This is a genomic window from Pueribacillus theae, from assembly GCF_003097615.1.
GTDB lineage: Bacteria > Bacillota > Bacilli > Bacillales > UBA6769 > Pueribacillus > Pueribacillus theae.
This window is the reverse complement of the sequence record NZ_QCZG01000002.1, coordinates 57,672-114,933: the sequence shown is the minus strand read 5'-3', so window position 1 is coordinate 114,933 and position 57,262 is coordinate 57,672. Positions and strand designations below refer to the sequence as shown.

The window sequence follows — 57,262 nt, the reverse complement described above, 5'->3', positions numbered from 1 at the left end:
GGAAATTACAAATAGCAAGAATGAGAAAAGCAGCGGATTTTCAAAAAGATGAACCGCTGCTTTTTTATCTTATATTTTGCTCAATTCTCTCAACGTCTCCATAACTGAGTCAAGAAAGTCGGGTAATTCCCCCATATTCTTTTCACCAAGTTTCGGCTTGAATTTCACTTCGAGGGTGTTCAAGTATCGCGAAGGGTCACCTCTATAATTAAAGCTTAGCGTTTGTGTTAATTCGATATCATTCTCCCAAATGGCGTATAATGCCTGTTCAATTCTTTCACACTGTTCGGTTACATGGTGAACATGTTTGCTAAATCGTAATAATAGGGAACAACCCGGCTGTTTTCCAGGCACAGCTAAAATCTCTCTTGCTAACTCTTCCAAGGAAGCTGCTAATATAATTTCCGCCGTCACTTCAGGTTGATCAACGAGCGAGAATTGAATGGATAAACTTCTGGAAAGAATGGCAAAATCCATTTGATCTTTTCTGTTTAGAATCGTAATTTTACGATCGATATTATCAAGATCATAGATTTGATTTTCAAAAGCAACTTTTAAATTTTCAAAAATGGTTGGGTCGTACATGGTAAAGCCTCCTGTAACGAATTCAGAAGAAACAATAAAAAGAACTTATTTTAGGTTATCAGATTAGTATTGTCGAGTTGTTAGGGCCTATTTGATTTCCAAAAGCCGTGGAAGAATGTTAATTTATGTAATAGTTGATAAAAGTATAGGACGGGATGTAACTGTATATGGAAAAGATTAATGCATTAATAAACAAAAACCTTAAATATTTTGATTTCCCCAAATTAGGTTTTGAGGAATTAACTATTGATCATGATATGAATAAATTTCAATCTCAAAAAGCCAAAATAGAAAATAATGTTCCATGTGAATTAGGAATGTATATTTATACAAACGCTTCAGATAATAAGGTCTTGTACGTTGGTGAAGGGAATTTGCAAAAAAGATTAATAAGGCACTTGCAAAAAATTAGAATTAACCATTCACAAGAAAGTTCAAGATATTATTTCTTTTTTGCTTTGCAAATAAAAATGAGAGTCCTATTTATCAAAGCGTCGAAAATTGGATTCGACAAAAAAAGGTTACAAAACTTAGAATGTGCATATAAGCTACTTCTAAACCCTATTTATGATCAAATGGTGATGAAAAATGAATTATATCAAGGCATCAAATTAGATTTAGATAAATGGGATAATTGAATACCGATAAATGATGTGCAGTATAGTTATTTTCTGTATGATTGAATTAACAGACAGATTACCTAAGCGTTGTTTAATAAAAAGAAGAAATTTATTTTTAAGGAGAGGTTTTTTGAAACAGAAAGCTAAGGTATTTATTTTCTTGGGTATGCTTTTTTTGGTTGTAGGCTGCTCATCAAATAAAACATGTTCCTGATTTTGTTCAAGTAAGTGATCTTGAAAATATGAACTGGGAAAAAAAGCGGTAGAATTTGGCGATAGAGGAATTATCGGAAATGAAAATAAATCAGGTGTTATTGGTGCTGATCTGCCAAGTTTAAACAATCAGAAGCGGATGTGGCATCTATGGGGTATCGAAAACCCTTTAGAAACCGAACTATCAGTTGTTGGTTTTCACAGAGGAACACGAACTGTACACCAGATCTGTGCCTATAAAAATGGATCTAACTTCTTTTTGTATGACTTTCTATTATTGAAACAATTTCTTCAAATGCGTATTTATTATTAACGACATCAACCGTAAAGTCTTGTTCCTCTTCAATTCCCATCACCCAACTATAATGGTTTATTTTCAAAAATACAATTAATGAAGCGAGAGCAGTTCGTTTATTCGCATTATGGAAGGCATGGTTCTTTGCTAATGATTCAAAAAGTGCAGCTGCTTTCTCATATATACTGGGATAAGCGTCTTCTCCAAGTACTGACTGTTTTGGTCGGTTAAGGGCTGAATCAAGTAAGTTTGGATCTTTTACCCCCATTGGTTCATCTGGAGAATATAGACGAATTTGTATAGCATTAATAGCAATAACTTGGTTTGTTGTTAAATAGATAATTTCATCCATTATCTATTCACTAATCCTTTGAAAGCTTTATTATGTTCTTTAATGACATCATTTAAGATATTCATAAATTCAGGGTCAACACCCTCAGGCAGCGTAATCTGCTCTTTTTTTTGCAAAACAATCTTACCATCTTTAACTTCAATTTGGACATCATCGCCTTGCGCTAAACCAACTTGTCTAAGTAACTCATAAGGCAGAGTAACCCCAAAACTATTTCCAATCTTAGTAACCTTTCGTTCAAATTGTTTCATATGGTATCACATCCCTGTTTATAATTGTTATGACAATTATAACATAAATTCCTTAGAAATTGAAAACAGCTTTGAAAGGATTACAAATACCCAATTTTTAATTTATAACAACATGCTAATTTCGAGCTTTTTCTTCGGTGGGTATCATTAGTAATTTATGAAGTCCAGAGTTGGACTGGCTAATTTGCAATTATTGAGAATCGCTGTCCAAATTGTGGCATGGAATTAATAGAAGATGTTTGAAGGAGTAGCCAGGTGTTGGACGTCTCTCACTCACTTTTTTCCTTCCATTCATATTTTTTGTAATAGTAAGTAGGAGGAACGAAGAATACCGATAATTTTGAGCACCTTAGAAATTAAGTAATCATCGTTTTATATAATCCGCTTTTAGAAATTGGACAACAAAACAACTTACATTATAGTTATTTTAAAAATACAAAAACCGCTTATCCCTTACAGGACAAGCGGTTCTCAATATGACCCGTGCAGGGCTTGAACCTGCGACCTCTACCCTGTCAAGGTAGCGCTCTCCCAACTGAGCTAACGGATCGTAAAGCTGACAAGTATTACTATAGTAAATTCTTGCCGGCTTGTCAATTATATTTTTCTTTTATAATAAAAATCTCTCACATTTTTTTCTTACTATATGCTTTTTCAGTTTTTTTATATTTGTTATTGAAAGTGACGCAACGTCATTTTGTATAATAATTATAGTTTAAAAGAATAAAAAAGTAGCGGGTTAAGAGGAGGCGGGGAGTTGATGGATTTTATCCTTTCACTGCAATGGGAGTTATTCATAGCTGCGGAAGTGTTATCAATGGGGGCTCTTGTACTTTTTGGCATCGTACGATATTTAATGAATAGGAAAAAATTAAGCTTGCTCTTTATTGTTGCTTTCCTAGTGTTTTTAGTATTAGAAGCATTACTGGCGGTAGTAGTTTATCGGGAAACTGGGGAAATTTCAACATTCCAGATTGTCATTACGATTTTTGTCATTTATGCATGCACGTTTGGAATTTTTGATTTTATGAAGCTGGATCGCTGGATGCGGAAGAAAATTGGGGGTTGGCGAGGAGAGGAACTTCTAACAGAGAAAGATTATCGAATCATGGAAAGAAATAAAGATCCCAAATATTTGGCAAGGAAGTATCGTTGGACATCGCTTGCACATCTGGTTGTGTTTGTTGTTGTGCAATCTGTGTTTTGGATGTACGGAACGGATAGTTGGGAGGAGTTGTTAGGATACATCCGGGATCTTTCTTGGATCGAAGCGGGGACTTACGAGGAATCACCTTATCCCAACGAAACCGTCTATTCAATCGGGATGATTTGGGGATTAATCTTTATTATTGATTTCATTTGGTCTTGGTCCTATACTATTTTTCCGTCAAAGCCTAAAGTGTAGAATTCAGAAGAAGTTCTTAGGCGCAGGCACTTGTTTCCAACGTTGATTCAACTAGCGGATATCATCATGGTTAGAATATGACGTTTTTGCGATTGAGCAGGTTGCTTGCAGGAAAGACTCTTTTAAACTAAGAAACAGCCTTAATCTTTATTATTTTTGGCTACTTCGTCGGCACAGTTGCCGATAATAATGAATAGAAAGGAAAAACCTCTCGATCTACTTTCATGTGAAAGGCGAGAGGTTTTTTCTGTTACTTTGCATTGGTTAGCGTATTTGAAAAGACATCTGTCAAAATTTCCATGCCTTTTTTCAGTTTGTCAGGTGCGGAATGAGTATAGTTCAACCGCAATGTGTTCAATTCCGGTTTGTCAACATAGAACGGAGCGCCTGGAACGTAGGCAACGCCTCTCTTTACAGCTTCATCAAGAAGGGATGTCACGTTAATGGCATCCGGCATGCTTACCCAGAAGAACATGCCGCCCTTTGGGACGATATAGGAAAAGCCTGGCATATTAATGGATTCCAAGAGTTCTTTCATGATTTTCATACGGCTGCAATAGGTTTTTCGCAATGTTTTAATGTGGCTGTCGAGGTCAAAGTCGCGCAAAAGGTGGTAGAGTGCATGCTGTGACAATGAATTTGTGTGCAGGTCGGTTGCCTGCTTTGCCTGCGCCATCATCCGGATGATTTGATATGGGCCTTTTATCCAGCCTGTCCGTAAAGCAGGAACGACGGTTTTTGAAAAGGTGCTCGTATAGAGGACGTGCGTCCCTTCTGTATCCATTGCAGCAATCGGCACAAAGGTTTCGTTGTCATCAAATTTGATTTCGCCGTAAGGGTCGTCTTCAAAGATGATCACATTTCTCTTTTTCGCAATTTCGAGTAAATGTTCCCTTCGTTCATGCGACCAAGCTTTCCCTGTCGGGTTAGAGAAAGTAGGGATGACGTAAATGGCTTTAGGATTATACTTTTTAACTTTATTATCCAAGTCTTCCGGAATCATGCCTTGTTCATCAGAGAGGACGGGCTTCACGTCAACTTCGTAAGATTGAAAGACTTGCAGTGCTGCCAAATACGTAGGGTTTTCGGTTAAAACGACATCGCCAGGATCAAACATGATGCGCGTAAACAAATCAATGGCTTGTTGGGAACCTGTCGTCACAAGGATATCATCAATCGATGATTTGATTCCATTCTTAGCCATTCGTTCAGCAATCGCTTCCCGAAAAGGGGCAAGGCCTTCTGTTTCGGCGTATTGAAGCGCTTGTTTCCCGGATTGGAACGCTTTGTCAAATGCGTTTTCTACAGCCTCTAAAGGGAAAAGGCCGTCATCTGGAAGGCCGCCGGCAAATGAAATGATATTGCCTTGGTTAATAATTTTTAAAAGATCGCGGACAGCGGAAGATTTTAATTTGTGGACGCGTCGGGCAAATCCGTATTTCATAGGGTATCGACCTCACAATGGTTTAAAAATTTACGTTACCTTTTTATATAATGATAGAACTATACAAATCATTGGGCAATAGAAATGTTAGATAAAGGCTTAAAATTAAGTTATAATGGGTAATATACACGGAAGAGGTGTTCATGATGGCGGCTACCCATACATTTACCCGGAGAGAAGAGATCGCGAATGCAGTGACACATGGAATTGGCGCTTTGCTTAGTATCGCCGCGCTTGTTCTATTGGTTGTATTTGCAAGTTTAAACGGTACAGCATGGCATATCGTCAGTTTATCGATCTTTGGCGCAACCATGCTTTTGCTTTATGCGTCTTCGACATTAGTGCATAGTTTTCCCGAAGGAAAAGCAAAAAACTTATTTGAAATTTTTGATCACGGCGCCATTTATTTGTTTATCGCGGGCACGTATACGCCTTTTTTGTTTATTGTTGTAAAAGGGGCGCTTGGATGGACGTTGTTTGGCATTGTTTGGGGAATCGCGTTAATTGGGGTCATCTTTAAAGTGTTTTTTGTGAAAAAGTTTTTATTTTTGTCCACTATTTTTTATGTGGCAATGGGTTGGATTATTATTTTCGCTTGGAATTCGCTTGTTGCCAGCCTTGCATCGAATGGTGTGCTCTTGCTTGTTGTTGGCGGCATTCTTTATACCATTGGAACGATTTTTTACGTATGGCGGTTGTTTCCGTTTCACCATGCAGTTTGGCATCTATTTGTCATTGGCGGATCGACATTTCACTTTTTATCAGTGTTTTTTTATGTATTGCCATGGAATTGAAAGATAAGCTGAACATCCGGGTTGTTTAAAATTGCGCCGGAAGGAAATAATAGGACTATTTCTAACCGCGGTAGGAGGAGATGTTCAGTGAGAAAAGAATTGCTATTGGCTATGCCGTTACTTCTTGTATTTGCGGCATGTTCGCAAGAAAATACGCCGCCCGATGATCCAACCCATGTTGAAAATCGAGAAAACACGGCGAATACGGCCGATGACCAGCATAATGAGACTGTTGACCCCATGGGTGAACAAATGGATCAGCTTTCCTTCAATGAATACGAATTAGATTTGGATTTTAATGGTTCAGATGATAACTTTGAAATTGAATTTAAAAAACGGACCGACGGAACTGTGGATGCGGAATACAAAGATCAGCGTAAAAACATAAATTCAAAAGGTGAAGAAGCTTTTAATATGCTGTTCCCTAAGCTGAAAGATATGAATATTGATAAAGAAACACCAGAAGAGGATGTTATTTCAAAGTCGTTGGAAGCATTCGAAATCGAGAATGATTATAAAGAACTTGACTTGGAAATTGTATTTAATGACGGGACAAAAAAAGAATATAAACAAAACCAGTAAAGCGGAGCGTAAAAGTTTCGCTTTCTTTCATATTTAAACCGGCTATTCTATGTGAAATATAGTAAAATGCTTGTTGAACGAAGTATGAGTTAAGTGGTGGGGAATAAAAAATGATAAAACGATTTTTCCTTGCGTTGATTATGTTTCTGTCTTTAAGCATGCATCCAACGGAAGTGAAGGCTGAATCTTCATTGCTTCAAAGCAATTTAGCGACTGCTTCAGTATCAGACAGTTCGATGGATGATGCTGCTCTAGAAAACAATGAAATGAAAGTGCCGGCGAAAGAAGCACATGAAAATCCGCAGAAATGGGTCAATATTATTTTGGTCATTGTCTTCGTTTTAGCAATCGCAGGTTTTATTACGATTGGGATCATTATGAAAAAAAGCGAAAAGTAAAGAAAACACCTGATTCTTTTTTGAATCAGGTGTTTCTATTAATAAGAACCAGAACCGGCTCTTTCGACTTTTATTTTTCTGGAATGTTTCTCATCGATTTGTTTTTCGATTCTTTCCATTTCTTTGTTATTTCTTAATAATTCTTCTTTATTTTTACTCACTAATTCTTTGAAAGTGAACATTTTTACTTTTCTCATATTTATCCGCTCCTATATATTTATATTTTGTATCTAGCTCTATTTTACCCCAAATAACTAATTTTAAATCTATTAATTATTAAAATTGTTTGAACTTTATTTGTAAATCATTTAATATTTCAGCAAGTACCCCTTTTAATTAAATATTTTTAATGATAATATGAACATATGCTCATATGATACATAAATTGAATGCAGGAGGCATGTAATGATAAAAAGTTCAAACAACGATAAAGAATTGAATGAGGAAACACTAGTAACGGTGGCCCAAACGTTTAAAGCTCTTTCAGACCCAACAAGGATTCGAATTTTGTATCTTCTTTCGCAAAGGGAGTGCTCTGTAACTGAAATTGCAGAACAACTTTCTTTAGGGCAGTCAACCGTTTCACACCAACTTCGGTTATTAAAAAACTTGCGCCTTGTTAAATATAAACGTTCCGGCAAATCGCTTATTTATTCTCCGGATGATCAACACGTCATGTCCATGCTGGAGCAATCCATCCATCATGCGGTCCATGATTAAAGGAGTGGCATGAATGAAAGCATACAAATTAAAGGGATTGTCTTGTCCAAATTGTGCAAGCGATTTGGAAAAAGAGATTCAAAAAATAAAGCACGGTGAAAATGCAAAAATTAGCTATAATAAAGCACAGCTTACGATAAACGAGAAAGTGGATTTAGAGAAGGTGAGGGGTATCCTTTCCAGCGATGGCGCTTCAATTGTAGTGGAAGATGATGGGGAACATGATCATACCCATGGCAGTCTTTTAAAATGGTATTTGATTGTATCTGCGATTATCTTTTTTATGGCTATTTTTCTTGAAAATGCAATAGAACGCCCATTTCTAATCATTTCGATGTATGTGGCGGCGATGGCGTTAAGTGGGTATACGACCTTTTTTAAAGGGGTAAAAAATCTTTCGCGATTAAAATTTAACATTGATACATTAATGACGATTGCTTTGATTGGTGCAGTTTCGATTGGAGAATGGAAAGAAGGAACACTTGTCGCTATTCTATTCGGATTGAACGAGTACTTGGAAGGGCTTGGCATGGAGAAAGCCAGACATTCAATGGAAAAGCTGTTGGAAGTCGCGCCTAAAGAAGCCATACGCATTGAAAACGGCGTTGAGCAGGTTATCCCTATCGACGCGCTAAAGGTTGGCGATCTTGTCCTTATAAAGTCGGGGGAAACGATACCATCAGATGGCATTGTGATAGAAGGCAGAAGCTCAGTAAATGAAGCTGCCATAACCGGGGAATCGCTGCCTGTTGATAAGGAAATTGGCGAAAGCGTTTTTGGCGGAAGCTTAAATAATGAAGGGGTTCTTAAAGTTGAAATCACAAGGGCGTATGAAGATTCTTCGCTTGCGAAAGTATTGCATTTAGTCGAGGAAGCACAGGAAACGAAGACGCCCACAGAGCTGTTTATTAATCGGTTCGCAAAATATTACACACCTTTCATTATTGTATTTGCCGGCCTTGTGATGGTTGTGCCGCCATTATTTTTTAATGCATCTTGGGGAGAGTGGTTTTACCAAGGTTTGGCTGTTCTGATCGTCGGCTGTCCTTGCGCGCTCATTCTTTCGTCACCAATTGCTAACATTTCGGGAATTACACGCAATGCACGTAATGGTATTCTAGTGAAGGGATCCGTTTTTTTGGAATGGCTTGGCAAAATTGATACAATTGTGTTTGACAAAACAGGAACGCTTACAAAAGGCGAGCCGCATGTCGAGAAGATGATTGAATACGATAAATCTCGTTTCTTACCTGTCGCAGCAGCAATCGAAAAGTCTTCTTCCCATCCGTTAGCGAAGGCGATCATGAAAAAGGCTGAAGGCATTTCAACTCTATTAAAAGAGCCGGAAGAAATTAGAACGGTCTCCGGACAAGGGGTAGAAGCGGTCATTGATGGAGAAAAGTATTGGCTAGGGAATGAAGAAAGCATTGGACACTTGTCTGTTCCAAATGATATTCAAGCAGACATTCAACGTTTAAAAGAGGAAGGTTTGACGATTGTCCTTGTTGCGGATCAAAAAAGCATCTTAGGATGTTTCGGAATTGAAGATGAGATTCGCTCCGAAAGCAAAACAGTCATTCAGGCGTTGAAGAAGGCCGGGATAAAGCGGACAGTGATGTTAACAGGCGACCACCAGCAAACTGCACGTAAAGTGGCGAACCAAATCGGATTGACAGACGTCTACAGCAACCTCCTTCCTGAAGATAAAGTTGAAAAAGTAAAAATGCTTGCCAAAGATGGGAAAGTGGCAATGGTTGGGGATGGAATCAATGATGCCCCGGCTCTTGCGACAGCGGATATTGGTATTGCGATGGGAAAAGGAACGGACAGCGCCATCGAGACGGCTGACATCGTCCTCATGCAAGATCATCTTGGCAAACTGCCAAATGCGATTAGGGTTGCTAAAATGGTTAATCGCCTAATCAAAGTAAATATCGCCATCGCATTAGGCCTTAAAGCGATTGCTTTGCTGCTTACGATACCAGGGATGCTGACACTTTGGATTGCGATTCTCTCCGACATGGGTGCAACCATTATCGTAACGATTCTAAGCTTAACTGTGTTAATTGAACGGAAAAATAAAAACGGGCAAAAGGCGGGAGAATTAGTGCATGAATAAAAGAAAGAAAAATGTAACCATGGCTGTTATTTTAATGATCATCGCCTCGATTGGCGGGTTGCTCTATTGGCTATGGGTAAAATCAATTGCTCTCCCTATTTTAGGCGAGCTGAATAGCTATGAAGCGGAAACAGTAGATGGCGAAAAATTTATGATTCAAGACGGAAAAGTCAAAGTCGTTTTATTTGCTGAGGAAAACTGTTCTGATGAGTGTGAAGAAATGTATGGAGCGTTAGAAGAATTGCAAGAAAGGCTTAAAAAAGACAAAAACTTTGGCACAAAGGTTGACATGCTTTCCATTGCGGAAAACCCTCAAATGGATAAGAAAATCATCGAACACTATAAAGACACGTACCATGTGGACGTGAAAGGTTGGAAATTTCTTTTCGTCCCTAATGAAAAACTCGAATTATTCAAGAATCAAATCAATGATAAGAAAGAAGCGGAGCCTTCAGTAACATTAATTGATGCAAAAGGCAACATTCGCCAACACTATCAACTGAAAGATGAAGAAGAGATAGAACAGCTTAGAAAAGATATTAATCAATTAATCCGCATTCACCAGCAATCCATTGAGGAAAGAAGATAAATAAAATAAAAAAGAATCGCCGTTAAAACAACGCGCGGTTCTTTTTTTTGTTTTTCTTGCCTTCAATTACTGTAAAGTTATGCTTTTCGTTCTTTTTAAGCAGGGCGGGCTTTCTAGGTTTTAATTTGTTTGAACCGATCACTCTGAGGTGAGGGGCTTTTGTACGAACTTTTTGCTTTTGCTTTTGCCTTTTGGCTGACTGCTTGACAGCACGTTGATAATTTGAATCTGCTGCTCCGCGCGCTTTATCTCTAAAAAACATTCTGTAAATGAGATAGACGCCACCGATGATAATGGCATATAACGCGATCGTTCTGAGTAGCCTGAGGGGTTCGTTAATGAGAAAAGATGCAAAACCGATAACGGCGAACAAAACCAATGCAGGAACTACAAAACGAGAAAAACGCACGATTTACACCTCCTTGGGAGTAAACGAACTAGAGGACACACTTATATGATTTTTGGCTGCTGTTTTTCTAATTCGTATTGTTCGTCTCTTTTTAGCATTTCCTGAAAAGATAAAATTGAAACCTCTACTTGTTTATTTGTTGGTTCTTTTGTTGTTAAAAGCTGTAGCCAAAGTCCAGGATAGCCTAAAAACCTGAGCACAGGAATGTTGCGCATTTTATTCGTTACTTGTAATACTTCGAACGAAATCCCAAGCACAACAGGGATTAAGAAGATACGGTAAACGAGACGTTGCCACAGCGGATCATATGGTACGAACATATAGACGAATACTCCAACAATGACTGTAAATAGAATAAAACTGCTGCCGCAGCGATAGTGAAGGCGAGATTGTTTTTGAACATTTTCAACGGTAAGGGGATATCCATTTTCATAAGCATTGATTACTTTATGCTCGGCCCCGTGGTATTGAAACACCCTTTTAATGAGAGGTGTCATCGAAATAAAATAAATATAGCCAAGCAACAAAATTAATTTTATCAATCCTTCGATAAGATTCTGCTCAATGCGCCCAGGGAAAATCGGCAGCATGAAATTAGCAGCAATCGCAGGGATGATTGTAAATATAAATTTCCCAAACAAGAAGGTTAATACTCCGATTGTAGCCGCGCCTAAAATTAAAGCAAGTTTGGATCCTTCCTTATCCTTTTCGGCAAGCACTTTTTCATCATCTTTCGGATCAACGTCATATCGATCAGATGAAAAGTTCAAATGCTTTGTGCCATTCCCGCTCGCTTCGATAAGAGCAACGACCCCGCGTAAAAAAGGGATTTTTTTTAACTTGTTTAACGAAGGTCTTGGTTTCCTTTTTACTTCGAAATATTCAATCGAATCATCTTTTCTACGAATTGCAGTGACATACGTGTTTTTTCCGCCAAACATTACACCTTCTATCACAGCTTGACCCCCGTATGCGGGCGTTTTGCTCTGTGCCAATTTCTATTCACCAACCTACATGTGGATTTACTAGTTTCTATTTTACAGGAAATTCATAAAAACCTCTACATTGAAGTGTTTCGTAGTTATGGAAAAGAAAAAACTGAACATATTAATTGGAGAGGTGATGGTACATGGAAAATCAAGAAAATCAGCATGATCAAGAGAAGAAAGAGAATGAAAACGGTGTAAATTTTTTAACCGAAGTGGTTACGATTGGATTTTTCGGCGGCTTCATTTGGAGCATTGTTAATTTTGTTGCTTATTACTTAAATTTATCGAAAGTGGGCCCCGCGCTTATCCTTAACCCTTGGGCGCTAGGCGATTGGAAAAATAAAGTTCTCGGCCAATTGATCGGAATCCTTGTCATCGCGGTATTGTCCATCGGCGTCGCGTTTGTCTACAGGGCTATTTTAGCAAAAGTCAAAAGTGTTCTTGCGGGTGTGCTCTTTGGAGCGGCGATCTGGGGAATTGTTTTTTATTTATTGAAACCGATTTTCCCGGATCTTAAGCCATTGCATGAATTAGGTTGGAATACCATTGCAACGACGCTATGCATCTATCTTTTGTATGGCCTCTTTATTGGTTACTCCATCTCGTTTGTTTACGCCCAAAAATATAACACATCGAACAAGCCGTAATATGAATCCAAAACCAGTTCGTCTATTCAAATAAATGATGCTGTGATAAAATGTTGAATACATTGAATTATGATTCAATCATAATCTCAACAAGTTCTTAATAGAAAGGCTTTGTTATTGTCTAATGTTGATAGATAAACATTAGCGGGGACGATTTTGGCCTTAAGGAAAATCCGCTTCCCGGAAGGTAAATCATGCCCGCGAGGTTATCAACAGCATTGTTTAACAGAACCAACAGAAAAGAAGGAGATAATTTGCAAAAAATTTTTGTGCTGAATGGCCCTAACTTAAATCGGTTAGGCAAACGCGAACCAGACGTCTACGGTTCGAAAACGTTGAAAGACTTAGAAGAAAAATTAGTTTCTTCCAGCAAAGAATGGAACTGCATGATTGTATGCAAACAATCCAATCATGAAGGTGACCTCATTGATTGGATACATGAAGCGGAAGATGAAGGTGCGATTGGCATCGTTATTAACCCCGGTGCGTTCACTCATTACAGTTATGCCATTCGTGATGCGATTGCGGGCGTTTCGATTCCTGCCATCGAAATTCATATTTCCAACGTTCACACTCGTGAAGCGTTTCGCCACACTTCAGTTATCTCACCGGTTACAAGAGGGCAAATTGTAGGCTTTGGTTTTTATGGGTATGAAATGGCTGTAAGGGCCCTGCTCGAAAATTAAAAAAAAGCTTGGTGGTGAACAAATTTGCTGCGTGTCCAAAAGTTAAGAGAAGTGATGAAAAAATGTAACATCGACAGTATGCTGATTACAAGTTCAAGTAATTTAAGGTATATGACGAATTTTACCGGAACGGCCGGGATTGCTCTCATCTCATTAAATGAAGCGAAATTTATTACAGATTTCCGTTATACAGAACAAGCCAAAGAGCAAGCGAAGGGCTATGACATTGTCGAACATAAAGGAAAAATCATCGAAGAAATTGCAAAACAAGCTGAAAAAATGAAAATAAACCAGCTTGGATTCGAAGAAGATCATGTTACATACAGCACGTACCAAACGTATAAAAAAGAAATCCCAGCCCAACTCATCCCTGTTTCTGGAATCATCGAAGAATTAAGATTAATTAAAGACAACACCGAAATTCAAATCGTAAAAGAAGCAGCTGAAATCGCAGACGCGGCATTCGAGCATATTATTACATACATAAAACCAGGGATGCGCGAGCGTGAAATATCTGACGAACTTGAGTTTTTTATGCGAAAAAAAGGCGCCACTTCTTCTTCATTTGACACCATTGTCGCTTCAGGTTATCGTTCAGCATTGCCTCACGGCGTGGCGAGTGACAAGGTCATTGAGGAAGGTGACTTCGTGACACTTGATTACGGAGCATACTATAAAGGCTATTGTTCAGATACGACAAGAACCATTGCGGTTGGCGAGCCAAGCGATCAATTAAAAGAAATTTATGCAATCGTTTTGGAAGCCCAGCGGCTAGGTGTTGAGGGAATTAAACCTGGGATGTCAGGAAAAGAAGCTGATGCACTAACAAGAAATTATATTAAAGACAAGGGATACGGTGATTACTTCGGGCACTCGACAGGACATGGGATTGGACTGGATATTCATGAAGGCCCAACGCTATCCGTTAACAGCGAAACGATTCTTAAGCCGGGAATGATTGTCACGGTCGAACCGGGAATCTATTTATCCGGAATTGGCGGCGTAAGAATCGAAGACGACATATTAATAACTGAAACAGGGAATAAAAGATTGACAAAAGCAACAAAAGAATTAATCATTCTATAGGTGTTTCAAAAAGGAGGGCAAAATATGATATCAGTTAACGATTTTAAAACCGGCCTTACCATTGAATTTGATGGGGGCATATGGCAAGTCATGGAATTCCAGCATGTGAAGCCTGGTAAGGGGGCGGCATTTGTTCGTTCAAAACTCCGGAATTTACGGACCGGCACTGTGCAGGAAAAAACGTTTCGTGCAGGTGAGAAAGTAGAGAGGGCGCATATTGAGAACCGCCGAATGCAGTATTTATATTCAAGCGGCGATGCTTACACGTTTATGGATACCGAATCATATGAACAAATTGAATTGCCCGCTGCCCAGCTTGAACATGAATTAAACTTTTTGAAAGAAAATATGGAAGTTCATATTCGCACTTACAACGGAGAAACGCTTGGCGTTGAACTTCCGAATACGGTAGAGCTTCAAGTAGTCAAAACCGACCCGGGCATTAAAGGAGACACCGCAAGCGGCGGATCCAAGCCTGCCGAGCTTGAAACAGGCTTAATTGTCCAAGTTCCGTTTTTTGTCAATGAAGGAGATAGGCTCATTATTGACACTAGCAAAGGGGAATATGTTTCACGCGCTTAATTTTGAAAAAGAAGCGCTCCATTTAGGAGCTGGCTTATAGAGGACTTTCTGCACTCAACGCAGGAAGTCTTTTTTTGATCATTTCATCATACGTTAGTACAGGCCAAGTACGCAAAGAAAGGAAGAATGGAATGAAATTTTTTCGCACCTTTCAAGCACAGCTCGATCCTGGTTTATTAGGTATGGCGGTGCTTCGTTTATTCTCGGCGATGATTGAATGTTCAGCAGCTATCGCCATGATTTATTTCAATGATGTAAAAAAAGCGCTCGTCATTAATTCGCTTCTTGCGATTGTCGGTCCCATCATCTTTATAACAGCAACATCGTTAGGTTTAATTAGTGTCGCTGGCAGTGTGTCTTATGGTAAATTGCTCCTTATCATTATAGGTGTAGGTTTTATCCTTATCGGCATTTTAAAATAGCAATCAAGGTATAATTTGTCCACTTTTTCATAATGTGTAATAAGCGAAATAATTCCATTTCAAGAGGGATCACTCATGAATGAAGTGTTTCAAATGCTGCCGAATGCCATTCGGGCATTGATTGAAAAAACATCGCCTACTTTTTTACAAAAAATTGAAGAAATTCGTCTTCGTATCAATCGGCCTCTGGAAATTATCGTTGAAGGAAAGCCGTATTACCCCAAATTAAACGGCAGTCCGCACATTGTTTCCAAACAAGATGCCATTTATTTATTAAATAAATTAAGCGATTATTCTTTGTATGCATTTGAAGAAGAATTAAAAAGAGGATATATCGCTGTGAAAGGTGGCCATCGAGTCGGAATTTCTGGGAAAGTGACAATCGAAAAGGGAGAAGTGAAAGCGATCAAGGAGATTGGCTCCTACAATATTCGAATCGCGCGCCAAAAAATTGGGATTGCAGAACCTTATATTCCTTATCTTTACGATAAAAGATGGTTGAACACATTAATCATCGGTTCTCCCCAAACTGGGAAAACAACGCTTCTAAGGGATTTAGCCCGCATGATCAGCACCGGAAGCAAAAAACACCATATTGATCCGAAAAAGGTGGGCATTGTTGATGAACGCAGTGAAATTGCAGGTTGTGTAAAAGGTGTTCCGCAGCATAGTTTAGGAGACCGTGTTGATGTTTTGGATGCTTGCCCAAAAGCGGAAGGCATGATGATGATGATTCGTTCAATGAGCCCTGATGTCATTGTTGTTGATGAAATTGGCAGAAAAGAAGACTGTGAATCGATTATCGAAGCATTAAACGCAGGCGTCCAAATGATGATGACTGTCCACGCGAATTCGATGGAAGATGTTTATTTGCGGCCAATGCTCAAGCCGATACTGGATAGTCGTATTTTTGATCGTTTTGTTGAGTTGACGAGACGGGATGCGCCAGGATTTGTCCGTGCGATCCGCAACCATGACGGAGTAGACTTGCTCAAATGAAATGGTTTGGAGCAATCCTTATCATCGCAGCGACAACCTGGATTGGCTTCGTTGCAGCAAAGCGGCTACGGGAAAGAACGAGTCAGCTAAGGCAAATAAAAGTGGCACTTCAGTCGTTGGAAGCTGAAATTGTATATGGCCTCACCCCTTTAACTGAAGCCGCTGCCAAGGTTGCGGATCATGTGGCAGAACCGGTGTCCACCTTTTTTCGAACGTTTGGGGAAATCCTTCTCGAAGGGCAAAAGGGTGTATCTGAATCTTGGAATGAATCCCTTAACAAAACAAAGCAAGCGACATGTTTGGAAAAAAGTGAAATTGAAATATTAAAGCAATTTGGAGCAACACTCGGCCAGCACGATAGGGAGCATCAGCAAAAACAGATTAAATTAACACTGCTTCATCTTGAAAGGGAGGAAGCTGAAGCGAGAGAAGAACAGCTCCGTTACGAAAAAATGATGAAAAGCTTAGGTTTTTTAGCAGGATTATTGGTCGTGATTCTATTGTTATAAATACTTTTTGCGTTGCTTGATGGAGGGGAAGGAATGACACAAGATGTCAATATCATCTTTCAAATCGCAGGAATTGGAATTATAGTGGCAATGCTGCATACCGTGTTAAAACAAATGGGCAAGGAAGAATATGGCCATTGGGTGACGCTTATCGGCTTTATCGTTGTCTTATTTATTGTCATCACCAAACTAAACGATCTATTTCATAAAATTAAAGGTGTTTTTCTATTCCAAAGTTAGGGGGTGTTGGCGATTGAAGTCATGCAAATTACCGGGCTCGGCTTAATCGCAACCTTCCTTATTTTAGTCATCAAGGAACAAAATCCTGTCTTTGCCTTTTCGATCACACTGATTGTTGGGGTCATTATCTTTATTTTTCTCATTGATCAAATTCAGGCGATCTTCTTGCTGTTAAATCAGCTAGCGGATCAAGCAAATATTAATTTAGTTTACGTTGAAACGATTTTGAAGATTATTGGCGTTGCTTATATTGCGGAATTTGGTGCGCAAATTACGAAAGATGCGGGACAAGGATCAATCGCTTCGAAAATTGAACTGGCCGGCAAACTGATTATTTTAGGAATGGCTATTCCCATTTTAAAAGTTATTATTGAGACCGTTCTAGGCCTTTTGCCAACTTAAAATCCGAAGGAGAATAACGATGGAAAGGATGAATCAAAACAATGAAAGTATGGTTCTAAACGGAAAATGGTTTGTGGCCGTGTGGCTTATTATCGTATTCTCAATCAGTTGGACAAGCACGAACGAAAGTATGGCCGCAGAGCCGCCATTGGCTGAATCTAATGAAGAAGAAAACACCATCGAGCCATTAGTCGATGAGCAAATCGAAAACATTGATTTAGGCGATATAAAAGATTTTTGGGACAGTATCGTAAATGAGTATGGCGGGTTTTTGCCTGAAAGCCAAAAGGGTTCATTTATGGATTTTGTAAAAGGGGACAAATCGTTTTCTTTTCAGCAATGGCTGATTGGGGCTTTGAAATTTCTTTTTCATGAACTTGTCGCCAACGGCAAGCTGCTTGGCTCATTAATTTTATTAGCTGTATTCGCCGCCATTTTGCAAACGATTCAAAATGCTTTTGAATTTCACGCAGTAAGCAAAGTGGCTTATTCCATTACGTATATGGTCCTCATTATTCTCGCGCTAAACAGTTTTCACGTTGCGATAAATTACACCGAAGAAGCGATTCAAAGCATGATGAGTTTTATGGTTGCGCTCATTCCTTTACTGCTTGCATTATTAGCTTCCCTAGGAAATTTTTCATCTGTCGCTTTTTTTCATCCTGTTATCGTGTTTCTTATCAATACGAGCAGTTTATTAATTGTTAAGATTGTACTCCCGCTTTTGTTTTTGTCGGCCATTTTGCATGTTGTCAGTTCGTTGACAGACCACTACAAAGTAACAAAGCTTGCAAACCTACTCCGAAATATCGCACTTGGAGGTTTAGGTATTTTCTTTGCTTTGTTTCTAGGTGTGATTTCGATACAAGGCGCCTCCAGCGCAATCGCTGACGGGGTGACGATACGCACGGCTAAATTTCTTGCCGGAAACTTTATTCCTGTCGTTGGAAGAATGTTTACAGACGCTACCGATACGGTGTTAAGTGCATCACTTCTTCTGAAGAACACGATTGGGCTTGCCGGTGTCGCTATTTTACTTTTACTGGCGTTTTTTCCGGCAGTTAAAGTCTTGGCCCTCGCTTTAATTTTTCATATCGCGGGAGCTGTTTTGCAGCCTTTAGGCGGCGGACCGATTGTTGAAAGCCTTGATGTCATCGGAAAATCTGTCTTATTTATTTTTGTTTCACTTGGAGTTGTATCATTAATGTTTTTCCTCACAATCACAATCATGATCGGAATGGGAAATGCTGCATACATGATGCGCTGAAAATGGCAGGAAGGGGGAGCAATGTGCAAGCACTAAGCGAATGGGTAGGAAATATCGTTATCCTGATTTTAATCGCCGTCATTATGGATATGCTTGTGCCGAATAATAGTTTGCATCAGTACGTCAAAATGGTCATTGGGCTCTTGCTCATTCTCCTTTTGCTCTCTCCGCTATTATCGATTTTTTCTTCGGACAAAGATAAAATCTTCGAATCGATAAAATTTGAGCAAGCGATTTCGGAAAATGTCTTTGAAAAAAAGATGAATCATAAGAAAAATGAAATACAAGCCACCCAAGATGCATATATTGAAGAACAAATGGCTGTCCAAATGAAAAACCAGGTGGAAGAGGAGCTGATGGAGCAATATGAGGTAAGTGTCGAAAAGATTCGCATCAATTTTAAAGAGAAAAGCGATCGAACCTATGAAAACATCCTCGGTTTACAAGTATTTCTTACGACTAACAAAGAAAATCAAGTAAAAAATGTAGAGCCCGTCGAGGTAGTAACAATTGGGGAAGAGCAATCATTTACATTAAAAGAACGAGGAAAAACAAATGAGATACGCAAGTTTCTTGCGAAGCAATGGGGGATTGATGAGGAGAAAGTTACTGTCGAAATGGCAGGAAGGGAAAGGGAAAAGTTGTGAAAAAGGAAGAATTGAAAAAAGCATTTCAAAAACTCATTGAACCAAAAGGAGAGAAAAGCAAAAAGCCATTTAACATATACTTCTATTTGCTCCTTGGGTTAGGTGTTGCCATTATGCTTTTAAGCAATATGACTTCGACTTTCCAAACAAAAAATGAACCAGAAATGAGCAATACAAATGCTGAAGAATCCGAGGAAAAAGATGCGTTTGCCAACCGCTCTTCCAACCCTTCCACAATTGTTGAATATGAAGAATATTATGAAAGGCAGGTCCGGGACATTTTATCAGATGTTATTGGAGTCTCGAACGTCTCTGTAAAAGTAAACATCGCTTCAACAGAAAAGAAACTCTACGAAAAAAACAGAAGAAACGAAAAGCAAGTAACAGAAGAAAGCGATCGTGAAGGAGGCACGAGAACGATAGAAAACAATTCAATGGATGAAGAAACGATTATCGTAAGAGACGGCGATAAAGATAAGCCAGTTATTATCGGAAGTGAAAAGCCGAAAGTAACCGGAGTCATCGTTGTTGCGCAAGGTGCCGAAAGCATGCAAGTAAAGCAGCAGATTATTGAAGCTGTCACACGATTTCTCCACGTCCCAAGTTATCAAGTTTCGGTTTTGCCGAAAAAAATAAAGGAGGAGTAACATTGGTATTGAAAAAACAAACAGCATGGCTTTTAACGATGTTAAGTTTAATTATTGTATTATCTGTCTACTATATCGTTTCGCCTGGTGAATCGCCTACAAATGTGGCGTACGTTGAAGATGAAGAGAAACAAACAAACAACGAAGCGAAAGATGCCAAAGAAGAACTTGAAACCTCAAACAAAGAAGCTGCTGAAGATCAAGCGGAAGTAACAACCATTTCAAGCGATGAAACATTTGCAGCGCTAAGAATTAAAATTAACGAAGCAAGAGAAAAGCAGCTGGCAGAGTATCAGGAAGTCGTTGCCTCAGGAGAAATTTCAGCAGAGATGAAAAGTGAAGCATTCAATAAAATGGAAAAATTAAACGACCAATCACAACAAATCACCGTATTGGAAACATTGTTAATGAATCAGCTAGGCTACGACGATGTGATTGTGAATCCAATCGATGGGGAAAATTTTAATATTATTGTTAAAGCAGACGAGGTATCAAAGAAAGAAGCGAATGATATTATGCGCAAAACGGTTGAACAGCTTGGAGAAGGCAATGTAAGCAATGTGACAGTTGAATATGCAAAGTGATGATCGATTAGAAGAGCCGAAGGTGGATTGCCATCGGCTCTTTTCGCTCGACAAATTTTTTTTAAGTAAACTATACTGTAATTAAGCGGTATGCTATAATTATTCAAGAATTTTTAAATTTTTTGTTTTTAATATGGAAGGAGTAAAGCAAATGTTTAAAGTACAAGAACTACGTGAACTCATTCGATTGGTCGATCAGTCATCAATCAATGAATTTACTTACGAAAACGAAGGAACGACAATCACATTGAAAAAAAATGCAGGAGCGGCAATTGTTCCTGAAGTTCAGCAAGCAGTAGAAAAAGTGGTACAAGCTCCTGCTGCGGAAGCGCTTCAACCGAAGGTTGAACAAAATACACAACCGGCGCCTGCGCCAAGCCCTGCAGCCGAAAAAGCAGAATCACAAGCTGAAAAAACGCAAGATCAAAGCAATTTACATAAAATCGAATCGCCAATGGTGGGAACTTTCTATGCGGCTTCCTCCCCTGATAAGCCTCCTTATGTAAAAGCCGGCGACAAAGTTGAAGAAGATACGATCGTTTGCATCGTCGAAGCCATGAAACTATTTAATGAAATTGAAGCAGAAGTAAAGGGCGAAATTGTTGAAGTTTTAGCTGAAAACGGCCAACTTGTTGAGTATGGACAACCACTATTTCTCGTTAAACCGGAATAAGGGGCGGCGAATATGAATATAAAAAAAGTTTTAATCGCAAACAGAGGAGAAATTGCTGTACGGATTATCCGTGCATGTAAAGAACTTGATATCGAGACTGTTGCCGTTTACTCAGAGGCTGATAAAGACGCCCTTCACGTTCGATTAGCAGACGAAGCATACTGCATTGGACCTACAGCAGCGAAAGACAGCTACTTAAACTTTACGAATATTATGAGCATCGCCACTCTAACTGGTGTTGACGCCATCCACCCGGGCTACGGTTTTTTAGCCGAAAATGCTGACTTCGCCGAAATATGCAAAGAATGCAACATTACGTTTATCGGCCCAAGCCCTGAAGCTATTACAAAAATGGGTACGAAAGATATTGCCCGCTCAACAATGAAAAAGGCAGGGGTACCGATTGTTCCGGGGTCGGAAGGCATCATCGGGAGCGTGGACGAAGGGCTTGAGATCGCGTCTAAAATTGGTTATCCTGTTATTATTAAAGCAACGGCTGGCGGGGGCGGAAAAGGTATCCGTATCGCACGTGACGAGAAAGAATTAGCCAACGGCATTAATATTACACAACAAGAAGCGGCAACTGCTTTTGGCAATCCAGGGGTCTACATCGAAAAATTTATTGAAGATTTCCGCCATGTTGAAATTCAAGTGCTTGCCGACAACTATGGAAATGTGATTCACTTAGGTGAACGTGACTGTTCCATTCAACGCCGCCTTCAAAAATTGGTTGAAGAAACGCCGTCGCCTGCAATTGATGAAAAGAAACGGCAAGAGATGGGAGAGGCCGCTGTTAAAGCAGCTGCAGCCGTTAATTACTCCGGTGCGGGGACAATTGAATTTATTTATGCTGCTGACGGAAATTTCTATTTTATGGAAATGAACACCCGCATCCAAGTTGAACATCCTGTAACAGAAATGGTTACCGGAGTCGATCTTATCAAGCAGCAGATTTATGTTGCGGCGGGTGAAAAATTATCGATCAAGCAGGATGATGTCACATTTAACGGCTGGTCGATGGAGTGCCGTATTAATGCGGAAGATCCGAACAAAAAATTCATGCCTTCACCTGGCAAAGTGGAGATGTATTTACCGCCGGGAGGATTGGGTGTAAGAGTCGATTCGGCTGTTTATCCCGGTTACGTCATTTCGCCATTTTATGATTCAATGGTTGCGAAACTTATTACTTACGGCGCGACGAGAGAAGAAGCAATCTCTCGGATGAAGCGTGCACTTGATGAATTTGTGATCGACGGAGTAAAAACGACGATTCCTTTTCACTTAAAACTTTTAAATCACGAAAAATTTGTTGAAGGTGATTTTAATACGAAGTTTCTTGAGCTGTATGATTTAAGTGATAAAGAAAACTAAGGGGTGAAAAAACTTGGTTGAAAGCCAAAGCTTTGAGATGAACAGTCAGACAGATGAACTTGGTAAGGTTGAGATTTCGCCTGAAGTTATTGAAGTAATCGCTGCGATTGCGGCATCAGATGTCGAAGGGGTTTCTTCAATGCGGGGAAACTTCGCAACCGGTGTTGCGGAAAAACTCGGCCGAAAATCGCACCGAAAAGGCGTCAAAGTTGATCTTACCGATCAGGGCATCATTCTCGATGTTTTTGTTGTGATTGAATATGGTTTTTCCATCCCATCTGTCGGTCAGGAAATTCAAACGAGCATCCGCCAGGAATTGCAAAACATGACAGCACTTGATGTAAAAGAAATTAACATCCATGTAGTAGGTATCCATTTTGAACAAAAAGATAACCTTATAAGTGATACTGAATATTAATGATAAAAATCAAAGGGGATCCCCTTTGATTTTTATCATTAATTGATTACTAAGTGGATGTTAAAAGGAGATAAAATATTGAAGAGAAGACAAGCCCGTGAAAAAGCAGTACAAGCTCTTTTTCAAATGCATTTGAATGAGACCGATATTAATGAAACAATGGATTATGTGTTGAATGACGAAGAAACCGATCCTTTTTTTGAACGGCTCGTTGAAGGAACAATCGCAAATCTAGATTCAATTGACAGTACGATCAAAAAACATTTAGAAAACTGGCGTTTTGACCGGATTGCAAATGTTGATCGCGCGATTTTACGTCTAGCTGTCTATGAATTGAAGTATGAGGAAGATATTCCTTCAAATGTTACGTTGAATGAAGCGGTCGAACTTGCCAAAACATTTGGCAGTGAGGAGTCCAAACGTTTTATCAATGGTGTTTTATCAAAAATTTTAGGGGGAGAACAATGACTGCACAATTGATTAGCGGAAAAGAACTGTCACAGAGAAAAAAAGAAGAGATGAAAAAAGCAGTTGAGGCATTAAAAGAAAAAGATGTCACGCCTGGTTTGGCAGTTATTATTGTTGGAACCGACCCGGCATCCCAAACCTATGTTAGAGGAAAACAAAAGGCCTGCCAGGAAGTCGGCATCCATTCGCTTCTCATTGAAATGCCTGAAGAAACATCAGAAGAAGAACTGCTTGCTAAAATCAGGGAACTTAATGCAGACGATACGATCGATGGGATCCTTGTTCAGCTTCCACTCCCAGCTCAAATCAATGAGCAGGCTGTTATCGACACCATATCACCTGAAAAAGATGTTGATGGCTTCCACCCGATTAGTATCGGACGTATGATGACAGGGCAAGAAACCTTTTTGCCATGCACACCACACGGGATTTTAGAAATGGTCAAGTCAGAACAAATTGAGATTGAAGGCAAGCATGTTGTTGTCGTTGGACGCAGCAATATTGTAGGAAAGCCTGTCGGGCAATTATTTTTAAACGAAAATGCGACCGTAACGTATTGCCACTCCCGTACAAGAAACCTAAAAGAAATCACAACACAAGCAGATATATTGATTGCGGCCGTCGGAAAAGCCCATCTCATTAACGGGGAGCATATTAAAGACGGTGCAACGGTAATCGACGTCGGCATTCATCGTTTAGAAAATGGGAAATTAACAGGGGACGTCAACTTTGAAGAAGCAAAGGAAAAAGCCGCATACATTACACCAGTTCCCGGCGGGGTGGGGCCAATGACGATTACAATGCTATTACATAATACGATCCTTTCCGCAAAAAGGTTTCGCCTGAATAAAGGCGAGTGACGTATATGGAGCAAGATCGTTATCTATCGATAACCGCGCTTACCCGCTATATAAAAAGACAGTTTGATCGCGATACTGTCTTGAACGATGTATGGGTTAGAGGGGAATTGTCCAATGTTAAACTGCATTCCAGAGGACATATGTATTTTACTTTGAAAGATGAACGATCAAGAATACAATCTGTTATGTTTTCCAGCCATAACAGCAAATTGGCGTTTCGGCCGGAAAATGGGATGAAGGTGCTGGTACGCGGCGAAGTGACAGTTTATGAGCCATATGGCCAATACCAGCTATATGCGAAAGAAATGCAGCCTGATGGGATCGGAAACTTATTTCTCGCTTTTGAAGAATTAAAGAAAAAGCTGGAGCGTGAAGGAATTTTTTCGAGTGAAAGAAAAAAGCCGCTTCCTGTTTTTCCGGTTGAAATCGGTGTTGTCACCTCAAAGACAGGTGCTGCGGTACGCGATATTTTCACAACGATAAAACGGCGTTATCCATTGGCGAGAATTACGCTTTTTCCTGTCTATGTACAAGGCGAATTGGCTTCCGAATCGATTGCAAAAGCGATTAAACAGGCGAATGAACTTCGCATGCACGATGTTCTCATTGTAGGTAGAGGTGGAGGTTCGATTGAAGATTTATGGCCCTTCAATGAAGAGATTGTAGCCAGAAGTATTTTTCATTCAGAAATTCCAATTATATCAGCTGTCGGGCACGAAACCGATGTGACGATTGCGGACTTTGCTGCGGATGTAAGAGCCGCTACCCCGACCGCAGCCGCGGAATTAGCGGTGCCGCACGTTTTAGAATTAAATGAGCGTGTGAACGAGCGGAAAGCGAGGCTAATACGAGCGATTGCCGCAAGGCTAGATGCCGAAAGAGAGAAGCTGGCCCGCTTGCAAAAATCGTATGCCTTCCGTTATCCTGCTCAATTAATACGGCAAAAGAATCAAGAGCTGGACCGTTTAATTGAACGTTTAACAAGAGAGGCAAAACTGCAGCTTAATCAAAAATATGAACAATGGAGAAACATAAATAAATCCATTCATCGCCATCACCCGGAAAAATTAATTATCCAAGGGAAAGAGAGACGCAAACAATTAACGAAAAGATTAGCTCGGGAAATGCAGCAATTGACCAATCGAAAAAAAATGCTTTATCAGCAAAGCATTTCAAAACTGGATGCGTTGAGCCCTTTGAAAGTGATGGATAGAGGGTACAGCCTTGTAACAAAGGATGACGTTGTTGTGAAGTCTGTATACGATGTGAATCCAGGTGACATGATCCAGGTCAATGTAAAAGATGGGTTGCTCGATTGCCATGTCTGGGGATTGGAGGAATCAAAAAATGAGCCATGATTTAGATACCGAAAAACAGCCATCATTTGAAGAAGAAATGGAAGAGCTTGAAACGATCGTTGAGCAGCTTGAAAATGGGGATGTTGCATTGGAAGAGGCCATTCATTTATTCCAAAAAGGTATGAAACTATCGAAAAGCTGCCATGATAAATTAAAAGCAGTAGAGGAAAAAATTGATCAAATGATCGACGAAGAAGGAGAAATTATGCCTTTTACAATTCAGGAGGAAGAATGACATTAACGAACTCACATATCATTCCTTATTTAAAACAGGCAAAAGCAAAGATTGATGAACAGCTTCGTATAGAAATTTCTAAATTAAACGGGCCGAAAGTGTTAATTGATGCGATGAATTACTCCCTTGAAGCGGGAGGAAAACGCTTAAGGCCGATCATGCTTCTCGCAACACTTGAAGCGTTTGGACAAAATAGTGAAAAAGGCATTCCGCTTGCCTGCGCGGTTGAAATGCTTCACACGTATTCGTTAATCCATGATGACTTGCCGGCTATGGATAATGACGATCTCCGAAGAGGAAAACCGACGAATCATAAGGTTTTCGGCGAAGCAAACGCGATTCTTGCAGGGGACGCTCTTTTGACATACAGCTTTGAAATGATCGCATCGCTTGACGATCCTGAAATTACAAGCCAGATGAAAGTAGAATTAATTAAACAATTGGCCCAAGCGGCAGGCGCGGAAGGAATGGTTGGCGGGCAGACAGAAGACTTGATTGCGGAGAATAACCCCAACCTGACAGTGGAAGAACTGGAACATATACACGTTAATAAAACAGGGAAATTATTTATCTATTCAGTGCTGGCCGGTGCAATTTTGGCCAGGGCAAATGAAGAGCAAATGAACCATTTGGAGCAGTTTGCATACCATCTTGGTATTGCTTTCCAAATACGGGATGACATTCTTGACATTGAAGGAGACGTCGAAAAAATCGGCAAGCCTGTCGGGAGTGATTTTGAAAATGAAAAAAGCACCTATCCAAGTCTTTTAACAGTTGATGGAGCAAAGAAAAAACTGAACGAGCATGTCGATAAAGCGATTAAATTTTTATATAAAGCGAATGTGAAGCATGAACAGCTCGAAACAATTTCAATGTATATCATTCATCGTGACAATTAATTGGTAATCGTGGTATAATATTATTACTTTATGGGGTGGTGCAGTATTCTAGTCAGCCTCCCATTTCTGAAGGCGGGCCTAAAAATCCGCTAAAGGGCACATCGATGAAGTTCCTTGTGGCGGCTTGAGGCGCCCAGCCTTGGGTCGATGCTGGGAGTTAAGGTTGCGGGGCGATCCACAAAGGCATGTGGGCGTTGACCCTGCTTCCGTGGAGGCCCATACTTGTAATATACGTCTTCGAAGCGTTTTATTACGGGATGGGGTATGAACCTGTTTTGTGGGGCAACCCGCTAACAGCGTAGCCTGCCTTGAGTGATGTTGAGGGGATTGCGGGTACCGATTTCCTAGAAACTGGACCGGTCGTTTCGGAAATTCGCTGTCGCATGAAATCAACATTGCAAAAGAGGCTAGGAAATGGTTCAGGGTTGTTGAGGAAAACTCCTAGACTGTTCGCATTTGACATTTAGAGGGGATTGCAGTACGGACTAAGTGGTAATCCAGTCCGGCGTTTGGCAACAGCGCTGATACCGCTTTAAAGGGAAACCGCCAAAGTGGCGACACTTCGGCAGCGGTATGGGAAAACCTACTGGACCTAAGCCGTAGTTTTTACCCTTTAAATGACTACTCCTTTTACATAATCATTCACTCGTTACTTACATAAAGGAGTAATTATGAAGCTTCCTTTTGACAAATCAATCAATTGGAGTGTAGCAATAGCCGTTATCACGTTCGTGTTAGCGGCTCTTTTTTCAATCATATCTACCGCCATGCTAAATGGAGTCTCTTGGGCTGCAGGCATGGTTATTGTTTTTTGTATCGTGTTAATCGGTATCATCTTTGATATTATTGGTGTAGCTGCAACTGCAGCAGCAGAAAAACCATTTCATGCGATGGCTTCGGAAAAAGTACACGGAGCGAAACAAGCGATTCTGATCTGCAGAAATGCTGATCGCGTTGCGAGCTTTTGCAATGACGTGATTGGAGATATATCGGGGATTGTAAGCGGAACCGCATCTGCCGTTGTCGTTATGCAGTTGGTGTTTCAATTTGGACAAGGAGACGGAACGATTTTCCATGCAATTGTCTCTGTCGTTTTTACAAGCATTGTAGCGGCGGCAACCGTCGGGGGAAAAGCGCTTGGCAAATCGTATGCGATTCTTCATTCAAAGAATGTTGTCTTTCAGGTTGGTCGACTGTTATATTTAATAGAAGAAAAATTAAAAATTAAAATTTCCCCTTTCTTCGTAAAAAGGCAGAAATTGAAATGAAAGAGAGGAATATCAATGGATCTTAGAACGATTAAAGATCCCTCGTTCATAAAACATTATTCGCAGGCGGAATTGGCGGCATTAGCCGAAGATATCCGTTCATTTCTCATAAAAAAATTATCGGTAACAGGCGGCCATCTTGGGCCAAATTTAGGGGTGGTTGAGTTAACGCTCATCCTTCATAAAATGTTCGATAGCCCAAAAGATAAAATTATTTGGGATGTTGGACATCAATCATACGTTCATAAAATTTTAACAGGAAGAGCAGATCAGTTTGAGACGTTAAGACAGTATAAGGGTTTGTCGGGGTTTCCGAAGAGAAACGAGAGCGAACATGATGTTTGGGAAACAGGGCATAGTTCTACTTCACTTTCAGCCGCAATGGGAATGGCGATTTCGAGAGATTTAAGGGGCACTAACGAACATGTCGTTGCAGTCATCGGAGACGGAGCGCTTACTGGGGGAATGGCGCTTGAAGCACTGAACCATATCGGTGACGAAAAGAAAAATTTGATCGTCGTTCTAAACGACAATGAAATGTCCATTGCGCCTAATGTAGGGGCATTGCACAATATCCTTGGGCGTATGCGGACCGCAGGCAAATATAACAAAGTGAAAGATGATATTGAATATTTAATGAAAAAAATTCCTGCATTCGGAGGCAAAATCGCCAGCGTGGCAGAAAGAGTGAAAGATAGCCTTAAATATTTGCTCGTTTCAGGCATGTTTTTTGAAGAGCTTGGTTTTACTTACTTAGGCCCTGTTGATGGGCATAATTTAGACGATCTATATGAAAACTTAGGCTACGCTAAAAAAACAAAAGGGCCGGTTCTTGTCCATGTCCTAACGAGAAAAGGGAAAGGCTACTTTCCTGCTGAAAGCGACAAAGTTGGGACTTGGCACGGGTTGGGTCCCTATAAAATTGAGAGCGGTGAAGTCGTAAAGCAGCCGGCTAAGGCACCGGGGTACAGCCAAGTAGTAAGTGAAACATTAAGAAAAATTGCAAGGAAAGACGAAAGAGTCGTTGTGATTACGCCGGCGATGACAATTGGTTCCAAACTTGAAAAATTCGGTGAAGAGTTCCCTGATCGGCTGTTCGATGTTGGAATTGCAGAACAGCATGCAGTGACGATGGCTGCTGGACTTGCAATTGATAAAATGAAACCTGTTTTATCGATTTATTCAACATTTTTACAACGTGGCTACGATCAGCTTGTCCATGATGTATGCAGGCAAAATTTGAATGTGTTTTTCGCTATTGATCGAGCCGGTTTTGTCGGTGCGGATGGCGAAACACACCACGGCGTCTTTGATATTAATTTCATGCGCCATGTACCGAATATAACAATCCTAATGGCGAAAGATGAAAACGAGCTTCAGCATATGGTTTATACGGCGGCACAGCACGATGGGCCAATCGCTGTTCGTTACCCGCGCGGCAACGGAATCGGTGTTCCTATGGATGGCGAGTTAAAGAAAATTCCGATTGGCGAATGGGAAGTGTTAACGGAAGGCTCAGACGTTGCTCTTCTCTCTTTTGGGCCCATTTTGCAAGAAGTATTGCAAGCTGCAAAGGATCTTAAAAAAACGGGAATCTATGCGCGTGTCATCAATGCCAGAAGCATTAAACCGCTTGACGAATCAATGCTTTTGAAATTAGGTACTGAGGGGCTGCCAATCGTTACAGTTGAAGAAGCTGCACTGCAAGGTGGATTTGGAAGTGCTGTATTGGAGTTTTTAAGCGACCACAAATTCAATGCAGTCATTGAACGGATGGGAGTGCCTGATCGTTTCATTGAACATGGCAGTGTGCCGGAGCTCCTTGAAGAAGTAGGATTAACAAAGTCCGACATCGTGCAAAATGTTAAAATGATAATTCAAAAACAGCTGAGGGCATAAGCCAATGGATAAGAGAGAAAGAGTCGATCTTTTGCTCGTTGAGAAAGGATTTTTTGAAACGAGGGAACAAGCAAAAAGGGCAGTAATGGCAGGGCTCGTTTTCAGCGGCGAAAAACGGATTGATAAACCCGGAATGAAAATAGATTCCGAATCTGTCATAACTGTGAAAGGATCGAAAATGAAATATGTGGGCCGCGGAGGGCTCAAGCTTGAAAGAGCAATCGAATGCTTTAAACTAAATCTTAAAGGTATAACTGCCATCGATATTGGCGCCTCAACCGGAGGCTTTACTGATTGCATGCTCCAGAATGGCGCAAATAAAGTGTATGCCGTCGATGTTGGCTATAACCAGCTTGCTTGGAAGTTGCGGCAGGATGAACGTGTTATTGTGATGGAGCGCCTAAATTTCCGTTACGCGGAACCGGAAGACTTTGAAGAGGATAAGCCTGCTTTCGCAACGATTGATGTATCCTTTATCTCCTTGAGAAATATTTTGCCGAGACTCACTGAAATCATTGAGAAAGAAGGATTTGTTGTAGCCTTGGTTAAGCCGCAATTTGAAGCCGGCAGGGAAGAAGTCGGCAAGAAGGGAATTGTACGGGAAGCAAAAACGCACATTCGTGTGCTACTTGAGATGGTTGACTTTTCCCGGCAGCTCGGTTATTCGGTTTGCGGTCTCACGTACTCCCCGATAACGGGGGGAGACGGAAATATTGAATTTTTGCTTTTATTGCAATGGACAGGCACCGGAGAGGTTTTGGACGCTTTAAATCCGGAGCAGGTTGTTGCAGAAGCTCATGAGCAGTTAAAGAAAACATAAAATGTTGTTGCGGAATGTGGGGTGAGTTGAGTGACGAAAGGCCAACGCCATATTAAAATCCGGGAAATTATTACAAATAGAGAAATAGAGACGCAAGATGAACTTGTCGAAGCTTTAAAAGCAGCAGGCTATAATGTAACCCAAGCAACCGTTTCGAGGGACATTAAAGAGTTGCATTTAGTTAAAGTCCCTATGCAGGATGGCAGATACAAATACAGTTTGCCTGCTGACAATCGTTTTAATCCGCTGCAAAAATTAAAAAGGACGTTAATCGACAGCTTTATAAACATTGATTATGCGGACAATTTGGTTGTATTGAAAACCCTCCCGGGAAACGCGAACGCCGTCGCTGCTTTAATTGACAATTTGGATTGGGAAGAAATCATGGGAACGATAAGCGGCGATGATACAATCTTAATCATTTGCCGGGGCAAAAAACAGAGCCAAAGCATTACGAAGCGGTTTTTAGGCATGCTTTGAGAGGATGTTCAAAAAGTCCGGGAACGATAGGCTGCGAATCTCTTCGTCAGCTTGCTCTTCCGTTACTCACGTATCCTACAAACATACGCTGCGTTACTCAGAGCTACGCTTCCTCGATCTTCTTGCCTCTCGTTGTCCTCCTTTTTGAACACGTATTTTAAAAAGGGTGTGATTAGAAATGCTTGCTGAATTATCGATAAAAAATTTTGCAATTATTGAGGCGCTCTCACTGTCTTTTGAAAAAGGCCTAACTGTGTTAACTGGGGAAACAGGAGCAGGTAAGTCTATCATAATCGATGCCATTCAATTGCTTTCAGGCGGAAGGGGTTCTTCCGAATACGTTCGCTTCGGTGAAAATAAAGCAGAAATTGAAGGCTTATTTTTTGTTGATGGGCAGCATAAGGCGATCAAAAAGCTTGAAGAACTCGGAATTGAATCGTCAGAAGGCATGATCGTTCTCCAAAGAAATATTTCACACACCGGAAAAAGCGTTTGCCGGATTAATAACAAACTCGTTACACTTGGTATTTTGCGTGAAATTGGTGGGACGCTAATTGATATTCACGGCCAACACGAGCATCAAGATTTAATGCAATCAGAAAACCATGTTACGCTTCTTGATGAATATGGGAAAACGCTTATTTATCCTGCACTCCAAGAATATAGAAAACTTTATAATAAATTCAATCAACTGAATAAGCAACGAAAACATTTATCAGAAAACGAGCAGAAAATTGCCCACCGTCTCGATTTGATTCAATATCAGCTAAAAGAGATTACAGAAGCAAATCTCATGAACAATGAAGATGAACAGCTATCTGAAGAAAAAGCAAAATTGTCTAATTTTGAAAAGCTATTCGAGTCCATAGGAAGCGCCTATGAAGCCTTGTCTCAAGACAATAAAGGACTTGATTGGGTGGGACATGCGATGGCGTTTCTTGACGGCGTTTCAGAGCTTGACGGGGAACTCCAAAATATACATGAAGCCATAACAAACAGTTTTTATGTTTTGGAAGACGCAACTTCCCAGTTGAGAGATAAACTTGACCATCTTGAATACAATCCTTCAAGGCTTGATGAGATTGAGGAACGCTTAAATGAAATTAATATGCTAAAAAGAAAATATGGTGACTCCATTGAAAGCATTCTTGAATACGCCGCAGGCATTGAAGAGGAGATTGAAACACTCTCCAACCGTGAAAAACATATTAGTGAATTAGAGAAAGAACTAAAAGATACAGCAGCCGCACTCCAATTAGAAGGAAAAAACCTCCGTGCGATTCGAAAAAAAGTTGCAGATTCACTCGTTGAACATATTCATGCAGAATTGAAATCACTTTATATGGATAAAACAACCTTTGCCGTTCAGTTTACCCCTTTAGAAACAAATCAAGCCAATGTAAATTTTTCAAAAAACGGCATTGATCAAATTGAATTTTTTATTTCGACAAACCCAGGCGAACCCTTAAAGCCCTTAACAAAAACGGCCTCTGGAGGGGAACTTTCAAGAATCATGCTAGCCCTAAAAACGATATTTTCCAACCAGCAAGGAATCACATCCATTATTTTTGACGAAGTTGACACAGGAGTTAGCGGTCGTGTTGCTCAAGCCATGGCAGAGAAAATTCAACAACTATCCATCACTTCGCAAGTTTTTTGCATCACCCATTTACCACAAGTTGCCGCAATTGCAGATAGCCATCTCTATATTTCAAAAGAAATCACAAATGACAATCGGACCGTCACACATGTTACGAAATTGTCTGAAAATGAAAAAGTAAAAGAAGTGGCAAGAATGATCTCTGGAGTAGAAATGACAAAATTAACGAAACAGCATGCAAAAGAATTAATTAAGCTTGCATCGAAAAATAAATCGTCATCTTGAAAAGCTATCCAATAGTGGAATAGCTTTTCTTTGCCTTATTGTTATAATATTTAAGCCCAAGGTTAAATATAAGAATGCAGCCATGATGCATGTAGCCATAATGGAGGTGTGGATAAGGAGCGAGGAGAGTGAAGGGTTTGAAAATAGATAACATAAGAAAGATGATCGGTTTAGTTCTCCTTTGTTTCTTGATTAGTATCGGGTTTCTAAAACCGGTTCAACAATATTTAAACGTACCGAACGAAATTCATTTATTTGAGAATGACGAAGTTGTGATCACGGATATACCTGCTCAATCAAGCGTTTCTAAAAACAACGAAGCGATTTTTTCGTTTAAAGATTCTACAGAAGATTCTTTAACCTTGGAAGGCGACGATGCAGGGAGTGATTCCATAACAGTCAGCGCAGGAAACTTTCCCGTAAAAAAAGTCGATGTAAACGTACTTCCTGATTTTCGTGTGATACCCGGCGGACAATCGGTCGGGGTTAAATTAAACACATATGGGGTGTTGGTGGTAGGCCACCATCTTATTAATACGAAGCAAGGAGAAACATCGCCAGGCGAAAATGCTGGCATTAAAGTGGGAGATGTCATAACAGAAATTAATGGCGAAGAAGTGAAGCATATGGCTGATCTCGCCCCTTATATTGAAAAAGCCGGCAAAACTGGAGAAGAGCTGAACTTTACAGTTTTGCGTGACAATAAAAAATTTGAAAAAACGGTAAAGCCTGTAAAAGACAGCAATGAGAAATCGTACCGGATCGGATTATATATTCGTGACTCAGCCGCCGGAGTTGGCACATTAACATTTTACCACCCGGAATCGAGTAAATACGGAGCGCTTGGCCATGTCATTTCAGATATGGACACAAAGAAACCCATTATTGTAAATAATGGCCAAATTCTTAGTTCATCTGTCAATTCAATTGAAAAAAGCAGCAATGGCCATCCAGGGGAAAAGTTGGCTCAATTTACAAACGAAAAGCCACTTGGAACAATTACGACAAACAGCCCTTTCGGTATTTTTGGCAAATTAAATCACTCACTAAAAAACAATATTTACGATAAACCCATACCAATTGCGTTATCAAGCGAAGTGAAAGAAGGCCCAGCGAAAATTTTGACTGTCCTTGAGGGGGACAAAGTGGAAGCTTTTGATATTGAAATCATAAGCTCTGTAGAACAAAAATTCCCCGCAACCAAGGGAATGGTTGTAAAAATGACAGATCCTAGGCTCGTTGAAAAAACCGGGGGAATTGTCCAAGGAATGAGCGGAAGCCCAATCATTCAGAACGATAAATTGGTCGGTGCTGTCACACACGTATTCGTGAACGATTCAACAAGTGGATACGGAGTTCATATTGAATGGATGCTAAAAGAAGCTGGAATCGATATTTATAAGAAGGAAAGCAAAGAAAAGCGGGTGGCGAGCTAAGCTCCCGCCCTTTTTCTTGCCCAAAAATCGACAGACAAGTGGCAAATGAAGTCGAAAAATATAGAAAAATAAAGTCAATTTAAGATTTTATGGATAAAATTACATGTTATAATGAAAAAAGGAAAAAAGAAGAAACCATTATGAATATTTTTATCGATGGGACTTGAAAACTGAGGAGGAATTGTCGTTGTTAAAAACAAAAGTAGGTATCGCAGATGATAATCGGGAAGTCGTTCATCTTATAAACGAATACTTAGGTGCCCAAGATGACATGGAAGTAGTTGGAACCGCTCATAATGGCCTTGAGTGTATCCAAATGATTAACGAGAAGAGGCCCGACGTGCTATTGCTTGATATTATTATGCCTCATATGGATGGGTTAGCTGTTCTTGAAGAAATACGTAAAGGTAGCGCACACCCAAATGTCATTATGTTAACCGCTTTTGGCCAAGAAGATGTAACAAAAAAATCAGTTGAACTCGGTGCAGCATACTTTATTTTAAAACCTTTTGATATGGAAAATTTAGTAAACACAATTCGCCAAATAAACGGGAAGAAACCTGAATTTATTCAAAGTTCTGCACCTGTCCAGCTGCAAAAAGAATCAAAAGTGAAAAATCTTGATGCAAGTATAACAAATATTATTCATGAAATAGGCGTTCCTGCGCATATCAAGGGATATATGTATTTAAGAGAAGCCATTTCGATGGTTTATCATGATATTGATTTGTTAGGGTCTATTACAAAAGTTCTTTATCCCGATATCGCAAAAAAATATAAAACAACTTCCAGCCGTGTTGAGCGGGCGATTCGCCACGCGATAGAAGTTGCCTGGAGCCGGGGGAATATTGACTCAATCTCTTCATTATTTGGCTACACCGTCTCAATGTCCAAAGCAAAGCCGACAAATTCTGAGTTCATCGCCATGGTCGCGGACAAATTAAGAATCGAACATAATATTCCTTCTGTCATTTCGAATAGCAAGTGACATCCTCTCTCCTTTGAAATGAAGGGCGTTCTCGCCTAATGATCGTAAAAATTAAAGGTGCTCTTGACTGTTGAAGCTATTCAACAATCAAGAGCATTTTATTTATTATCGTTTTTTGAGAAGCGGGGTTGAAGCTTGTTTCTTTTTCGATCTCGATAAAAAATAAAACTTCCAATGAAAAAAAGCCCAACGATGAAGGCAAGGAAACCAATTAAAAATTGCAGCCAAAGAACTGGATAAGGTGAATTTAATATTCCAAACAACGTATCTCTCATTTGTTTAATTCCATAGACACCAAGCAAAACAGGAGAAACAACAATTAATAAAGCCAAAAGCCTTTGCATACATGTATCCACCCTTTATTAAAATCCTGTGCGGCTACTCGAAAGGGCTCGAATATGTACCGCTTTCTTTTTAAAGTATAACCGAAGGCTCGTACATTTGCCATTACTGCGCTCCGAAAGGTATGATAGTAACGGTAAATATTATTGAAGGCATATGATATAGCATAACAAACAGCGAGAAAAACGCCACATCCTTATTTTAATGAACAATGCTGATTAATTGGTCTTTAGCAGCGCGGTTTTGCCTGAAGAGAACCTAAGAAAAAACCATTTTTGTAAGAGGAGGCATGGAAATGGCTATTTTTGATCAGATGAAAAATGATGATTATGAACAAATCGTGTTTTGCCAAGATAAAAATTCTGGTTTAAAAGCAATTATTGCGATTCATGATACGACACTTGGCCCTGCACTTGGCGGAACGAGGATGTGGGAGTATGATTCGGAAGAGCAAGCTTTGGAGGATGCCTTAAGGCTTGCGAAAGGAATGACATATAAAAACGCGGCGGCAGGCCTTAATTATGGCGGCGGAAAAACGGTGATTATCGGAAATCCAAACAAGGATAAGAGTGAAGAAATGTTTCGAGCCTTTGGCCGTTTTGTACAAAGTTTGAATGGACGATACATCACGGCGGAAGATGTCGGCACGACGGTAGAAGACATGGACATCATTCACGAAGAGACTGACTTTGTTACAGGGATTTCACCTGCATTCGGTTCATCAGGCAATCCTGCTCCGGTTACGGCTTACGGCGTCTATAAAGGAATGAAAGCAGCCGCTGAGGAAGCATTCGGGACAGATTGTCTGAAAGGGAAAACAATTGCCGTACAAGGAGTTGGAAATGTCGCCTATCATTTATGCAACTATTTGCATGAAGAGGGCGCTGAACTAATCGTGACAGATATAAAAAAATCGTCGGTTGAACGGGCGGTTCGGGATTTTAACGCAAAAGCGGTCGATACGGACGAAATTTATTCGGTTCAATGTGATATTTTCTCTCCATGTGCGCTTGGCTCTGTTGTAAATGACAAGACAATTTCCCAATTTAAAGCGAAAGTGATTGCCGGATCTGCAAACAATCAGCTAAAAGAATCACGCCATGGCGATATCATTCATGAAATGGGGATCATCTACGCCCCGGACTATGTAATCAATGCCGGCGGGGTAATTAATGTCGCAGATGAATTGATCGGTTATAATAGGGAACGTGCGATGAAAAAAGTTGAATCAATTTATGATAATATAAAAAAGGTGATTGACATCTCAAAACGGGATCAGATTCCGACCTATCGAGCTGCTGATCGATTGGCAGAGGAACGAATCGAAAAAATAAAAAATTCCCGTACGCAATTTTTGTTAAGGGAGAAGCATATATTAAGACGTAAAAACTTATAAGTTCGCTCAAAACGTCCGCTCGCAGGATGTGCATGAGTGCCACGTTTCCACTGGACGTAGGGAATTTAGGCGTTGTACCTTAATCCGCAGTCAGCCATCCTGTGCAAGAGCCAGGATGGCGACTTTGGCCACAGGACGCAGCCTGTTTAGTTGAATTTGAACGCTTTTTTCCTTTTTTGAACTTTACCATTACTTTAAAGAGGTTTTTTGGAATTGAAAGGACGTATGAAATGGCTAACGATTATGATCTTGTCATCTTAGGAGGGGGAATGGGCGGCTATGTTGCAGCCATTCGCGCCGCCCAGTTGAATTTAAAAACAGCAATTGTTGAAAAAGATAAATTGGGAGGCACTTGCCTCCATCGCGGGTGCATTCCGAGCAAGTCCCTTTTAAAAAGCGCAGAAGTTTACAAAACTGTAAAAAACGCCATGGATTTCGGAATCTCGACTAATCATGCAACACTGGACTTTTCCAAAGTCCAAACGAGAAAAAAAACAATTGTCGAGAGGTTGTACAAAGGGATTCAATCCTTAATGAATAAAGGAAAAATAGACGTTTATGAAGGAACAGGAAGATTGTTGGGCCCTTCGATTTTTTCTCCGCTTGCTGGCGCTGTTTCAATCGAAATGAATAATGGGGCAGAGAATCAAATCCTTGCTCCGAAAAATCTTATCATTGCAACAGGCTCATGCCCCAGGCAGCTTAAGGAAATTCCTTATGACAATCAACATATTCTTTCGTCTGATGACGCGTTAGAACTTGAGTCGCTACCCGCATCAATTACAATTATTGGCGGAGGAGCCATCGGTATCGAATGGGCTTCGATGCTTACTGATTTTGGGGTGAAGGTTACCATTTTAGAGTACGCTGAACAACTATTGCCAACCGAGGATAAGGAAATAAGTAATGAAATTTCGCTTCAGTTGAAAAAAAGAGATGTGCAGATTGTTACAGATGCAAACATTTTATCGTATTCAATCGAAGAAAATGATAGCGTAAAGATTCAAGTCACTTGTAATGGGGAACAAAAAGAATATGTTTCCGAAAAGGTGCTCGTTTGCGTTGGACGGGAAGCAGTCATTAATGATATTGGGTTAGAAAATACGGAAATCGAAATTGATGCTCATTACATAAAAACAAACGAAAATTATCAGACGGCGGAATCGCATATTTATGCGGTTGGAGATTGCATTGGCGGCCTTCAATTAGCGCACGTCGCTTCAAAAGAAGGGATCACAGCTGTCGAACATATAGCAGGTCTTAAACCTGACAAGGTGAACTACGAAGACATTCCAAGATGCGTTTATTCGAGCCCGGAAATTGCCAGTGTCGGGCTGACTGAAAAAGAATCAAAAGCAAAAGGTTACCATATAAAGACCGGGAAGTTCCCATTCCACGCAAATGGGAAAGCGCTCATTCACGGTGAAAAGAATGGTTTTGTCAAATTCGTTGTCGATGCGGAGACAAACGACTTGCTTGGTGTCCATATGATTGGCCATCAAGTAACCGAGCTAATCTCGGAAACGGGGTTGGCAAAGGTTCTTGATGCAACACCTTGGGAAATTTCACAAACGGTTCATCCGCATCCGTCATTGTCTGAGATCATTTTTGAATCGGCTTTATCTGTTGATGGATTACAGCTGCATAGTGAAAGGGGGCTACAAAATGTCCAATAATTACCATGAATCACTTGGCTTAACGGATCAAGATGTTTTGAACATGTATGAAACGATGCTTCTTTCAAGAAGAATTGATGAAAGAATGTGGCTGCTGAACCGTGCTGGGAAAATCCCTTTTGTCGTCTCTTGCCAGGGACAGGAAGCGGCACAGGTTGGCGCCGCATTTGCACTAGATCGGGAGAAGGACTATGCATTGCCATATTACCGGGATGTAGGCGTCGCTTTGGCGTTTGGAATGACTGCAAAAGAGCTTATGCTGTCTGCATTTGCCAAGGGAGAAGATCCGAATTCCGGCGGGAGGCAAATGCCTGGACATTTCGGACAAAAGCGGAACCGTATTGTCACCGGGTCATCTCCAGTAACAACACAAGTGCCGCATGCGGTTGGGATCGCGCTTGCTGGAAAAATGGAGGGCAAGTCTTTTATCACATTCGTGTCTTTTGGGGAAGGTTCTTCCAACCAGGGAGATTTCCATGAAGGCGCCAACTTTGCGGGCGTTCATAAGCTGCCGGTTATTTTCTTTTGTGAAAATAATCAATATGCCATTTCAGTTCCCGCCTCTAAACAGCTCGCTTGCGAGAAAGTTTCCGATCGTGCGATTGGCTATGGAATGCCGGGTTTTACTGTTGATGGAAATGATCCTTTAGCTGTTTATGAAGCAGTAAAACGTGCAGCCGAAAGGGCAAGGAAAGGCGAGGGGCCAACTTTAATAGAAGCAATGACAACCCGTTTAACAGCCCATTCCAGTGATGACGATCATCGAATCTATCGAAGTGAGCAAGAGTTAGAGGAAGATCGAAAGAATGATCCAATCATTCGATTTTCAGACTATTTGAAGCAATCGAATGTATTAACGGACAAGCTTGAAAAAGAATTAGAAGAGCGAATTGGACATCTTATCGATGAAGCAACAGAATACGCGGAAAAAGCGCCATTCGCTGAACCCGAATCAGCTTTAAAACATGTTTATGCGGAATAGGGGGAAAATGGATGCCTGTCATATCATACATTGAAGCAGTGACACAAGCACTGGACGAAGAAATGGAACAGGATAAAAAGGTTTTTGTTTTAGGCGAAGACGTCGGTGTAAAAGGCGGCGTTTTTCGTGCGACAGATGGCCTTTACAAAAAATATGGAAAAGAAAGAGTGATTGACACGCCTTTGGCAGAATCAGCGATTGTGGGCGTCGGTGTAGGCGCAGCAATGTACGGTATGCGGCCCGTCGCTGAAATCCAGTTTGTCGATTTTATTCTGCCTGCGGTTAATCAAATTGTTTCAGAGGCAGCAAAAGTTAGATACCGTTCGAACAATGATTGGAGTTGTCCAATTACCATTCGTGCGCCGTATGGCGGCGGAGTGAACGGCGCATTATATCATTCCCAATCGATCGAGGCGCTATTTGCAAACGTTCCGGGTCTAAAAGTTGTCATGCCGTCAACACCGTATGACGTAAAAGGATTGCTGAAATCAGCAATCAGGGATGAGGATCCTGTTTTATTTTTTGAACATAAGCGGGCTTACCGCCTGATTAAAGGTGAAGTGCCTGAAGAAGAATACACATTACCAATTGGAAAAGCCGATGTAAAACGTGAAGGCGAGGATGTTACCGTTATTACATATGGGCTGGCCGTACATTTTGCTTTGCAGGCAGCGGAAAACTTGAAAAAAGAAGGGATTTCTGTTCATCTGCTTGATTTGCGCACGGTCTATCCGCTTGATAAAGAAGCAATTATTCAAGCAGCATCAAAAACAGGCAAGATTCTTTTAATTACTGAGGCGAATAAAGAAGGCAGTATCATGAGCGAAGTATCTGCCATTATTGCCGAAAATTGCTTGTTTGACTTGGATGCGCCGGTTCAGCGCCTTGCCGGTCCTGACGTACCCGCTATGCCCTATGCAGCACCGCTTGAAAAATTTTTTATGATAAACCCAATAAAGATAGAAAATGCCTTGCGTCAATTAGCAGAGTTTTAATTGGAATGGGGGGTTCAAAAAGGAGGGCAACGAGAGGCAAGAAGGTCGAGGAAGCGTAGCTCTGAGCACCGCATCGTATGTTTGTTTGTAGGATACGTGAGGAGCGGAAGAGCAAGCTGACAAAGAGATTCGCCGCCTCTTAAGGAAGTTCGACTAAAGGCATCACGTCCTGTGATAACGTCGAACTGACTTGCATCCTGTAAGTCTCCAGACTTTTTGAACATCCTCATTAGGATTTGGAGGAGGTCAAGGAGTGAAAACCAAAAAGGTGATCATGCCCCAGCTAGGTGAGAGTGTTACAGAAGGTACGATTAATAATTGGTTTGTAAAAGAAGGGGAAACCGTAAAGAAATACGATCCCCTCGCTGAAGTGCTAACTGATAAAGTCACTGCCGAAATACCGGCTTTATTTTCTGGAAAGATAACGCAAATTATTGCAAATGAGGGTGAGACCATCCCTGTCGGCGAATTAATTTGTTACATAGAAGTAGAAGATTTTGAAGCGGATGGTCCGAATTTGAAGGATGCGAGAAGTATGAAGGAAGAAGATAAATCTCAACCTGCCACACAAGAACCTATGTTAAACATTGAAAACAAACGCCGTTATTCTCCTGCTGTTTTAACATTAGCGCAAGAGCACGGAATCGATCTTAATAAGCTAAATGGAACCGGGAAAGGCGGCAGGATTACGAGAAAAGATGTTCAAAAGGTGATTGGCAGCGGAAAGCAAATCATTGAAAAGCCTGATGAAGCTGCCATACCTGAAAAGGAGAGGGTTGTTGAAATACAACCCGCAGCTGGCGATATTGAAATCCCACTAACCGGCATCCGTAAAACGATTGCCGCCAACACGGTTAGGAGCGTGCAGGAAATACCGCACGGCTGGATGATGGTTGAAGCAGACGTTACTGATCTTGTCGCTTACCGTGACAGCATCAAAGAGGATTTTAAGCGAAAAGAAGGTTTCAATTTAACATATTTCGCTTTCTTTGTTAAAGCGGTTGTTGAAAGTTTAAAGCAATTTCCAGAACTTAATGCGACATGGGGAAAAGATAAAATTATTCAGAAAAAAGATATTAATATTTCCATCGCTGTAGCGTCTGGCAATGTTCTCTTTACGCCTGTCATTAAGCATGCGGATGAAAAAAGCATTAAAGGGATTGCAAAAGAAATTGTTGAACTTGCAACGAAAGCACGAAACGGTAAATTAACGAGGGAAGATGTGGAAGGCGGTACGTTTACAGTAAACAACACTGGTGTGTTTGGTTCCGTTCAATCCATGGGTATCATTAACCACCCGCAAGCTGCAATATTGCAAGTCGAATCGATCGTTAAGCGTCCGGTTGTCATGGACAATGGCATGATGGGCCCTAGAGATATCATTAATCTTTGCTTATCTCTCGATCACCGTGTGTTGGATGGGCTTGTCTGTGGGCGCTTCCTTGCAGCAGTTAAAGAAAAAGTAGAAGCGATGAATGCTTCGAATATTTCACTTTATTAAACCATTACGTTTAAGCGTAGTGGTTTTTTTGTCTTGACATACTTTTCTGTAAATGGGAAAATCTTAAATGTAAACCTAACCAATAAAAAGGTTAACATTTATTTTAAAAGGAGGAGGCGCATGTCACATCATCAAACCTTACTTGATATCAGCAAAAAACATCTTTGGCTACCGTTTACGCAGATGAAAGATTATGAAGAAAATCCATTAATTATTGAAAGCGGGGAGGGCATCAAAGTAAAAGATACGGAAGGAAATGAATATTATGATGGCTTTTCTTCCGTATGGCTGAATGTTCACGGACATCGAAAAGAAGAATTAAATCATGCAATAAAAGAACAGTTAAACAAAATCGCCCATTCAACATTGTTGGGGATGACAAATATTCCGGCTACAGAGCTTTCAGAAAAAATCATTCAAATTGCTCCTAAAGGACTGAGCCGAGTCTTTTATTCAGACAGCGGCGCGACGGCAGTTGAAATCGCGATCAAAATGGCTTTTCAATATTGGCAAAATATTGGAAAGAGCGGCAAGCAAAAGATCATTTCATTAGAAAATGGTTATCACGGGGACACAATTGGAGCAATTAGCGTTGGTTCCGTTGAACTCTTTCATAAAATCTACAAACCGCTCATGTTTCACAGTTTTAAAACACCGTATCCGTATGTTTACCGCCACGAAAGCGGGGACCCAGACATATGCCGCGAAGAGTGTTTGGAAAATTTAAAATCATTGCTCCAGAACCACCACCATGAATGCGCAGGGCTCATTGTTGAACCGATGATGCAAGGGGCTGGCGGTATGATCTCCATGCCGAAAGGTTTTCTTTCTAAAGTTAGGCAACTATGCAGTGAATATAACGTACTTCTCATATGTGACGAGGTGGCAACCGGATTCGGCAGAACCGGGAAAATGTTTGCTTGCAATCATGAAGAAGTGACTCCGGATATTATGACTATCGGAAAAGGATTGACAGGCGGGTATTTACCGGTTGCGGCAACCTTGACTTCAGAGGAGATTTACCAAGCCTTTTATGCAGACTATCATGAAATGAAAACATTTTTTCACGGGCATTCCTATACCGGGAACCAGCTTGGATGTGCCGTTGCATTGGAGAATTTAAAGTTATTCGAAAAAGATAAAATTGTTGAATCTGTTGCAGAAAAATCAACCTTTGTCAGTGAACGCTTACATGAGCTTAAAGAGTTAGAGCATGTTGGAGATATACGCCAGATCGGGTTTATGGCAGGAATTGAGCTAGTTGCGGACAAGCGAACGAAGCAACCGTTTGAAGCTGCGGAACGAATGGGGTACCATGTCACTTTAAAAATGCGAGAGCATGGCATGTTAAGCCGGCCAATGGGAGACGTGCTTGTTTTTATGCCGCCGCTTGTATCGCAAAAACAAGATTTACAGGCGATGATTGACATTATGAAAGCATCAATTGAAGAAGTTACGATGAAGGATGAAGTCGTTTTATGAACAGCTATCATTTTTACCATAATGAACTACAGAGATTACGGGATCATCACATCTATCGTGAAATGCGGACAATTGAATCATTGGATGGCGCTGTTACAGTCATTGACGGCAAAGAAATCATCCAGTTCGCAAGCAACAACTATTTAGGGTTTGCAACACATCCTAGGTTAATAGCTGCTTCCATAGCTGCAACACGTGATTTTGGGACTGGCAGCGGCGGTTCCCGGCTTATCACAGGGAATTTTCGGTTGCATGAACAGCTGGAGAAGAAGATCGCAACGTTTAAAGGCACTGAGAAGGCACTTTTATTCAGCAGCGGCTATCTTGCAAACGTTGGGGCGGTTTCTGCTTTGCTGGATGAAGGCGATGTTATTTTCAGCGATGAACTTAACCATGCAAGCATTATTGATGGTTGCCGATTAAGCAAAGCAAAAACAGTTATTTACAAACATTTGCAAACGAATGACCTGGAAGAAAAAATGCGAAAGTTTTCAGGCCGCAAAAAGCTAATCGTGACAGATGGTGTTTTTAGCATGGATGGCGATATTGCCCCGCTTCCCGAAATCACCCGTTTGGCTAAAAAATACGATGCGATGGTGATGGTTGATGATGCACACGCCACAGGAGTTATCGGCAAAGGAACAGCAGAATATTACGGATTGGAAAATAAAGTTGATCTCACAATCGGCACATTAAGCAAAGCAATTGGAACCGAAGGCGGCTTCGCAGCAGGAAGCGAAACATTGATCGATTATTTGAAGAACAAATCGCGTCCATTTATCTTCCAAACGTCTCTATCACCCGGAGTGATTGCGGCGGCTTCAGAAGCTTTTCGTCTTTTGGAAGAAGAGCCGCATCATGTAAAAAAGCTTTTAAACAATGCTGCATTTGTCCGCAATGAATTGGTGCGCATGGGGTTTAAAGTGATAGAAGGAAATACGCCAATCGTTGCCGTTTTAATCGGTGAAGAAGAAAAGGCGCTACTGTTTGCAGAAAAACTTTATGAATGCGGAATTTACGCGCCTGCCATTCGAACGCCAACCGTTCCAAAGGGGAAAAGCCGAATCCGAATCACACTTATGGCGACCCATCAACAAGAACAAATAGACCATTTATTAAACGCTTTTCTCCATGCAGGAAAAGAACTTGGGGTATTGCCTTCGTTCGCGTCATCACTTACAGGAGGTGTTAGCGATTCGCGGTTTTTTTGTTACGGGCACTGATACAGAAATCGGAAAAACATTTGTTACTGCCGGGTTGGCTGCCGCTTTGAAAGAAAATGGACTTGATCTCGGAGTATGGAAGCCGATGATGAGTGGAACGAAAAGAGAAGATCCGACAAGTGATGCGTTTCTATTGAAATCTTTTGCAGAAGATCCGAACCCCCTTGAATGGATTAACCCTTTTCAATTTGATGAACCGTTAGCCCCTTATACGGCGGCGAAGAGAGAAAACCGAATAATCACGAAAGAAATGCTGCTTGATAAATGGAATAAAGTAAATGGAACCCATGACTTCTTTTTGGTCGAAGGAGCCGGGGGCTTTGCCGTTCCATTCTCGGAATCATTTCTTGCAAGTGAGCTTGCGAAAGAGCTTCAGCTGCCATTATTAATTGTTGCCAGGCCATCTTTAGGGACAGTCAACCACACGCTGTTAACGATTTTTTATGCGAGGCAGTTGTCAATCCCGATCGCCGGCGTCATTATCAATGGCGTAAAGGATAACGAATTAGGAATTGCCGAACAAACAAATCCGGGATTAATTGAGGAAGTTTCAAACGTTCCGGTGCTAGGAACGATTCCATTTCTCGCAAATAAAAGCCGGAAAGAAATTTGCGAGGCCATTCAAAACAATATTGACATCGAACGATTGCTAAAAATGTAAAGGGGGAATGAAAAGTATGACAACAACAAAAGTAAACACAATTCAAAAATGGGAAGAATTTGCAGACAAAGCATTAAATGGGGAAATTTTAACGGAAGAAGAAGCGCTGCGGATTTTAAATGCCCCAGATGAAGACCTGTTGCAAATCCTTCATGCGGCTTATCGTGTCCGTAAACATTATTACGGAAACAAAGTAAAATTAAACATGATTATTAACGCAAAGAGCGGATTATGCCCTGAGGATTGCGGATATTGTTCCCAATCGATGACAGCGAACACACCTGTTGAAAAATACAGGCTTCTTGAAAAAGATGTTCTCGTACAAGGTGCAAAAGAAGCAATGCAAAGGAAAGCAGGCACGTACTGTATTGTCATGAGCGGGCGGGGCGCATCAAGCCGTGAAATTGATCAAGTCGTTGATGCTGTCAAAGAGATTAAATCGGAAATGCCGCTTAAAATTTGTGCGTGTCTCGGCATTTTGCCACAAGACAAAGTTGATCGCTTGAAAGAAGCAGGGGTTGATCGGTATAACCACAATTTGAATACGAGCAGAAGCCACCATGCGAATATTACGACAACCCATACATATGATGACAGGGTCAATACAGTTGAGAATGTGAAAAGCGCCGGGATTTCACCTTGTTCCGGGTGTATTATTGGAATGGGTGAAACTAAAAACGAAGTGTACGAAATGGCGCTTGAACTTCGAAAATTGGATGCTGATTCTATCCCGGTAAATTTTTTGCATGCGATACCGGGGACAAAGCTTGAAGGGATGGATGAATTAACACCTTCCTATTGCCTTAAAGTACTGGCCCTTTTCCGCTTTATGAACCCATCGAAAGAAATTCGCATCTCAGGAGGCCGAGAAGTGAATCTTCGCTCATTGCAGGCAATGGGGTTATACGCGGCAAATTCAATTTTCGTTGGGGATTATTTAACGACAGAAGGTCAGCAATACTCGTCAGATCATCAAATGATTGAAGACTTAGGCTTTGAAATTGAGGAATGCGCTCTTTGATGTAAGTGCTTTAAGTTGAATTCCTTCCTAGTCCCTTGATAAAATAAAACTATCATCAAAAGGAAGGATGAAATGAATGGACTTTAATTTATTTATGAAAGATATTGTTGATCAAGCACGCAGGGAAATGCGCGATTCAGGCTATACTGAATTAACGACTCCAGAAGAAGTCGATGAGGCAATGAAAAAGCAAGGAACAACGCTCGTTATGGTGAATTCAACTTGCGGCTGTGCCGGCGGAGTTGCTCGCCCGGCTGCCTATTATGCGCTTAAAAACGACAAAAAGCCTGACCATCTTGTAACCGTGTTCGCTGGACAGGATAGAGAAGCAACAGAGCAAGCGCGTACTTACTTTACGGGCTATCCTCCTTCATCTCCATCATTCGCTTTAATGAAAGATGGAAAAATCGTTGAAATGATTGCCCGTAATGATATCGAATCTTTTGACACAGAAGATGTTGTAAAAAAATTGCAAGACGCTTTTAATCAACATTGCTAAAAAGAAAAACGCTATCGCGCCTTTCTTAGAGGTGAGAGATTAGAGGTTGGATTTAATTTAATTGGCGAACGGCCAATTTATACCTTTGTATATAAAAATAGCTCAAGCTGTTGGAAAAACAACAACGCTTGGGCTTTTTTTATGCTCAATTTCAAAAAAATAATTCATAAAGATGTTTTTTATTCATTTCAGTGGGGAAAGATAGAAGCAAGTTAAGTAACCAAATTTATGTGCAATTTAAATGGTTTAGGAGGGATCTGATTGGCTGAAGAAAGAAAGAAAAACTTATCAAGGCGTGATTTTCTGAAAACGTCTGGTATTGCTACAGGGACTTTGCTTGGCGGTGGTTTAATCGGTGGTTTAGTAGGCTATAACGTCAAAAGGACAAATGTAGCGGAACCCGAAACGAAGACAGAAGCCCAAAAGACTGAAACCTTTAAGGGCAGGATGTTCTTTACAAACAACAAAGACTTTAACACACTCTCACAGGCGACTGAGCGGATTTTTCCCAAGGATGATCTTGGTCCCGGTGCGATTGATCTTGGTGTACCTTATTTCATTGATAATCAACTCGCTGGAAACTATGGAAATAACACGAAAGAATACATGCAAGGGCCATTTTTTGCCGGTGAGGCGACACAAGGCTATCAAAGCCGCTTGACAAGAGCTGAAATCTTTTCTCAAGGCATCGCCAAATTGAATGAAGAAGCAACGAAAAGGTTTAAGAAAAGTTTCTCTGAACTCGAAGGCAACCAAATGGATGAAATTTTGACAGATTTTCAAAAGGATAAAATTAAAATGACTGCCGTTTCCTCTGCATTCTTTTTTAGATTGCTGCGACAAGCAACATTGGAGGGAGCTTATGCTGATCCAATTTACAACGGAAACAACAATATGGATGCTTGGCGCATGAAAGGATTCCCAGGGCATCAAGCTTCTTATATCAACGTAATAGAGAATAAAGAATTTCAAAAAATTGATCCAAAATCAGTTTCGAGTATGATGCACTGAAAGGAGTAATGGATTTGGCTAAAACTTTGGATAAAGTAGATGTCGTAACAGTTGGAGTGGGATGGACAGGTGGCATTATTGCTGCCGAATGTGCCAAAGCAGGATTGAAAGTGCTTGGGCTGGAACGGGGGAAAGAAAGAGGGACGGAAGACTACTTAATGGTTCACGATGAATTCCGTTATGCTATTCGGTACGAACTTATGCAGGATTTATCAAAAGAAACGATTACATTTCGCAATAACCGAAAACAGAGAGCACTGCCCATGCGGCAAATGGGCTCCTTTTTATTAGGCGAAAATTTAGGTGGATCGGGTACACACTGGAATGGACATACGTGGCGTTTCTTGCCATATGATTTTGAAATTAAATCAATGACTGAAAAAAAATATGGAAAAGATAAAATTCCAAAAGATTATTTTGTCCGGGATTGGGGCATTACATACGACGAATTAGAGCCTTATTTTGATAAATTTGAAAAAACAGCTGGCATTTCCGGGGATGGGAAAAATCCGTTTGAAGGGAAACGGTCAAGTGATTATCCTACACCCCCGATGAAAAAAACACCTATCCTTAAAAAATTTGAGGAGGCAACAACGAATCTGGGATATCATCCGTTTATGCTTCCATCTGCAAATTTATCGGAAAAATATAAAAACCCGGACGGTGAAACAATCAACGCTTGCCAATATTGCGGTTTTTGTGAGAGGTTCGGCTGTGAGTATGGCGCGAAAACATCTCCGGAAATCACTGTTATTCCAACGGCAAGGAAAACAGGGAATTACGATATCCGTTTTCATGCCAATGTCACCGAGGTTCTGAAAAAAGGCGATAAAGTGACAGGGGTAAAGTTTATTGATCGGGTTTCTGGGGAAGAGTTTATCCAACCGGCTGATGTCGTTGTTTTAACTAGCTATGTGATGAATAATGCCAAGCTCTTAATGGTTTCGGGCATAGGAGAACAATACGATCCTGAAACAGGGCGCGGAACACTCGGCAAAAATTATTGCTATCAAATCTTGCCTGGTGCGACAGGATTTTTTGATGAACAAATGAACGTATTCATGGGAGCTGGCTCATTAGGCATGACGATTGACGATTTTAATGGGGATAATTTCGACCATAGTGACCTTGATTTTATCCATGGTGCGAGTCTTTCTTTAACTCAAACAGGGGCAAGGCCCATTCAAACGAATCCGGTACCGCCAGACACGCCAACATGGGGAGCTGAATTCAAAAAAGCTTCCATACACAATTATACACGCACTTTGAATGTCAGCGGCCAAGGTGCATCTATGCCGCATAAGGAAAATTACTTATCGCTTGACAGCAACTATAAAGATGCATACGGAGTGCCTTTGTTGCAAATGACGTATAATTTCACCGATCAAGATAAAGCGCTCCACAAATATTTAACTTCAAAAACAGAAGAAATTATGAAAGAAATGGGAGCAAAAACAGTCGTTCCTGGAAATCCATTGACAGATTACGATATCGTTCCTTATCAGACAACACATAATGTAGGTGGAACGACGATGGGTTCAGAGCCGGATACAAGTGTTGTGAACAATTATTTACAGCATTGGGATGCTGAAAATTTATTTGTTGTCGGCGCAGGAAATTTTCCTCATAACAGTGGTTATAATCCAACTGGAACGGTTGGCGCTTTGGCATATCGCTGTGCAGAGGGGATTATCAAATATAGCAAAAATGGAGGTTCTCTCGTTTGAGAAAAAACGGTCACGCGTTTTTCTTAGAGGAGAAAGGTTGGAGGTTAGACTTGATTAAATTGGCGAACTGCCAATTTATACTTTCCATATAAGAAGGAGGAAAAAAATGGGTTTTTCAACGATTGGCATTCCAGGTTTAATCATCATTCTTGTCATTGTACTTATTCTTTTCGGACCGAAAAAACTGCCGGAAATTGGCTCGGCAGTTGGAAAAACGTTGTTTGAATTTAAAAAATCAGCAAAAGATATTATGGAGGATAACGAGCCCCCTAAAAAAGAAGAGAAAAAACCAGACCCAGTACAGTAGGTGGTTGAATGGATCCGTACGAAGATCATAATCGAAAAGTCTTAAGCCCTTTGGATAAGCAATATGAAGAGAATAAGATAGTTGATTATGTTAAAGAAGAGGAAGAAAACAAAGAAGACGAAGGGACATTGGTTGAACATTTGACAGATTTACGGAAGCAGCTCATAAAGAGTGCTTTCGTATTTCTCTTCTTTTTTATAACCGTCTTTTCTACGATTAATATATGGTTCCCTTACATTACAAGAGGAAACGATCTTATTATTCTTGGCCCGCTTCAGGTTGTGAAATTTTATATGTCGATTTCACTCGCTTTGTCTCTTGGCTTATCATTGCCGTTTTTGGCCCATTTCATCTGGCAATTTGTAAAGCCGGGGCTCTATCCGAAAGAAGCGAAGTCTCTCGGATTATATGCCCCAATGATGCTAATTTTATTTATTATCGGGGTGGGCTTTGGCTATTTTGTCGTAAATCCCCTCAGTTACGATTTTTTATTGTCACTTGGCGCAATGAATTTCGATATTATGGTTTCCGCCGAAGAGTATGTGCGGTTTCTTATGATGACGACGATGCCGCTTGGGCTTTTATTTGAAATGCCTGTTATTGTAATGTTTTTAGCTTCGATTGATATGCTGACTGCAGAAACGATGAAGAAAGTCCGTAAATGGTCATACTTAGCGATTGCAATTATATCTGCCGTTATCACACCGCCTGATTTCATCAGCCAGCTGCTTGTTCTTATTCCAATGATTTTCTTATATGAAGGAAGCATTTACGTCATCAAAATCGTTGAGCGAAGAAAATCAAAAATGGAGTCGACTGCATCGATTTAAAGTGAAACTTTAGCGAAACTTAACGGGTGTTATGGGCAGACCCAAGCAGGGTATGAATAAATACCTTTATTTTCCCATAGGTAAACGAATGAAAGACCCTTCCGTTTGTCACCCTAAGAGGGAAGGGAGGAAACGAAAATGATGAAGGCATTGTCTTTTTTCCTAGCATTATCAGTAACTTTCATTTCGCCTATATGGCCTCTTGAACCGAATCCTCTTGTTGGGGATCCTTTTATTATTGTGAATAAAGCGACAAACAAGCTAGCATTTATCTCTAATGGGCGTATCCAATATATCAAGCCTGTTGCAACAGGAAAGGAAAAGACACTAACTCCTGAAGGAAAATTTACCATGATCGTAAAGGCTAAAGATCCCTATTACCGCAAATTAAACATACCGGGAGGGGCGGCAAACAATCCATTAGGCTCCAGATGGATCGGATTTGATGCATTACATACCGATGGGAGAACGTATGGCATCCACGGAACGAACGAACCTTCCTCAATCGGAAAATATATTAGCAATGGCTGTATACGGATGCACAACGAAGATGTTGAACGGTTGTATGACGAACTTCCATTAGGCACAAAAATCCTTGTTACTTCAAGCGATGAATCTTTTGCAGAATTGGCGAAGCAGCACGGTGCCATGAGTTCGAATAAACCTCTTGATTACCAGGAACCAGATAAAAGTAATAAATGAACATTGCCGGGGTCGATTTTACCTGAATAGTACCAAGGTAAATCGATCACCGTTACCGTTTAATAGAACCTGTTTATAAAAACGAAATGCCTGTTAGCAAAGATGATAAAAGCAATGCTGCGATCATAATGTAAACAACGAGTTTTATAAATTTACGTGACATGTCGAAACCCCCATTCATATCCTAAAAACATTGTACTAAGAAGCAATATTTGTGACAAGGTGTTAAAATAAGAAAAGCGCTGACGTGTCTTTCTTGGATGTTAGAAGTGAGAGATAAGATTGGTTTAAATTTGCGAAAAGGCAAATTTATTTTTAGAAAAGAGAAACTTCTTTTGCCAATTATCGACAAGTCCTTTAAAATAATATTTGAAAATTGAAAAGAAATTGGAGGGGGAGAACCATACATGGAAGATAAAAAGCCTCACAAAATTGATCACATAGGAGTTGCAGTCAAATCGTTAGAACATGCGCTGCCGTTCTATGTAGACCATCTAAACATGGCGCTTGAAGGCATTGAAGAAGTGGAATCTGAAATGGTAAAAGTAGCGTTCTTAAGAGTAGGAGAATCCCGGATTGAATTATTGGAGCCGACAAGTGAAGAAAGCCCGGTCGCTAAATTTATTGAAAAACGGGGAGAAGGAATCCATCATATCGCATTAGGCGTCCATTCAATTAATGAGCGTATTAAAGATTTGAAAAATGATGGAATTCGCATGTTAAATGAGCAGGCGAAAATTGGAGCCGGCGGCGCAAAAATTGCTTTTATCCACCCGAAACCTGCATCGGGTGTGCTCTATGAACTGTGTGAAAAACGGGCAACGGGGGAAGATAAATAATGGATATGTTTGATAAAATTTATGATTTATATGATCGTAAAGCGGAGATTGAACGCGGAGGCGGAGATGACCGCATTGACAAACAGCATGAAAAGGGAAAATTAACGGCAAGAGAGCGAATCAACCTTCTTTTAGACGAAGGCACGTTTGTTGAATTAAACCCTTTTATTGAACATCGTTCCCAAGACTTTGGGATGGATAAAGTGAAAGCGCCGGGAGAAGGTGTCGTTACAGGCTACGGTAAAATAGAAGGACGTCCGGTTTACTTATTTGCCCAAGACTTTACAGTCTTCGGTGGCGCGTTGGGTGAGATGCACGCCCGGAAAATTGCCAATGTAATGGACCTTGCCGCACAAAACGGCGCGCCATTCATTGGGTTAAACGACTCTGGCGGAGCTAGAATTCAAGAAGGCGTCGTGTCACTAGATGGGTACGGGCATATTTTTTACCGCAATGCCATCTATTCCGGTGTTATTCCACAAATTTCCGTCATCATGGGCCCTTGTGCCGGAGGTGCAGTCTATTCACCAGCGATAACTGACTTCATTTTTATGGTTGAAAAAACGAGCCAAATGTTTATTACTGGCCCAAAAGTCATCGAAACAGTCACGGGTGAGAAAATTTCTTCCGAAGACTTAGGCGGCGCAAAAGTAAATAGCTCAAAAAGCGGAAACGCCCACTTTACTGGGAAAACGGAAGAAGAGGTTTTGCAGCAAGTCCGCAAGCTGATTTCCTACCTGCCTCAAAATAATAAAGAAAAACCACCGGTCATTGAATGTAATCAAGAAGATGATCATTACCGGGAAGAATTGGCGGAGATTGTTCCAATCGACTCGACACGGCCATACGATGTGAGAAAGGTTATTGAGGAAGTTGTCGATAAAGACTCGTTTAATGAAATACATAAAGATTTCGCAAAAAACATCGTAATCGGTCTAGCAAGAATCAATGGAAAAGTGGTTGGACTTGTGTGCAATCAGCCAAAAGTAATGGCTGGAGGCCTTGACATCGACTCATCCGACAAGGCTTCCCGCTTTATTCGCTTTTGTGACTGTTTCCAAATTCCAATCATTACATTTGAAGATGTCACAGGATTTTTTCCTGGAATTAAACAAGAGCACGGCGGAATTATTCGGCACGGGGCAAAAATTTTGTATGCTTATTCCGAAGCGACGGTCCCGAAAATTACAGTCATCTTACGCAAAGCATATGGCGGAGCATATGTTGCATTAAACAGTAAGGCGATTGGGGCTGATCTCGTTTTCTCATGGCCGAATGCGGAAATTGCCGTAATGGGCCCTGAAGGTGCTGCAAACATTATTTTTGCAAGGGAAATTATGAATAGTGAAAATCCCGAGCAAACGAGGGCAAAAAAATTGAAGAGTATCGGGAAAAATTTGCGAACCCTTATGTCGCAGCGTCAAGGGGAATGGTTGATGATGTGATTGACCCTAGAGAAACAAGAGTAAAGCTTGTTCAGGCACTCGACATGTTAAATAATAAGGAAGAATCAAGGCCTAAGAAAAGGCACGGAAATATTCCTTTATAATGCGTGTTCAAAAAGGAGGACAACGAGAGGCAAGAAGGTCGAGGAAGCGTAGCTCTGAGCAACGGAGCGTATGTTTGTAGGATACGTGAGTAGCGGAAGAGCAAGCTGACGAAGAGATTCACAGCCTATCGTTCCCGGACTTTTTGAAAAACCTCTTTTTAGGTGGTGTTTACATGATTAACCAAGAACGGCTCGTAAATGAATTTATCGAGCTAGTCAAGATTGATTCGGAAACGAAGCATGAAGCAACTATTGCGAAAGCGTTGAAAGAAAAATTCAGCGCGCTTGGTGTCGACGTCATAGAGGATGATAGTGCTAAAAAAACGGGCCATGGAGCCGGAAATTTGATTTGCACAATGAAGGGAACCCTTGACGCGGATCCAATCTATTTTACATCTCATATGGATACAGTCGTTCCAGGCAACGGGGTGAAACCTTCCATTAAAAATGGCTACATCGTAACGGATGGGACGACGATTTTAGGCGCTGACGACAAAACAGGACTCGCGTCAATGGTTGAAGCCATCAAAGTTCTGCAGGAGCAAAAGATCCCGCATGGCGACATTCAATTTATTATTACCGTCGGAGAGGAATCCGGGCTTGTAGGAGCAAAAGAGCTGGATTCTTCCCTGATCAAAGCAAAATACGGCTTTGCTTTGGACAGTGATGGAAAGGTTGGCGACATCATTACAGCAGCGCCAACGCAAGCTCAAATAAAAGTGATCGTGAAAGGCAAAACGGCTCACGCGGGTGTCGCGCCTGAAAAAGGCGTTTCAGCCATAACGATTGCATCAAAAGCCATTGCAAAGATGCCTCTCGGCCGTATTGATGAAGAAACAACAGCGAATATTGGCCGGTTTGAAGGCGGGACACAGACAAATATTGTATGCGATTATGTCGAAATTCAAGCAGAAGCGCGTTCCCTCGTTCCTGAGAAGATGGACTCCCAAGTTGCAAAAATGAGAACGGCATTTGAGGAAGCTGCGAATGAAATGGGGGGCAATGCCGAATTTCAATCCGAGGTTGTCTATCCCGGCTTCAAATTTGATGAAAATGATCACGTTGTGAACATTGCGCAAGAAGCTGTCAAGAAGGTTGGAAGAACACCAAGACTGTTGCACAGCGGCGGTGGAAGTGATGCAAATATTATTGCTGGTTTTGGGATTCCTACTGTGAATTTAGCGGTTGGATATGAAGACATTCATACAACAAATGAAAAAATGCCGATAGAAGAATTAGTAAAAACTTCTGAGCTTGTCATCTCGATTATACAAACCGTTGCAGAAAAATAAACGGATACATGTTGTTGAAGGAGTAGATCGTGTGGAACTCCACTTTCTCGGAACAGGGGCAGGTGTTCCTTCTAAACAAAGGAACACGACTGCCATTGCTTTAAAGTTTTTAAATGATTATAAAGGGGCCTTATGGCTTTTTGACTGTGGTGAAGCAACCCAGCATCAAATGCTGTATACATCATTAAAATTATCAAAGCTGGAGCGAATCTTTATAACGCATTTACACGGTGATCATATTTATGGACTTCCCGGTGTTCTGGGAAGTCGTTCTTTTCAAGGCGGGAAATCGCCATTAACGGTTTATGGACCTAAAGGAATAGACAAGTTTATAAAGGCAACACTATCCATCAGCGAGACTCATCTTCACTATCCGCTCAAGGTTGTTGAAGTGGAAGATGGAATGTCCATCGATTTAAAAAGCCATACCGTTACGGTAAAAGAGCTTGAACATGCGATCCAATCGTTCGGTTACCGAATGAAAGAAAAAAAGAAACCCGGCAGCTTACTCGTTGATCGTTTAAAAGAAATCGGTGTAAAGCCAGGACCGGCGTATGCTGCATTAAAAAAGGGAGAACGTGTTACGCTTGATGACGGCCGCATATTAAACGGAGAGGATTTTGTCGGCCCTAAAAAGCCCGGCAAAACGGTTGTCATACTTGGCGATACAAGAGTATGCAAGAATGCTGAGGTGTTGGCTGAAAACGCCGACATTTTAGTTCATGAGGCTACGTTTATGGAAAGTGACCGAAAAATTGCCTATGAATATTTTCATTCAACGACCGTGGACGCGGCTAGGATCGCGAATAGAGCAAATGTTTCAAAGCTTATCCTGACCCATATCAGCTCTAGGTACCAAGGAGAACAAAGCAATTTACTTTTGAAAGAAGCAAGAAAAGTGTTTAAAAACACATTTCTTGCTTCCGACTTGGACATATTTACGTTTTGAAAAAGGAACCTTTAACCGCCAATCGTATTTTTTGAATGAATTTTTCGTGCAGGCCACCGCGTAATAATAACGCAGTTTTCGGATCATCGGTAATCATCGAATCAACATTCCACCGCATTAATTTTTTCATTACTTTTACGTGATTGATAGTATAAGGGCGTACTTTAATGTTGTGCTTGTGCATGGATTTCATATATTTTCTTGTTACATTTTTATAATGGGGATGGACAGCATCAAGCTGCATTTCGGCTGCGGCAAGCCAAGGTTTAACTTTCCGGCTTTTTTTATAAATAAACCCTATTTTATAATCGGGGTTTATTTTTTTCATTTCTAATAATGCTTCTCGGCTAAATGATGAAATAATGACCCGGTTGGCCATGCGATGAAATGTTATAACCTCGTGCACTTTTTCTATGAGCAAATGATCTTCTTTGTTTATTTTTAGTTCAATATTTACAATGAGATCCTTCGGTTTTGCCCATATAAGAAATTCATCCAGCGTAGGAATTCTTTCGCTTTGGTAAGCAGAGGAGAACCAACTCCCGGCGTCTAGAAATTTTAGTTCGGATACTGTTTTATTGCGCACTTTTCCTTTACCGTTCGTTGTCCGATTGAGCGTGGGATCATGAATAATGACAGGCACATTATCTTTTGATAGCTGCACATCAAGCTCAATTCCATCTGCACCGAGCTCGTATGCCTTTTTAAAAGCGCTCATCGTATTTTCGGGGCAATCC

Annotated in this window: 64 protein-coding genes, 1 tRNA gene and 1 pseudogene (1 of these 66 running past the window's edge); 55 read left to right on the top strand and 11 right to left on the bottom strand. The window is 40.7% G+C overall.

The window, feature by feature from the left end; translation table 11 throughout:
- Window positions 1-69: 69 nt before the first annotated feature.
- Complete coding sequence (locus DCC39_RS01990) at window positions 70-585, bottom strand: hypothetical protein (protein ID WP_116553200.1); 516 nt, start codon at window positions 583-585, stop codon at window positions 70-72.
- Window positions 586-752: 167 nt separating this feature from the next.
- Between DCC39_RS01990 and DCC39_RS01985 the strand changes: the two genes are divergently transcribed.
- The gene (locus DCC39_RS01985) at window positions 753-1,223 is read left to right on the top strand and encodes a hypothetical protein (protein WP_116553199.1); all 471 of its coding nucleotides are present in this window, start codon (window positions 753-755) and stop codon (window positions 1,221-1,223) included.
- A gap of 443 nt (window positions 1,224-1,666) precedes the next feature.
- On the opposite strand, the gene DCC39_RS01975 is transcribed toward DCC39_RS01985, so the two are convergent.
- The 3 genes from DCC39_RS01975 to DCC39_RS01965 all read right to left on the bottom strand — a co-directional run bounded on the left by DCC39_RS01975 (window position 1,667) and on the right by DCC39_RS01965 (window position 2,866).
- Window positions 1,667-2,065 (bottom strand): type II toxin-antitoxin system death-on-curing family toxin, encoded by a 399-nt coding sequence (locus tag DCC39_RS01975; protein WP_116553198.1) that lies wholly within the window; start codon window positions 2,063-2,065, stop codon window positions 1,667-1,669.
- Window positions 2,065-2,316 carry an AbrB/MazE/SpoVT family DNA-binding domain-containing protein gene (locus DCC39_RS01970; protein ID WP_116553197.1) on the bottom strand — a complete coding sequence of 84 codons (252 nt, stop codon included), beginning with the start codon at window positions 2,314-2,316 and terminating at the stop codon, window positions 2,065-2,067. Before DCC39_RS01970 ends, DCC39_RS01975 begins: the two co-directional genes overlap by 1 nt.
- A 477-nt stretch (window positions 2,317-2,793) precedes the next feature.
- A tRNA-Val gene (locus DCC39_RS01965) sits at window positions 2,794-2,866 on the bottom strand.
- A gap of 210 nt (window positions 2,867-3,076) precedes the next feature.
- On the opposite strand from DCC39_RS01965, the gene DCC39_RS01960 reads away from it, so the two are divergent.
- Complete coding sequence (locus tag DCC39_RS01960; RefSeq protein ID WP_116553196.1) at window positions 3,077-3,721, top strand: hypothetical protein; 645 nt, start codon at window positions 3,077-3,079, stop codon at window positions 3,719-3,721.
- A gap of 250 nt (window positions 3,722-3,971) precedes the next feature.
- Here the strand turns inward: DCC39_RS01960 and DCC39_RS01955 are convergent, their stop codons facing one another.
- On the bottom strand, window positions 3,972-5,165 hold the full coding sequence (locus tag DCC39_RS01955; protein WP_116553195.1) for an aminotransferase-like domain-containing protein: 1,194 nt from the start codon (window positions 5,163-5,165) through the stop codon (window positions 3,972-3,974).
- Between the two features lie 146 nt (window positions 5,166-5,311).
- Here DCC39_RS01955 and trhA point away from each other — a divergent pair, with 146 nt between their 5' ends.
- The 3 genes from trhA to DCC39_RS01940 all read left to right on the top strand — a co-directional run bounded on the left by trhA (window position 5,312) and on the right by DCC39_RS01940 (window position 6,939).
- Window positions 5,312-5,959 (top strand): PAQR family membrane homeostasis protein TrhA, encoded by a 648-nt coding sequence (gene trhA, locus DCC39_RS01950; RefSeq protein WP_116553194.1) that lies wholly within the window; start codon window positions 5,312-5,314, stop codon window positions 5,957-5,959.
- Between the two features lie 87 nt (window positions 5,960-6,046).
- A complete protein-coding gene (locus DCC39_RS01945) occupies window positions 6,047-6,541 on the top strand; it encodes a YusW family protein (RefSeq protein WP_116553193.1) in 495 nt (164 codons plus the stop codon).
- Window positions 6,542-6,651: 110 nt separating this feature from the next.
- Complete coding sequence (locus tag DCC39_RS01940) at window positions 6,652-6,939, top strand: hypothetical protein (RefSeq protein WP_116553192.1); 288 nt, start codon at window positions 6,652-6,654, stop codon at window positions 6,937-6,939.
- Window positions 6,940-6,977: 38 nt separating this feature from the next.
- Here the strand turns inward: DCC39_RS01940 and DCC39_RS01935 are convergent, their stop codons facing one another.
- Window positions 6,978-7,136: an FbpB family small basic protein gene (locus tag DCC39_RS01935; RefSeq protein ID WP_116553191.1), complete on the bottom strand. Its 159-nt coding sequence runs from the start codon at window positions 7,134-7,136 to the stop codon at window positions 6,978-6,980.
- Between the two features lie 208 nt (window positions 7,137-7,344).
- Here DCC39_RS01935 and DCC39_RS01930 point away from each other — a divergent pair, with 208 nt between their 5' ends.
- The 3 genes from DCC39_RS01930 to DCC39_RS01920 are packed head-to-tail and all read left to right on the top strand — an operon-like array spanning window position 7,345 to window position 10,367.
- Window positions 7,345-7,659 (top strand): ArsR/SmtB family transcription factor, encoded by a 315-nt coding sequence (locus tag DCC39_RS01930; RefSeq protein WP_116553190.1) that lies wholly within the window; start codon window positions 7,345-7,347, stop codon window positions 7,657-7,659.
- 13 nt (window positions 7,660-7,672) lie between these two features.
- Window positions 7,673-9,778 carry a heavy metal translocating P-type ATPase gene (locus DCC39_RS01925; protein WP_116553189.1) on the top strand — a complete coding sequence of 702 codons (2,106 nt, stop codon included), beginning with the start codon at window positions 7,673-7,675 and terminating at the stop codon, window positions 9,776-9,778.
- Entirely contained in the window at window positions 9,771-10,367 is a 597-nt protein-coding gene (locus tag DCC39_RS01920; RefSeq protein WP_116553188.1) for an SCO family protein, read from the top strand. Before DCC39_RS01925 ends, DCC39_RS01920 begins: the two co-directional genes overlap by 8 nt.
- Window positions 10,368-10,389: 22 nt before the next feature.
- Here DCC39_RS01920 and DCC39_RS01915 read toward each other — a convergent pair whose 3' ends face one another.
- Window positions 10,390-10,776, bottom strand: a complete 387-nt coding sequence (locus tag DCC39_RS01915) for an SA1362 family protein (protein ID WP_116553187.1) — start codon at window positions 10,774-10,776, stop codon at window positions 10,390-10,392.
- A gap of 41 nt (window positions 10,777-10,817) precedes the next feature.
- Window positions 10,818-11,771 carry a DUF1385 domain-containing protein gene (locus DCC39_RS01910; RefSeq protein WP_116553186.1) on the bottom strand — a complete coding sequence of 318 codons (954 nt, stop codon included), beginning with the start codon at window positions 11,769-11,771 and terminating at the stop codon, window positions 10,818-10,820.
- A gap of 134 nt (window positions 11,772-11,905) precedes the next feature.
- Between DCC39_RS01910 and DCC39_RS01905 the strand changes: the two genes are divergently transcribed.
- The 28 genes from DCC39_RS01905 (at window position 11,906) to spo0A (ending at window position 35,541) form a co-directional block, all read left to right on the top strand.
- Entirely contained in the window at window positions 11,906-12,412 is a 507-nt protein-coding gene (locus DCC39_RS01905; protein ID WP_116553185.1) for a YqhR family membrane protein, read from the top strand.
- A gap of 254 nt (window positions 12,413-12,666) precedes the next feature.
- Window positions 12,667-13,098 carry a type II 3-dehydroquinate dehydratase gene (aroQ, locus tag DCC39_RS01900; RefSeq protein WP_116553271.1) on the top strand — a complete coding sequence of 144 codons (432 nt, stop codon included), beginning with the start codon at window positions 12,667-12,669 and terminating at the stop codon, window positions 13,096-13,098.
- 24 nt (window positions 13,099-13,122) lie between these two features.
- Window positions 13,123-14,184: a M24 family metallopeptidase gene (locus tag DCC39_RS01895; RefSeq protein ID WP_116553184.1), complete on the top strand. Its 1,062-nt coding sequence runs from the start codon at window positions 13,123-13,125 to the stop codon at window positions 14,182-14,184.
- A gap of 24 nt (window positions 14,185-14,208) precedes the next feature.
- The gene (efp, locus tag DCC39_RS01890; protein WP_116553183.1) at window positions 14,209-14,766 is read left to right on the top strand and encodes an elongation factor P; all 558 of its coding nucleotides are present in this window, start codon (window positions 14,209-14,211) and stop codon (window positions 14,764-14,766) included.
- Window positions 14,767-14,897: 131 nt separating this feature from the next.
- Complete coding sequence (locus DCC39_RS01885) at window positions 14,898-15,188, top strand: YqhV family protein (RefSeq protein ID WP_116553270.1); 291 nt, start codon at window positions 14,898-14,900, stop codon at window positions 15,186-15,188.
- Between the two features lie 75 nt (window positions 15,189-15,263).
- Window positions 15,264-16,187 (top strand): stage III sporulation protein AA, encoded by a 924-nt coding sequence (spoIIIAA, locus tag DCC39_RS01880; RefSeq protein WP_116553182.1) that lies wholly within the window; start codon window positions 15,264-15,266, stop codon window positions 16,185-16,187.
- Complete coding sequence (spoIIIAB, locus tag DCC39_RS01875; RefSeq protein ID WP_116553181.1) at window positions 16,184-16,696, top strand: stage III sporulation protein SpoIIIAB; 513 nt, start codon at window positions 16,184-16,186, stop codon at window positions 16,694-16,696. Before spoIIIAA ends, spoIIIAB begins: the two co-directional genes overlap by 4 nt.
- 33 nt (window positions 16,697-16,729) lie before the next feature.
- Window positions 16,730-16,936, top strand: a complete 207-nt coding sequence (gene spoIIIAC / locus DCC39_RS01870) for a stage III sporulation protein AC (protein WP_116553180.1) — start codon at window positions 16,730-16,732, stop codon at window positions 16,934-16,936.
- 6 nt (window positions 16,937-16,942) lie between these two features.
- The gene (spoIIIAD, locus tag DCC39_RS01865; protein ID WP_240613488.1) at window positions 16,943-17,338 is read left to right on the top strand and encodes a stage III sporulation protein AD; all 396 of its coding nucleotides are present in this window, start codon (window positions 16,943-16,945) and stop codon (window positions 17,336-17,338) included.
- Window positions 17,339-17,366: 28 nt separating this feature from the next.
- Window positions 17,367-18,605 carry a stage III sporulation protein AE gene (spoIIIAE, locus tag DCC39_RS01860; RefSeq protein ID WP_407071828.1) on the top strand — a complete coding sequence of 413 codons (1,239 nt, stop codon included), beginning with the start codon at window positions 17,367-17,369 and terminating at the stop codon, window positions 18,603-18,605.
- Between the two features lie 23 nt (window positions 18,606-18,628).
- Window positions 18,629-19,252, top strand: a complete 624-nt coding sequence (gene spoIIIAF / locus DCC39_RS01855) for a stage III sporulation protein AF (RefSeq protein WP_165820757.1) — start codon at window positions 18,629-18,631, stop codon at window positions 19,250-19,252.
- Window positions 19,249-19,899, top strand: coding sequence for a stage III sporulation protein AG (gene spoIIIAG / locus DCC39_RS01850; RefSeq protein ID WP_116553178.1), 651 nt, complete (start codon window positions 19,249-19,251; stop codon window positions 19,897-19,899). Before spoIIIAF ends, spoIIIAG begins: the two co-directional genes overlap by 4 nt.
- A 2-nt stretch (window positions 19,900-19,901) precedes the next feature.
- Entirely contained in the window at window positions 19,902-20,483 is a 582-nt protein-coding gene (locus DCC39_RS01845) for a SpoIIIAH-like family protein (protein ID WP_116553177.1), read from the top strand.
- Window positions 20,484-20,634: 151 nt separating this feature from the next.
- A complete protein-coding gene (gene accB / locus DCC39_RS01840) occupies window positions 20,635-21,156 on the top strand; it encodes an acetyl-CoA carboxylase biotin carboxyl carrier protein (protein ID WP_116553176.1) in 522 nt (173 codons plus the stop codon).
- A 12-nt stretch (window positions 21,157-21,168) separates the two neighbouring features.
- Window positions 21,169-22,527 carry an acetyl-CoA carboxylase biotin carboxylase subunit gene (gene accC / locus DCC39_RS01835; protein WP_116553175.1) on the top strand — a complete coding sequence of 453 codons (1,359 nt, stop codon included), beginning with the start codon at window positions 21,169-21,171 and terminating at the stop codon, window positions 22,525-22,527.
- Between the two features lie 13 nt (window positions 22,528-22,540).
- Window positions 22,541-22,945, top strand: a complete 405-nt coding sequence (locus DCC39_RS01830; RefSeq protein WP_407071823.1) for an Asp23/Gls24 family envelope stress response protein — start codon at window positions 22,541-22,543, stop codon at window positions 22,943-22,945.
- 78 nt (window positions 22,946-23,023) lie between these two features.
- A complete protein-coding gene (gene nusB / locus DCC39_RS01825; RefSeq protein ID WP_116553174.1) occupies window positions 23,024-23,413 on the top strand; it encodes a transcription antitermination factor NusB in 390 nt (129 codons plus the stop codon).
- Window positions 23,410-24,273: a bifunctional methylenetetrahydrofolate dehydrogenase/methenyltetrahydrofolate cyclohydrolase FolD gene (gene folD / locus DCC39_RS01820; RefSeq protein WP_116553173.1), complete on the top strand. Its 864-nt coding sequence runs from the start codon at window positions 23,410-23,412 to the stop codon at window positions 24,271-24,273. Before nusB ends, folD begins: the two co-directional genes overlap by 4 nt.
- A 5-nt stretch (window positions 24,274-24,278) precedes the next feature.
- Window positions 24,279-25,631, top strand: coding sequence for an exodeoxyribonuclease VII large subunit (xseA, locus tag DCC39_RS01815; RefSeq protein WP_116553172.1), 1,353 nt, complete (start codon window positions 24,279-24,281; stop codon window positions 25,629-25,631).
- Window positions 25,621-25,866: an exodeoxyribonuclease VII small subunit gene (locus DCC39_RS01810; RefSeq protein ID WP_116553171.1), complete on the top strand. Its 246-nt coding sequence runs from the start codon at window positions 25,621-25,623 to the stop codon at window positions 25,864-25,866. Before xseA ends, DCC39_RS01810 begins: the two co-directional genes overlap by 11 nt.
- Window positions 25,863-26,765 carry a polyprenyl synthetase family protein gene (locus DCC39_RS01805; protein WP_116553170.1) on the top strand — a complete coding sequence of 301 codons (903 nt, stop codon included), beginning with the start codon at window positions 25,863-25,865 and terminating at the stop codon, window positions 26,763-26,765. Before DCC39_RS01810 ends, DCC39_RS01805 begins: the two co-directional genes overlap by 4 nt.
- A 671-nt stretch (window positions 26,766-27,436) precedes the next feature.
- A complete protein-coding gene (locus DCC39_RS01800) occupies window positions 27,437-28,033 on the top strand; it encodes a hypothetical protein (RefSeq protein WP_116553169.1) in 597 nt (198 codons plus the stop codon).
- Window positions 28,034-28,048: 15 nt separating this feature from the next.
- Entirely contained in the window at window positions 28,049-29,932 is a 1,884-nt protein-coding gene (dxs, locus tag DCC39_RS01795) for a 1-deoxy-D-xylulose-5-phosphate synthase (protein ID WP_116553168.1), read from the top strand.
- Window positions 29,933-29,936: 4 nt separating this feature from the next.
- A complete protein-coding gene (locus DCC39_RS01790; protein ID WP_116553167.1) occupies window positions 29,937-30,752 on the top strand; it encodes a TlyA family RNA methyltransferase in 816 nt (271 codons plus the stop codon).
- 30 nt (window positions 30,753-30,782) lie between these two features.
- A complete protein-coding gene (gene ahrC / locus DCC39_RS01785) occupies window positions 30,783-31,232 on the top strand; it encodes a transcriptional regulator AhrC/ArgR (RefSeq protein WP_116553166.1) in 450 nt (149 codons plus the stop codon).
- 178 nt (window positions 31,233-31,410) lie between these two features.
- On the top strand, window positions 31,411-33,117 hold the full coding sequence (gene recN / locus DCC39_RS01780) for a DNA repair protein RecN (protein WP_116553165.1): 1,707 nt from the start codon (window positions 31,411-31,413) through the stop codon (window positions 33,115-33,117).
- Between the two features lie 137 nt (window positions 33,118-33,254).
- Entirely contained in the window at window positions 33,255-34,553 is a 1,299-nt protein-coding gene (spoIVB, locus tag DCC39_RS01770; protein ID WP_116553163.1) for a SpoIVB peptidase, read from the top strand.
- Between the two features lie 187 nt (window positions 34,554-34,740).
- Window positions 34,741-35,541: a sporulation transcription factor Spo0A gene (spo0A, locus tag DCC39_RS01765; RefSeq protein WP_116553162.1), complete on the top strand. Its 801-nt coding sequence runs from the start codon at window positions 34,741-34,743 to the stop codon at window positions 35,539-35,541.
- A 98-nt stretch (window positions 35,542-35,639) separates the two neighbouring features.
- Here the strand turns inward: spo0A and DCC39_RS01760 are convergent, their stop codons facing one another.
- A complete protein-coding gene (locus DCC39_RS01760; RefSeq protein ID WP_116553161.1) occupies window positions 35,640-35,885 on the bottom strand; it encodes a DUF2627 domain-containing protein in 246 nt (81 codons plus the stop codon).
- Between the two features lie 293 nt (window positions 35,886-36,178).
- On the opposite strand from DCC39_RS01760, the gene DCC39_RS01755 reads away from it, so the two are divergent.
- From DCC39_RS01755 to DCC39_RS01685, 15 genes are all read left to right on the top strand, one after another.
- On the top strand, window positions 36,179-37,279 hold the full coding sequence (locus tag DCC39_RS01755) for a Leu/Phe/Val dehydrogenase (RefSeq protein ID WP_116553160.1): 1,101 nt from the start codon (window positions 36,179-36,181) through the stop codon (window positions 37,277-37,279).
- Window positions 37,280-37,509: 230 nt separating this feature from the next.
- Entirely contained in the window at window positions 37,510-38,955 is a 1,446-nt protein-coding gene (gene lpdA, locus DCC39_RS01750; RefSeq protein WP_116553266.1) for a dihydrolipoyl dehydrogenase, read from the top strand.
- Window positions 38,945-39,937: a thiamine pyrophosphate-dependent dehydrogenase E1 component subunit alpha gene (locus tag DCC39_RS01745; protein ID WP_116553159.1), complete on the top strand. Its 993-nt coding sequence runs from the start codon at window positions 38,945-38,947 to the stop codon at window positions 39,935-39,937. Before lpdA ends, DCC39_RS01745 begins: the two co-directional genes overlap by 11 nt.
- A gap of 11 nt (window positions 39,938-39,948) precedes the next feature.
- Window positions 39,949-40,932: an alpha-ketoacid dehydrogenase subunit beta gene (locus tag DCC39_RS01740; RefSeq protein WP_116553158.1), complete on the top strand. Its 984-nt coding sequence runs from the start codon at window positions 39,949-39,951 to the stop codon at window positions 40,930-40,932.
- Between the two features lie 253 nt (window positions 40,933-41,185).
- Window positions 41,186-42,433: a dihydrolipoamide acetyltransferase family protein gene (locus tag DCC39_RS01735; RefSeq protein WP_116553157.1), complete on the top strand. Its 1,248-nt coding sequence runs from the start codon at window positions 41,186-41,188 to the stop codon at window positions 42,431-42,433.
- A 120-nt stretch (window positions 42,434-42,553) separates the two neighbouring features.
- Entirely contained in the window at window positions 42,554-43,915 is a 1,362-nt protein-coding gene (gene bioA / locus DCC39_RS01730) for an adenosylmethionine--8-amino-7-oxononanoate transaminase (RefSeq protein ID WP_116553156.1), read from the top strand.
- Window positions 43,912-45,138: an 8-amino-7-oxononanoate synthase gene (gene bioF / locus DCC39_RS01725; RefSeq protein ID WP_116553155.1), complete on the top strand. Its 1,227-nt coding sequence runs from the start codon at window positions 43,912-43,914 to the stop codon at window positions 45,136-45,138. The genes bioA and bioF overlap by 4 nt, the downstream gene beginning before the upstream one ends.
- Entirely contained in the window at window positions 45,062-45,799 is a 738-nt protein-coding gene (gene bioD, locus DCC39_RS01720; protein ID WP_240613486.1) for a dethiobiotin synthase, read from the top strand. Before bioF ends, bioD begins: the two co-directional genes overlap by 77 nt.
- Window positions 45,800-45,815: 16 nt before the next feature.
- Entirely contained in the window at window positions 45,816-46,820 is a 1,005-nt protein-coding gene (bioB, locus tag DCC39_RS01715; protein ID WP_116553154.1) for a biotin synthase BioB, read from the top strand.
- Window positions 46,821-46,896: 76 nt separating this feature from the next.
- On the top strand, window positions 46,897-47,319 hold the full coding sequence (locus tag DCC39_RS01710; RefSeq protein WP_116553153.1) for a BrxA/BrxB family bacilliredoxin: 423 nt from the start codon (window positions 46,897-46,899) through the stop codon (window positions 47,317-47,319).
- 261 nt (window positions 47,320-47,580) lie between these two features.
- On the top strand, window positions 47,581-48,330 hold the full coding sequence (locus DCC39_RS01705; RefSeq protein ID WP_116553152.1) for a gluconate 2-dehydrogenase subunit 3 family protein: 750 nt from the start codon (window positions 47,581-47,583) through the stop codon (window positions 48,328-48,330).
- A 14-nt stretch (window positions 48,331-48,344) separates the two neighbouring features.
- A complete protein-coding gene (locus tag DCC39_RS01700) occupies window positions 48,345-50,057 on the top strand; it encodes a GMC family oxidoreductase (protein ID WP_116553151.1) in 1,713 nt (570 codons plus the stop codon).
- A 106-nt stretch (window positions 50,058-50,163) separates the two neighbouring features.
- Window positions 50,164-50,364 carry a twin-arginine translocase TatA/TatE family subunit gene (gene tatA, locus DCC39_RS01695; protein ID WP_116553150.1) on the top strand — a complete coding sequence of 67 codons (201 nt, stop codon included), beginning with the start codon at window positions 50,164-50,166 and terminating at the stop codon, window positions 50,362-50,364.
- An 8-nt stretch (window positions 50,365-50,372) separates the two neighbouring features.
- Window positions 50,373-51,194, top strand: coding sequence for a twin-arginine translocase subunit TatC (gene tatC, locus DCC39_RS01690; RefSeq protein WP_116553149.1), 822 nt, complete (start codon window positions 50,373-50,375; stop codon window positions 51,192-51,194).
- A gap of 138 nt (window positions 51,195-51,332) precedes the next feature.
- Window positions 51,333-51,896, top strand: a complete 564-nt coding sequence (locus DCC39_RS01685) for a L,D-transpeptidase (protein ID WP_116553148.1) — start codon at window positions 51,333-51,335, stop codon at window positions 51,894-51,896.
- Window positions 51,897-51,969: 73 nt separating this feature from the next.
- Here DCC39_RS01685 and prli42 read toward each other — a convergent pair whose 3' ends face one another.
- Entirely contained in the window at window positions 51,970-52,059 is a 90-nt protein-coding gene (prli42, locus tag DCC39_RS19030; protein WP_165820756.1) for a stressosome-associated protein Prli42, read from the bottom strand.
- A 244-nt stretch (window positions 52,060-52,303) separates the two neighbouring features.
- Between prli42 and mce the strand changes: the two genes are divergently transcribed.
- The 4 genes and pseudogenes from mce to rnz all read left to right on the top strand — a co-directional run bounded on the left by mce (window position 52,304) and on the right by rnz (window position 56,525).
- Window positions 52,304-52,735, top strand: coding sequence for a methylmalonyl-CoA epimerase (gene mce / locus DCC39_RS01680; RefSeq protein WP_116553147.1), 432 nt, complete (start codon window positions 52,304-52,306; stop codon window positions 52,733-52,735).
- A 74-nt stretch (window positions 52,736-52,809) separates the two neighbouring features.
- Window positions 52,810-54,284 (top strand): annotated as a pseudogene (locus tag DCC39_RS01675) (acyl-CoA carboxylase subunit beta).
- Window positions 54,285-54,457: 173 nt separating this feature from the next.
- Window positions 54,458-55,576 (top strand): M20/M25/M40 family metallo-hydrolase, encoded by a 1,119-nt coding sequence (locus tag DCC39_RS01670; RefSeq protein WP_116553146.1) that lies wholly within the window; start codon window positions 54,458-54,460, stop codon window positions 55,574-55,576.
- 31 nt (window positions 55,577-55,607) lie between these two features.
- Window positions 55,608-56,525 carry a ribonuclease Z gene (rnz, locus tag DCC39_RS01665; protein ID WP_116553145.1) on the top strand — a complete coding sequence of 306 codons (918 nt, stop codon included), beginning with the start codon at window positions 55,608-55,610 and terminating at the stop codon, window positions 56,523-56,525.
- Here the strand turns inward: rnz and DCC39_RS01660 are convergent.
- Window positions 56,515-57,262: the 3' portion of a glycerophosphodiester phosphodiesterase gene (locus tag DCC39_RS01660; protein ID WP_116553144.1), read on the bottom strand. Its footprint extends 35 nt past the window's final position; only the last 748 of its 783 coding nucleotides appear in the window; its start codon lies beyond the right edge, outside the window; its stop codon occupies window positions 56,515-56,517. The genes rnz and DCC39_RS01660 overlap by 11 nt on opposite strands.

What these genes read in the sequence shown, in the direction of transcription:
- DCC39_RS01990 (WP_116553200.1), bottom strand. Translation starts at nt 585, where the DNA reads ATGTACGACCCAACCATTTTTGAAAATTTAAAAGTTGCTTTTGAAAAT.
- DCC39_RS01985 (WP_116553199.1), top strand. Translation starts at nt 753, where the DNA reads ATGGAAAAGATTAATGCATTAATAAACAAAAACCTTAAATATTTTGAT.
- DCC39_RS01975 (WP_116553198.1), bottom strand. Translation starts at nt 2,065, where the DNA reads ATGGATGAAATTATCTATTTAACAACAAACCAAGTTATTGCTATTAAT.
- DCC39_RS01970 (WP_116553197.1), bottom strand. Translation starts at nt 2,316, where the DNA reads ATGAAACAATTTGAACGAAAGGTTACTAAGATTGGAAATAGTTTTGGG.
- DCC39_RS01960 (WP_116553196.1), top strand. Translation starts at nt 3,077, where the DNA reads ATGGATTTTATCCTTTCACTGCAATGGGAGTTATTCATAGCTGCGGAA.
- DCC39_RS01955 (WP_116553195.1), bottom strand. Translation starts at nt 5,165, where the DNA reads ATGAAATACGGATTTGCCCGACGCGTCCACAAATTAAAATCTTCCGCT.
- trhA (WP_116553194.1), top strand. Translation starts at nt 5,312, where the DNA reads ATGGCGGCTACCCATACATTTACCCGGAGAGAAGAGATCGCGAATGCA.
- DCC39_RS01940 (WP_116553192.1), top strand. Translation starts at nt 6,652, where the DNA reads ATGATAAAACGATTTTTCCTTGCGTTGATTATGTTTCTGTCTTTAAGC.
- DCC39_RS01935 (WP_116553191.1), bottom strand. Translation starts at nt 7,136, where the DNA reads ATGAGAAAAGTAAAAATGTTCACTTTCAAAGAATTAGTGAGTAAAAAT.
- DCC39_RS01930 (WP_116553190.1), top strand. Translation starts at nt 7,345, where the DNA reads ATGATAAAAAGTTCAAACAACGATAAAGAATTGAATGAGGAAACACTA.
- DCC39_RS01925 (WP_116553189.1), top strand. Translation starts at nt 7,673, where the DNA reads ATGAAAGCATACAAATTAAAGGGATTGTCTTGTCCAAATTGTGCAAGC.
- DCC39_RS01920 (WP_116553188.1), top strand. Translation starts at nt 9,771, where the DNA reads ATGAATAAAAGAAAGAAAAATGTAACCATGGCTGTTATTTTAATGATC.
- DCC39_RS01905 (WP_116553185.1), top strand. Translation starts at nt 11,906, where the DNA reads ATGGAAAATCAAGAAAATCAGCATGATCAAGAGAAGAAAGAGAATGAA.
- efp (WP_116553183.1), top strand. Translation starts at nt 14,209, where the DNA reads ATGATATCAGTTAACGATTTTAAAACCGGCCTTACCATTGAATTTGAT.
- DCC39_RS01885 (WP_116553270.1), top strand. Translation starts at nt 14,898, where the DNA reads ATGAAATTTTTTCGCACCTTTCAAGCACAGCTCGATCCTGGTTTATTA.
- spoIIIAA (WP_116553182.1), top strand. Translation starts at nt 15,264, where the DNA reads ATGAATGAAGTGTTTCAAATGCTGCCGAATGCCATTCGGGCATTGATT.
- spoIIIAB (WP_116553181.1), top strand. Translation starts at nt 16,184, where the DNA reads ATGAAATGGTTTGGAGCAATCCTTATCATCGCAGCGACAACCTGGATT.
- spoIIIAC (WP_116553180.1), top strand. Translation starts at nt 16,730, where the DNA reads ATGACACAAGATGTCAATATCATCTTTCAAATCGCAGGAATTGGAATT.
- spoIIIAE (WP_407071828.1), top strand. Translation starts at nt 17,367, where the DNA reads ATGAATCAAAACAATGAAAGTATGGTTCTAAACGGAAAATGGTTTGTG.
- accB (WP_116553176.1), top strand. Translation starts at nt 20,635, where the DNA reads ATGTTTAAAGTACAAGAACTACGTGAACTCATTCGATTGGTCGATCAG.
- accC (WP_116553175.1), top strand. Translation starts at nt 21,169, where the DNA reads ATGAATATAAAAAAAGTTTTAATCGCAAACAGAGGAGAAATTGCTGTA.
- folD (WP_116553173.1), top strand. Translation starts at nt 23,410, where the DNA reads ATGACTGCACAATTGATTAGCGGAAAAGAACTGTCACAGAGAAAAAAA.
- xseA (WP_116553172.1), top strand. Translation starts at nt 24,279, where the DNA reads ATGGAGCAAGATCGTTATCTATCGATAACCGCGCTTACCCGCTATATA.
- DCC39_RS01810 (WP_116553171.1), top strand. Translation starts at nt 25,621, where the DNA reads ATGAGCCATGATTTAGATACCGAAAAACAGCCATCATTTGAAGAAGAA.
- DCC39_RS01805 (WP_116553170.1), top strand. Translation starts at nt 25,863, where the DNA reads ATGACATTAACGAACTCACATATCATTCCTTATTTAAAACAGGCAAAA.
- DCC39_RS01800 (WP_116553169.1), top strand. Translation starts at nt 27,437, where the DNA reads ATGAAGCTTCCTTTTGACAAATCAATCAATTGGAGTGTAGCAATAGCC.
- dxs (WP_116553168.1), top strand. Translation starts at nt 28,049, where the DNA reads ATGGATCTTAGAACGATTAAAGATCCCTCGTTCATAAAACATTATTCG.
- DCC39_RS01790 (WP_116553167.1), top strand. Translation starts at nt 29,937, where the DNA reads ATGGATAAGAGAGAAAGAGTCGATCTTTTGCTCGTTGAGAAAGGATTT.
- recN (WP_116553165.1), top strand. Translation starts at nt 31,411, where the DNA reads ATGCTTGCTGAATTATCGATAAAAAATTTTGCAATTATTGAGGCGCTC.
- DCC39_RS01760 (WP_116553161.1), bottom strand. Translation starts at nt 35,885, where the DNA reads ATGCAAAGGCTTTTGGCTTTATTAATTGTTGTTTCTCCTGTTTTGCTT.
- DCC39_RS01755 (WP_116553160.1), top strand. Translation starts at nt 36,179, where the DNA reads ATGGCTATTTTTGATCAGATGAAAAATGATGATTATGAACAAATCGTG.
- lpdA (WP_116553266.1), top strand. Translation starts at nt 37,510, where the DNA reads ATGGCTAACGATTATGATCTTGTCATCTTAGGAGGGGGAATGGGCGGC.
- DCC39_RS01745 (WP_116553159.1), top strand. Translation starts at nt 38,945, where the DNA reads ATGTCCAATAATTACCATGAATCACTTGGCTTAACGGATCAAGATGTT.
- DCC39_RS01740 (WP_116553158.1), top strand. Translation starts at nt 39,949, where the DNA reads ATGCCTGTCATATCATACATTGAAGCAGTGACACAAGCACTGGACGAA.
- bioA (WP_116553156.1), top strand. Translation starts at nt 42,554, where the DNA reads ATGTCACATCATCAAACCTTACTTGATATCAGCAAAAAACATCTTTGG.
- bioF (WP_116553155.1), top strand. Translation starts at nt 43,912, where the DNA reads ATGAACAGCTATCATTTTTACCATAATGAACTACAGAGATTACGGGAT.
- bioB (WP_116553154.1), top strand. Translation starts at nt 45,816, where the DNA reads ATGACAACAACAAAAGTAAACACAATTCAAAAATGGGAAGAATTTGCA.
- DCC39_RS01710 (WP_116553153.1), top strand. Translation starts at nt 46,897, where the DNA reads ATGGACTTTAATTTATTTATGAAAGATATTGTTGATCAAGCACGCAGG.
- tatA (WP_116553150.1), top strand. Translation starts at nt 50,164, where the DNA reads ATGGGTTTTTCAACGATTGGCATTCCAGGTTTAATCATCATTCTTGTC.
- tatC (WP_116553149.1), top strand. Translation starts at nt 50,373, where the DNA reads ATGGATCCGTACGAAGATCATAATCGAAAAGTCTTAAGCCCTTTGGAT.
- DCC39_RS01685 (WP_116553148.1), top strand. Translation starts at nt 51,333, where the DNA reads ATGATGAAGGCATTGTCTTTTTTCCTAGCATTATCAGTAACTTTCATT.
- prli42 (WP_165820756.1), bottom strand. Translation starts at nt 52,059, where the DNA reads ATGTCACGTAAATTTATAAAACTCGTTGTTTACATTATGATCGCAGCA.
- mce (WP_116553147.1), top strand. Translation starts at nt 52,304, where the DNA reads ATGGAAGATAAAAAGCCTCACAAAATTGATCACATAGGAGTTGCAGTC.
- DCC39_RS01670 (WP_116553146.1), top strand. Translation starts at nt 54,458, where the DNA reads ATGATTAACCAAGAACGGCTCGTAAATGAATTTATCGAGCTAGTCAAG.